Origin of the sequence: Pseudomonas sp. LRF_L74, from assembly GCF_965644255.1 — a bacterium.
GTDB lineage: Bacteria > Pseudomonadota > Gammaproteobacteria > Pseudomonadales > Pseudomonadaceae > Aquipseudomonas.
Genome location: NZ_CBFFRH010000018.1, coordinates 1 through 46,359, shown reverse-complemented (window position 1 = coordinate 46,359; position 46,359 = coordinate 1). Strand labels below are relative to the sequence as shown.

Sequence of the window (46,359 nt, the reverse complement as noted above, 5' to 3'; positions counted from 1 at the left end):
TGTGATTCCAGCGATAGCCTTTCACGTTGAGCAAATACAGGAAGCACAGGCCAAAACCCCAGTTGCGCTGGTTGTGTGTAAGCCGGATCAGGTGGTCGGCGATCTCGGCATTTTCCGAGGACAAACGTGGCTGGTATCGATAGCAGGTGACGCTAACTCCGAAGGCCTGAAATGCCAGTTTGATACTGGCTAGGCCAGAGTGAACGGCACGCTGCGCCATCTCTCGCCGTCGAGATGGCTTCACCACTTTTTTGCCATCGCTTCCTGGATGATCTCGACCTTCAGGCGCTCCTCGGCGTACATCTTCTTGAGGCGACGGTTTTCATCCTACAGTTCGCGCAGCCGGGCCATCAATGAAGCATCCATGCTGCCGAACGCGCCACTTGTAAAAGGTGGCCGAGCTGATGCCATACTCGCGGCAAAGCTCAGGGACTGGACTGCCAGCTTCGGCCTGTTTGAGGATAGCGATGATCTGGCTGTCCGAAAAACGTGATGTCTTCACGCAAAATTTCCTTGATCCGATTAGGAGAAAATTCTACTTCTGACGAGTACTGATTTCAGGGGGGATTACCGAACTGGCAATAAAAAACCTTGAGTTTGCTCTCCGTGGTGCGAGCAACCTTCTAAAAAGATTTTGGGGCGTCATGAAAGTACGTGTCGCGGAGCCAAGGCAGGGAGCTATAGCTAGATAGCTTTGCAGTGGTGCCGACTGTTGAGTGGCGGTAGCATCAAACAGTTTTTGCAAAAGCAATGATCAATAAAAAGCCCGGATATCCGGGCTTTTTATTCTTACGAGTGCAGCTTACTGCAGCCAGGACTCGACAGTGTCGTTGCCGTGTTCTTCTTTCCAGGCCTTGAGTACTTTGTGGTTGCCGCCTTTGGTTTCGACTACTTCACCGGTGTTCGGGTTTTTGTAGCGTTTGACGGCGCGCTCGCGGCGAGTGGCCTTAGCAGGAGTGGCTGCGCGGCCACCTTTGTAGGGTTGCGGATCAAGCAGGGCGATCACGTCACGCAGGCTCTTGTCGTATTTCTTCATCAGCTCTTTGAGCTTGGTTTCGAACTCGATTTCTTTCTGCAGGGCGTTGTCGTTTTTCAGCGCTTCCAACTCAGCCAGTTGGGCAGCGAGTTGTTGTTCCAGGGCGCGGTATTCGGCAAGCTTAGACATAAAGTCTCCTTAGAGGCACAACGCCAGATGGCCGGAAAATTGGCTGAGTATTAAGGCGTTTGAGGCGGGTATGAGCAGATCGTTATCTGCTTGATTTATAGAGTACGAGTATTTCGCTTAGTTCTCCAACAATTTTATGAATGGATTGTCCGGTGGGGTTGTTACAAACAATAGCGAAGGATCTTTGAGCAGGTAGCCTTTGAGTTGTGATTGTTTGCGAGGGCCTTGTACGGTGCAGCTCCAGACGTTCAATCCATCGGGGCATTTTTGGTGCAGCTTGAGGTAGCCGAATTGCTGTTGCAGGTATTTCCAGCGTTCGTTGTTGCCGCCGATGCCTTGGAGTCTGTCGGGAAACTCCAGTATGTAGCGCTGGAAGATTCCGGGGGTGACCAGCAGTACTTTGCCGTTGACGGTATGAATCTTTGCAGCGGTGTCGTTGATCAGCAGTTTGTGGCTGCGAATACCTTCCTTGAGCCAGGCAAGAAATTGTTCGGCTGGTTTTTCATTGTCTTGCGAGGTGTTGTCTTCGAGGTTGGTTTCCTCTGTCGAAGGGATTGACGACGACGTGTCAGGAGTAGCGTGGGGATGAGGCTGTTCTATCTTCGGTTGTGTTTGTTGTGAAGTTGGGACATTGCTTTCTGATTCTGGTGATTCCAGTTTTTCAATGACCGTGCCGGTAAATGGGGTAGGGCGTTCATCGTTGTGCCAGATCAGTGATGGAGACAGGCGGATGAAGGTGAAACGTTGCTGCCAGTCTCCATCGGTGACTTCTGCGGACCAGATGGCTTTGTCATCGTGAGTCGGGACGATTAGACGGTGTGCCTGCAATTCATCGAAGACGCGAACGTTAGAGGTGGGTACGCCTTCGATGCCTTGGGACAACAGGTAGGCGCGTAGCTTGTCGATCACTACTTTACTGACCAGCCACAAGCTGTCTTCGGTGAGCCAACCGGCAGCACCTGGCTGGTTGAGTTTGAGTTCGTGTTCGAGCAGGTAGCGCAGTCCTTGGAGTAGGTGTTGTTGCAGTGAGGTTTGCGGGGCGTCGAGAACCTTGGCGGGGTTGCCGCCAAGGTTCTGGGCGGTGGATAGGCGGTCGGCCTGCAGCACCAGTTCACCCAGGATGCCGCTGTCGGCGTGGTGGCCGGCGAGTTGATAGAGCAGGGCGCGCCACAGTTCGGGGTATTGGCTGAGCCAGTCAAGGTGTTGTGTTGTGAGGATCTGTTGGTGAATGAGGCCTGCGGCAGCGCCGTGCAGGTGGTAGTCGCGGCCCTTCACGTAGCGAAAGCGATAGGGCTGTTGGAGGGGGCCATGCCAGGGATGCCATGTGGTTTGATCAGCTGTTTCGATATGCAGGTCGACGGCGATCTTGCCGATGTCGTGGAGCAGGGCTGCGTAGGCGATACCGGCTGACCAGGCATCGGCTTGAGCGGCCTGGTCTTCGGGGGCGCTACCGACCGGGAGTAGGTGAGACTGGCGAAGCTTGAGGCTGTAGGCGACCAGTTCCAAGCCGTGATCGAGGAGGCCGCCGAGGTAGGCATGGTGGTGGTTCTCACTGGCGGGGAGCTGCTGGACCCAGCGTGCGTACTGTTGGATGGGACCCAGGTACAGGCGTTGGTACTGGCTGTCCGAGAGGGCGGTGAGTTGCCAGAGCCGTTGGATGAGGTGTTTTCGGTGTGGAGTGGCTAGCAGCGTCTGCACATCGAGCACCGGAAGAAAGCCTTCGGGACAGGAAGGTCTATCAACAGTTTGGGGTTTGGGACGATGGCGGCGCAGGTGTTTGAGCATGCTCTGCAGAAGGCAGCCTTTTCCCTTTTCGGGTAGGGCTTTTACCCTTGAACTCCTTTCCCTTATTCTCTCCTTTTCCTTTTGCCGTGCCCCTTTGCCGCGGACCAGTGATAACGCGATATGACAGGTGTCGTATTGGCGGTTGTGCCGCTTGGGAGTGAAATGACGGCGCAGTAGAATCCGGCCTTTCATTTTGAGTGTGGCAACTGATGACTTTGACCGATGCTGTGATCGCGCTGTTTCTCGCGATGCGCATTCATGGCACTGATGCGGCAATCCGGGCGACGGCTAAGCGCTGTGCCAAGAAGCTACCTCGTAGTCAGCGTGACTCGATGTTCAAGATCGTCGATAGCAAGAGCCCACGGGCAGTGGTGAATTATCTGGCGATTTCGTTGAATGAAGACGAGTCCGCAGTGGAGCAATGCTAACTGACTGCGTCAGTGGTATAGGGAGGTAACAATGGCGGATCGACGAGTCAGGAGGATGTTACTTTGGGCATCCTGAAAAGGCCGGAATGCTTTGCAAGCTTGCCGCGGCGCACTGAGTTTGAGCGGCGGCTTTGCCTATGGAGAGCGCCTTCATTTTCTACTCATTCTTCATGGTCGATTTTTCAATCTCCCGGTGCAACGGCGTTCATTGTAAGGCGTCTGGAACATGATCCTGGGTTGTGGTCTGTCGGTAAACGTAGATGCTCCCCACATCTACGGCGCAGAAGCAGTGCTCAGCGTTGAGCAGGCTACTCAAATCATTGCTGCATTCGAGTCCTTGGTTCTGCCAGTGTTCAGGAGACCGCAAGGTGGCGGTATAGATGGCACCGCTTATGGGGCAATCCTTGGCAACTACTGGTAAGGTACACGCGTCAACTGATGGGGAGAGGCTCCGGTAGATTGGGCTCCGCTCGTTTCCTTGTTCCCAAGAAACTATAGAGCTGCTGGATAGCGTTCTCCCCACGAGTACGTTGCTCACCGGCGAATTCTGAAGGTTATTCAAATCGAAGGGTGTTCGAAATCGTTCATGGTAAGAGTCGCTACGCAGTGCATGGGGGGCAAGATGGCGAGCGTCATCGAGCGACTGAGCCCGGTGCTGTGAGGCTGGGCAGGCTACTTCAAGCTCAGCCAGAGTAAACGTCGCCTGGAAGAGCTGGATGGCCGGGTAAGATACGAACTTCGTTGTGTAATCTCGCGGCAATGGAAGCGGCCCTCTACGAGGGCGCGCAACTTGATGCGCCTGGGGTTGAGTGCAAATCGGCTTTCAATGGGCGAGGCCCGTGTGGAACTCGGGAGCGCCACATATGAATCAGGCGCTGCCGAAGAGGCTGTGGGACAGATTTGGACTGGTCTCGATACTGGATACGATTAATCGGCTTAATCGCATGGCCTGAACCGCCGTATACGGAACCATATGTACGGTGGTTTGAGAGGACGGCGGATGCGAATCCGCCTCCTACTCGATGCCAGGTGTTTTTACCAGAAAGTCCCGCGCAGGGTCAGCATGTGGTTGCGCGGTTCGCCGTACCAGTTGCCCGAAGCCGAAGACCCCACGGTCGAGTAGTATTTTTTGTCGAACATATTGTTCAAGTTATATGTGAGCGTCCAGTGGTCGTCGATCCGATATTCCGCCAAGGCGTTCCATATCGCGTAGCCAGCCTGGGTGTAGTCGAAAGGTACGCTCGCGCCGCCGTTGAGAGGGGTTGCGGTGCCGCTGACGTAGTTGGAACTCTGGATGTTCACACCGCCGCCCACCTTGAAGTCATGCAGCTCACCCGTTAATTGGTAGGTGGACCAGAACTTGAACAGGTGTTTGGGGGTGATGCTGCTCAACACCGCGCTGTTATAGCGATTGCGGTTGTTGTTGTAGGTATAGCCGCTGAGTACCATCCAGCCTGGAAGGATTTCCCCAGTCAGTTCCAGGTCGAGGCCCTTGCTGACCACCTCGCCATTATCGACGTAGCAGCAGTTGCCGCCATACAGGATGTTGGTCAGCGGGTAGTTGGGGTCTTGTACCGCCTGATGCTCGCGCTTGGTGTAGTAAAGGGCGATGGTGGCGTTCACCGCACCATCGAACAACTCGCCTTTGAGGCCGGTTTCGTAGGTTTTGCCGGTCATCGGCTCAAGCGAGCTGCCGGGCAGCGGGCCGGCCAACTGATTTTGCTGCGGCTTGTAGATTTCCGAGTAACTGGCGTAGGCCGACCATTCGCTGGTCAGGTCGTAGACCACGCCACCATAAGGCACTATCTTGGTAGCTTCACGGGTGTTGATTTCCGATTGCAGACCCCAGACGTCGTTGGCCAGCAGCCGGTAGGTCGAATGGTATTTGTAGCGATGGGCCCGTGCGCCGACGATCACGTGCAACTGATCGAGGGGGTGTAGGCGCAAGGTCGAATAGAGACCGTACTGCTCCTGGGTATTGGGGTCGTAGTCGCGGAAGAAGTCCTTACGGGTGGGCGGCTCGTTCCACTGCGTCGAATCCGGGTCGAACACATCGATCGGGCCTCCGGTGTTGAGCGACTGGTTGGTACCGCGCCAGCGGCTGGTGATCTTCTGGCGGTCTGCACCGAACAGCAGTTCATGCTCCTGCCCCATGAAGCGGAACTTGCCCGCCACGTTTGCATCCAGCAGGTACTGCTCGCTGAGCCAACGGTTCGTGTTACCCGACCAGGCTGGCCCCGTACCGGTGGAGGAGTCCACCGAGCCGAAGTTGAACGCACTTTTCACGAACCCCGAGTCGTAGGTCTGGGTATAGGAAACGTTGGCTTTCCAGTCGTCGTTGAACTCGTGGTCGAGCTTGGCGAAGACTTCCTGCGAGTGACCATCGGAATAGGCCCAGCTCTCGGTCAGGCTGGTGTGGCGCGGCAGGCCCAGGTCGGCGCCGGTGCTGTAGCGCGGCAGCCCCGTGCCGGAGCCGGTTTCATGGTATTCCTCGGATCGGCCACCGAAGGTCAGACGCGTGCTGGGTAGAATGTCCGCTTCGATCACGGCGTAGAGGGTCGGTTGTTCTGTGCCGCGGTCATCCATGAAGTACTGGCGATTGGTGTAGGCGGCGATCAGACGACCACGCAACTTGCCATCGAAACCCATTGGCCCGGTCACGTCGAACTGGCTTCGGTAGTTATCCCAGCTCCCGGCGGACAGGTCGATCTTCATCTGATAGACGTCCAACGGACGCTTGCGCACCAGGTTGATCATGCCTCCTGGGTCGCCGGTGCCGCCGAACAAGCTGGAAGAACCGCGCAGCACCTCGACATGGTCGAACTCCACCATGTTGTAATTTTTGTTCGAGTAGAAACTGCCCGCGGTGGTGCCCAGGGCCATGGGCGCAGCCCCATCGATCTGGATGTTCTCGATCTTGAAGCCGCGAGAATAGAAGTCGGACAGCCGGTAATTGTTGTTCTGCACGGTGATGCCCGGCGTCACTTTCAGCGCGTCGGCCAGGTCGGTCATCCGCCGATCCTGGATCACCTGGTCGGTAACCACCGAAACCGCCTGCGGCGTTTGCCGGATGCTGGTCGGGGTCTTCGAGCCTACACTGGTTAGATCGGTGGTATAGGACCCTGAGTTCTCGGTGGACTCTCCCATGCCCTGGCCGGTGACCGTCGTAGTACTTAGTTGCAGCGCGCCACTCTGGGACGCGGCAGGGCGCAGTTCGAAGTGGTTGCCGTCCAGGCGCACTGCCTCCAGGCCGCTGGCTTCGAGCAGACGCTGCAACGCCTGTTCGACGCCGTAGCTACCGCGTAGCGCCGGAGCGGATTTGCCGGCTGTGAGGCTGCCATCGCTGGCGAGATAGATACCTGCTTGCGCCGCGAACTGGTTGAGCTGGTTGGCCAGGGGGCCCGCCGGGATGTCGTAGGTGAGATTCCTGATCTGTTCGGCAGTCACGCCGATCGGGCTGTGTGCCAGGCTGCCGAGGGCGAGCGGCAGGGCCAATATTAGGGGGCGAATCGGTAGGTGGAGCAAGCGGGCTGACATGCGTTTTTCCTTCAAAGTCCGGGTGGCAGAAAGTTCTTGTCACCAGCTAATTCGGATGAGAAAGAAAAATCGGAACGGCAAACGAGAAAATTTCCTGACTGATTCGGAAAAATCACTGCTGACCCACAGCGCAGACAGCTTTTAAAGACTATCGGGCTTTAGCGGGCTTCCAGGTTTACCCACCACGGCAGCGTGCGTTGCACGCGTATCGGCAGAGCGCTTTCCAGCATCGCCAGTGTCCGGTCGGTGTCGTGAAGGGGATAGGTGCCCATCACCCGCAGCCCGGCGACGGCCGGGTCGACGCCGAGGTGGCCGTGGCGATGGTTGGCGAGTTCGGAGACGAATTCGCCCAGCGACATGTCGTTGGCCAGCAGCAAGCCGCGCGTCCAGGCCTGGCGTGTCTGCGCTGCCGGCGCCAGCGCATCGATCCGCTGTACGTCGAAACCGAGTTGCTCGCCGGCGCGGACCACTTTACGGGCATCGCCGGCGGCACTGCGCACTTCCACCGCGCCCTCGAAGACCGACAGACGGGTGCGACTGTCCTGCTGGGTGACGCTGAACCGGGTGCCTAGTGCGCACATGTGGCCCTGGCGGCTTTCGACCAAGAACGGCCGTGGATCGTGACCGGTCTCGATGAGGATTTCCCCTCTGCGCAGCTGCAACAGGCGCTGTTCCGGGCTAAAGTCGACGTCCAGCGCGCTGTTGCTGTTGAGCCAGACACGCGTTCCGTCGACCAGAGTGACTTCGCGTACATCGCCGACGCCGCTGCGGTAGTCGGCGCGCCAAGCCAGCAGCGTCTGGGGTAGCCCACCACTGCGCCAGCCAGCCCAGCCTAACAGCGTTGCGACCGACAGCGTGCCGAAGCAGAGCAACACTTGGCGACGCGTGTGGCGCGACTCGCGGACACTGAGCAGTGTGTGCAGGGCACCGTCAGCGTCATTCTGCAGCGGCTGGAAACGCTGGCTGATTCGTTCGACGTAATACCAGGCCTGGCGATTCGTTTCGTCCTGCGCATGCCAGCGACGCCAGGCTTCCTGCGCGTCTGCATCTTTCGGTGCCGCGCTCAGGCGTGCATACCAGTGCGCAGCCTGTTGCAGCGTGGCGTGGTCCGGCTGCTGCGCCATCAGCGCAGCGCCTCGTCGAGTTCGATTTCCAGCACTAGGCACTGGTACATCGCGCGAGCCATGTATTTGGTGACGCTACGCTCTGACAAGCCTAGGCGTTTGCCGATCTCGCGGTAGCCGAGCCCCTGGACCTGAGCCAGTAGGAAGGCTTCAGCGACCTTGTCTGGCAGGCTGGCAAGCATCGCATGCACCTGCTGCAGAGCCTCGAGTACCATCGCACGGGATTCCTCGGACGGCACGAGCGCTTCCGGACGGCTGGCAAGCACCTCAAGCCAGGCCCGCTCCACTTCCTGGCGCCGCCAGAAGTCTACGCAGACGTTACGCGACATGGCGCTTAGGTAGGCTCGCGCATGACTGTCGCTGTCGAATTGGCGCGGCTTGGCGAGCAGGTGTAGGAACACGTCGTGCGCCAGGTCGGCGGCATCGGTGGCGTTGCCGAGTTTGCGATTCAACCAAGCACGGATCCAGCCGTGGTGTGCCAGGTAATAGGCCTGCACCTGGCGTTGATAAAGCTCGTCGAGGGTAGATATCACGGATGGCACCGTCAGGGTTTGCGAGCCTGATGCGTATGAGAAGGTTTTTCATCTTATGTCGACGAACGTATCGTTGGCAAACCCCGACGAACGCTCTCCGGTGTAAGCATGTGCCTGCTTTGGCACTCAGAGCCTGTTCACGATCTTTTGAGCCACATTACCAAGAATGCCAAGTGGATGAACTGCAAGCTGGTATTGAGCATACGCTCGCAGTTCTTCCATAACCTTCGATTTTTCTCCAGCCACACAATGAATCGCACCGGTTTTCGTGAAGGTCTCAACTCTTGAGAAGATGAGGCCATGAGAAAGACTACGACCTACTCCCCTGAAGTTCGTGAACGTGCCGTGCGCATGGTTCTGGAGCACCTGAGCGACTACCCCTCCTGAGGCCATTGAACCGAAGATTGGCTGTGCAGCGCAAACCCTGCATGGCTGGATTCGTCGCCAGCAGACCGACGCAGGCCAGTGCCCCGGGCCTACCACCGAAGAGCGTAAGCGTATCAAGGCGTTGGAACGGGAGAACCGCGAATTGCGCAAAGCCAATGAGATTCTGCATCTGGCCAGTGCATATTTTGCCCAGGCGGAGCCCGACGGGCAGGCCTTCCTGCGCCGCAGCAAGTCCTGAGGGTATTTGTTGACCAGCATCGCGACCGTCTCGGGGTCGAGTCGATCTGTCGTGTGTTGCAGATCGCCCGTCCGGTTACCGCAGGCACGCGGCGTAGCAACGTAACCCGGAACTGCGCTGCTGCCGTGCTCGACGCGATGAGGCATTGAGCTTGGAGATCCAGCGCGTGTGGGACGCCAACATGCAGTGCTATGACGCAGTGAAGGTCTGGATGCAGCTCCGGCGAGAAGGTATCGAAACTGCCAGATGCCCGGTGGAGCGGTTGATGCGTCGAGCTGGATTGCAGGGCATAAGGCGTGGCCAGGTTGTGCGAACAACAGTGGCAGGTGACAAGTCTCTGTGCCCGCTGGATCGTGTGCAGCGCCAGTTCCATGCTGACCGCCCGAACCAACTGTAGGTGTCGGACGTCACCTATGTTTCAACCTGGCAAGGCTAGCTGTACGTGGCCTTCGTGATTGACGTGTTTGCGCGGCGGATCGTCGGCTGGCGAGTCAGTACCAGTATGAAGACCGACTTCGTGCTGGATGCTCTGGAGCAAGCCCTGTATGCCCGCCAGCCACATCACACGGGTGGTCTGATCCATCACAGCGACAGTAAGAATGTACTGGCCAGTGTTTCCATGTGGTCTGACTAACACAGCGATAGACCGATGATGGATGATCTGGTCGTGGAGTGTCCCGAATGGCTTGACCCACACTCAGATCGACCCTTGTGTCTTTCCCCGGAACTGTCGACCGCTTGGGAACACTGCACGTCAAGGTGACCGCCTTACCGATACATGTGACCCAAGAAGGGCCTGACGTCACGTCACTTTACTGTCTTGTCCAGGTGTCCGGTTGGAGCGGTTCAGTTCGAGCCCGGTGAACCGGAGATACCAGCCATGCACAACGTCAAAGTCAGCAGTGTTTCGAGACCGGTCGTAGGCGGCGTAGATACCCATAAAGATCTTCACGTCGCCGCAGTCGTAGATGAACAGGATCGTATTTTGGCCAGTGAGAGCTTTGCGACTACGCGTCAGGGCTACAAGCAAATGCTGACGTGGATGCGCTCGTTTGGTGAGCTGGCGCGAGTGGGCATCGAGTGCACCGGTACGTACGGGGCAGGCCTATTACGCTACTTGGAACAGGCTGAAGTCACCGTTCTTGAAGTTACTGCGCCTGATAAAAGTGATAGGCGCAAGCGGGGCAAAGATGACACCCTTGATGCTGGAAATGCCGCACATGCTGCCTTCGCAGGTATTCGTACAGTTACCCCCAAAAAACGAGACGGCATGGTCGAATCGTTACGCGTGCTCAAAGTGTGTCGTAAGACTGCCATGCAGGCCAGGCGCATTACCTTGCAACTGATCCAGAACACCATCGTTAGCGCGCCGGATGATCTGCGTGAGTCACTACGCACGTTGACTCGCATGCAATTGATTAGAACGCTGGCAGCATGGCGTCCAGATCTATCAAGCTATCGTCAAGTTACATCCGCCTACCGGATAGCCCTGAAGTCACTGGGGCGGCGTTATCTCGAACTGCATGACGAGATAGCGGACTTGGATGTGATGATTGCAGCCTTGGTTAATGATCTTGCCCCAGAGTTGGTTTCCCGAAATGCCATTGGCCACGAGACCGCTGCTCAGCTTCTACTGACGGCTGGTGAAAACAGCGATCGTTTCCGCTCAGAGTCCAGCTTCGCGGCCTTATGCGGGGTTAGCCCAGTCCAAGCCTCTTCAGGGAAGGTCACCCGACATCGTCTGAATCGAGGTGGTGATCGTGCCGCGAACAGTGCGCTGCATATCATCGCTATTGGCAGGCTTCGGACAGACGCCCGAACCCAGGCTTATGTCAGTCGACGCCTCGCAGAGGGACATTCGAAGCTGGAAGCTATCCGCTGCCTAAAGCGCTACATCGCACGGGAGGTATACGGCATCATCCAGAGGCGAAATAGCATCATCAACCAAAGCGCAGTATCCACTTGACACTTAGAAGAGCGTCCGTGGCAGTCAGTACGTCTCAATCCGCTATACCGAACGCCTGGCAGAGGCCGGCATCGAACCCTCGGTTGGGAGCAAAGGCGATAGTTATGACACTCAGTTCCAATGCCCTTGGCCGAGACCATCAACGGTCTGTACAAGGCCGAGTTGATTTACCGACAGTCATGGAAGAACCGTGAGACTGTTGAGATGGCGACCTTGAAATGGGGGCACTGGTACAACCAGCAGCGGTTGCTGAGCTCAATCGGCTATATCCCGCCTGCGGAGGCTGAGGCAAACCTCTACCAGCAACAAGCAGGTCAGGCCATGGCGGCCTGACTTAAACGAAATGGCCTCCACAAAAAACGGTGCGATTCAGATCTGTTCGGGGTGGCAGGTAACTGCCATTCCTACCGCGCCCCTTCTTCCGTTGCCCTAAGCGCTGTACAGCGCTCGGATAAAAAGACCTTGCGGGGAACGAGTCGTGGTGCTGATATTCAGTGCTATTTTCCAGGGTTCGCTGGCCGGGCGGATCAAAGAAAAGACTGTCCTCCCATGTAAGGTTGGAGTGCCTTGGGTATCTTGACCTGTCCGGAAGCTGTTTGATGGTTTTCCAGCAGGGCTGCGAATATGCGCGGTGTGGCGAGCGCCGTGTTGTTCAGGGTATGCACGAGCTTGATATCCTTGCTGTCGTCGGCCCGGTATCGGGTCTGGGTCCGACGGGCTTGCCAGTCGTGCAGTGTGGAGCAACTGTGGGTTTCCCGGTAGGTATCCAGTGACGGAACCCAGGTTTCGATATCATTCATCTTGACTTTGCCAAGTCCCATGTCGCCCGTGCAGCAGTTGATGACCTGGTAGGGCAGTTCGAGGGCGTGAAGTATTTTCTCGGCGATACCGAGCAGGCGGTTATGCCAGTAGGTGGATTCCTGTTCGTCATTTCGGCAGATAACGAACTGCTCGACCTTGGTGAAATGATGAACCCTTAACAATCCACGAACATCGCGCCCACTGCTGCCCGCTTCGCGTCGAAAGCATTGCGATACACCGGCATAGAGGATGGGCAAGTCGGCTTCCCTGAGGATTTGGTTGGCGTGCAACGAGTTGAGAATGACCTCTGAAGTCCCTACCAGATACAAGTCGTCGTTGGGCAGTGCATAGGCATCTTCCTTGCCAGCCGGAAAATGCCCTGTACCGACAAACGCGCTCTCCCTGGCGAAGGGCGGCACTGTGATCGGGGTAAATCCTTCGGCGCAGAGCACATCGAGGGCAAAGTTGATAAGGGCCAGTTCATATTTGACCAGATTGCCCTTGAGCGTGAAGGTTCGACTGCCGGAGATATGAGCGACGTCCCCCAGCTCTGCCCAGCCGTTCAGACGTAGCAGTTCCGTGTGATCGGCAGGTGTGAAGTCGAAGGCGGGTGGATGTCCCTCCCGCCGTTCCACGACGTTTTCGCTATCGTCGGTGCCTATGGGCGATGAGGTGGCAGGGATATTCGGAGTCAGTAACAGCAGAGTCTGCAACTGTCCCGACAGCTCCTTGAAGCGGAACTCCTCGCTAGCAAGTGCCACCGACAATTCATGGGACTGGCGACTCAAGGCCTCCCGCTCGTCCTGGCTCGCTTCGGCATAACTGGCGGCCAGTTGGTTACGTTGACGGCGGAGAGTTTCTACATGGGTGCGTAGCGTCTTGACTTGGCCGTCGAGCCCTAGGATTTCCTCAACATCAATGGAAACTCCTTTTTTCACGGCGGCGTCTTCTACCAGTTCGGCGTGCTCCCGTATGAATTTTATATCCAGCAAACTTTATCCTCCGTGAAATAAATCAGATTTCTCATGCGCTGTCGAAAAAACAGCTAAGCAGAGCAGGACGCAATAAATTGAAAGGTGGCGCAAATAGTTCAATATATACTGCAGGAATGAAGGCAATAAGTTTTGCCTTGCCAGCGAGTCTAAGCCAAATGTGCCTGGTTATCGATCACTATGATGTAGAAGTTGTGGATCGAAAAGTTATTAGCTTACAACCTACTGATATGAATGCTATCTATTCAAAATGGTGATAAGCATGTAACCGTTTGGCTTTCAAACAAAGGCATTGACGCGCCGAGTCCAGCTTGGCGATGAGGGCGCATCGCCAAGCAGGCGCGCCTGATACTTGTTCCATACTATCTCCCAGACATGCAGAGCTGTCTTCCAGACAGTGGCGGCGTCCTCTGCAGTCCATGTTAGCTCCGTGCGAAATCTTGACTTTATGTCGGCCACGGTATCTGCAATCCACTTGCCGTCAGCACCAAATCGCTCTTCCAGACACCCTGCGGCACCCTCTTTCCAATGTATATAGAGATTGGTTCTGATATCGCTGTTGATCTCTTCCGGCCGCAGGGCGAGTGTAAGACTGTCTTTCATTGCCTCCTCTGCATAGCGCAGAGACTCTTCCACCAATAGTTCGGGATAGGTGGCCCAGTCTAAGCACCACGGCAAATGATCTAAGATGTTCTTATAGCGGCTCAATGCCTCGTGTATAGCCTGAAACCAATCAGCATCAGGTCTGGCTTCGCGCGCTAGCTCTTCGAGAAATGTTTCGTCACCAGAGAGAATGCGCACATGGTTAAGCCACAGTTGACCAATCGTTGGCGGCAGTGACCAAGGAGCCGAGTCACCGGTTTTGCGCTCCATGACTTTGCTGGTGAGAGTGATTGCATTGGAAAAATCCAACTCACGATATGACACAGTATAAGGATGGCAGTCGACACAGAAATTGATGTGTTCTTGCCTCAGCGCGCGGCGAATCGATTGAAACTGCTCGGCGAGTACAAGCCGAAAGGCTGGACCGGCACCTTCTTCGACAAGAAAGTAGATGTTGATATTGGGGTTGACAGGGTCTTGTTTACCGAAGACATAGCTGCCTGTGGCAAAGGCCACCAGGCAGGCAGAAGTTGTGGCAGCTTTCCGCAGAGGAGTGATGATTAACTCTTCGATTGCAGTATTGAGTGCTTGCGCATGTACGACATGGGGGATTTTGCTTTCCATCGAAAAGGCCTTCGTTTTCTGGTTGATATAAGGAGTCAGTGCCGCGTTGCAAGGGTTTGCCAGATGAACTTTGCTCTTGCTCGCCATAACCTCAATCGAGCGTCCATGCGGTTGGCACCAAGATGTTCATTGATCGAGTCTGTTACACGTACACCGGTCGGACACACCGGTTCGCATTTTCTGCACTGAAGGCAGCTTTCCAGAAAGGGCCGGGCAGTGTGCGGGTCAATATTCCTGGTTGCTTCCAGCAACATCAGTTGAACACGTCCGCGTGGGCTTTCACTTTCGGCTCCCGAGATCTTGAATGTCGGGCAGGCGGTCAAGCACAACCCACAGCGACTACATGCCGCCAAGTGGTCCGAGTAAGGCACGTCAGATAGCATGTGCTATTTCCTCTATATGGGAAGTTATAGCGGGAAGATCATCTTCGATTGGCGTCATTGCGCCGCCGATGCCAAGCAGGCCCGATCGGTATAAGGCAATGAAATCCGCATCTCCTGCAATACCGCCGACATCACGCAGGGGTGCGATCCTCCAGTGTATGGGGGGCTCGGTCAGGGACTTCGGCAAGACGATGGTCTGCTCCCAGGGAGAGAGTGAAAATCTTGCGACGTGATAGCGTTCCCCAAAGCTCTTCACAATCGCGTCTACTGTCGTTGCAAGCCCTTCTACGAGCCAACGTACACGACACACTTTATTTGTGCGAAGAATATGCAGGGCCGATACGCACGCAGAAGATTGCGACAGTTCAGATATCTTTGATTGGGCGTCCTTCATGTCGTTTGCGAGCAACTCGCAGAGTACCGAGCGCTCATCTCTTGGTGTCAGCTTCAGCACTACCGTCTGCAGCGTACCCAGTCGCTCTCTGGAACCAAAGAGCAGCTTTCTGATATCAAGCCCCGATACGTCTTTGGCATAGACGGAACCGAACTCGTAGCATGTCCCTTTTGGACTCTTTAATACCCCTCCCAGTAATAGGTCGCGCGCAGGGCCGAAGCGATCTTCACGCAAACCGGGTGCGCCACTTGAAACGATTTTGCCTATCGCTTCATTTTCAGAAGTACCGAGCGGCTCGTAGGCGAACTGGTAGGGGGTGTTGGCAAGATCTGCCCTAACTTCGACCAGTGTGGTCACAGCAGGAAATACAGCATAACCGTCAATCAACTGAAGGCCGGGTGTGCGAAGTTTGCTTCTTGGTGTGTATCTACCTGCCTCGACCTGGTTCGGTAGCAATTTATCCGCCCCCAACGACTGGTCTGATTGAAAGGCCGCTATGATTCCTCGTTGCAATTGCTGTGCGCCGAGGTCGAAAAAACGCGAGATGAGGTGTTTTTTCTCCAGGCCGATACCGTGCTCCCCAGACAATACGCCCTCCAGCGCTTCGACATGTGCAAGTACGTTATCTCGGAAGGCCTCCAAGCGTTGCTCTATGCCATGGCTGCGCGGGTCGAAAAATGCGGTCGGATGGATGTTTCCATCTCCGGCGTGGAAGGTATTCGCCACGACAAAGTTGAATCGTTCGGCCTCTATCTTCACAGCAGCAAAAATTTCAGGCAGCCTGGAACGGCATACGACGGCATCGAAAAGAAAATACGCGGGTAGCCGCAGTTTCTGGGTGATGCCTATCCAGCGCTCCTGTGTTACTGAAAAACGCTGTTTCATCAGGTCGTTTTTGTTCTGCATTGAAACTGCACAAGGGTGATGGCTGAGCACATCTTTCAAGCGCTGGCTGCGTTTCTCGACGGATGCCTGATCACCTTCAATCTCAATGTAGAGAATCGCATCGTTCTTGAATGGGAACTCGGCCGCTTGTGGATGAATGACATTCGCAGTCATATCAAGCGCGATGGGTTGCAATCCTTCGGAAAATATATTTGCTAACACAGAAAACGCTTGCTCGGATCGATCAAACCGGGCGTAGATCGTTCGTATCGCTTCAGCCTTTGGTATCAACCGCAGCTTTACCGAGGTCACGATAACTGTGGTTCCTTCGGAGCCCACAACGACGCCACGAAGATCTAGTCCGTTGGACAGGGCCGCGGAGTTGCCCAGGTAGAAGATTTCACCGGTAGCACTGATGCACTCCAGTTCGAGCACGTAATTGGACGTGACTCCATGACCAAGGCAATGTGGGCCTCCGGCGTTGGTTGCAACATTTCCACCTATCGTGGAAATGGCATGGCTGGACGGATCGACCGGGTAGCGCAGGTTATGGCGCGCGATAGTGCGCTGGATATCCGCAGTGATCACCCCCGCTTCAGCAACCACCCAGCGCTCTTCGACATTGACTTCACGGATACGACTCAACCGGGTCGTGAGAATAAGCACTTCGCCATTGATGGGTACGCTGCCTCCGGCATAACCGGTGCCGCGCCCTCGGACGACGAAGCGTAATCCTGATTTGGCCAATACGCGGACTACTTTTGCGGTTTCGTGGGTCGTTGCAGGGGCGACCACCAGTTTTGGAATTGCGCGTTTGAAGTATGCATCGAACCCATAGGTCGCACGACGCCCAAGGTCGGTATAGACATTTTCGCTGCCCACCGCTCGGCGTAGTTCGGCAACCCAGGTTTGCAGATCACTGTCGGACAGGTGCGTATATTCGTTCATGCGGGCTCGCTCCCGTAGCTTGATTAAAAATGGAGCGGCAGAGACGTTAGGAATCGTTCACAGCGAAGAACATCGGCAACGGGAGTGAACTCATCGGGGGAGTGTGCGTGCGCCAGATTACCGGCACCTAGTACGATTGACGGAACACCGCAGGCGGTGAAGTAGCGCGCATCGGATCCGCCGAAAAACACCTGCGGCAACAGCGGTTCCGAAAATGCCTGCTGCCAGGTCTCTTCGATGGTTCCCAGGAGTCCTGGGTCCGCCAGACTGTTCGGATTACACCCGCCGCCACTTGCGGCATTCAACGTGATTGAAACCGAGAGCTCGGTTTCGGTCTCTTTTGCTACCTGTTGCCAAAGTGCGATATAGGCCGCTCTTTCCTCGCCAGGTGGGACCCTGATATCAGCGACAAACCGGCAGGTGCCTGCAACAGTCCCTGCGTGTCCGCCACCTTCAAATATCCGGACCCCGACGGCAGGATGGAAAGGGGCCTCCTGCGCTCGTGCTTGTGCACTTACCCGCGTCTTCATCCGTGCAATCAAGTTCAATGCAGCAGCTATCGCATCGTGACCCAGCCAGGGCATCCCTCCATGCGCCTGTTGGCCAAGGACGCTCACCTCCATCCAGACACTACCGAATTGCTGGACCGACACGCGGCCGTTAGTGGGTTCGGCGACCACCGCAAGGTCAGCCTTGAGCAGGCCCTGCTGGGCGAGAAATTCGGCGCCCTGGCCGCTGCCGTTTTCCTCATCGGCGACGCCTTGCCATTCAATACTCGGCAGTGTGGTGTCCCACGTTTTGGCGAGGGTGATCAGGGCCGCCAGTTGGGCGGCAGCACCACCTTTTGTATCGCAGGCGCCCAGGCCGTAGATCCGGTCACCGACACGGGTGGCTTTAAACGGAGGGTAGGACCAGTACCCGCTTGTTGCCCCCTCGTGATGAGCCGGCTTGGTATCCAAGTGGGCCTGGTAAATCAGCTTGCGCCCTTGGCGTCCTTGCAAGCGCGCAATGATGTTAGGACGGTCGCGATGCTGGCCGATTATTTGAACGTCGATACCTTGGGCGCTCAGGAGATGTTTGCAATAGTCAACGATTTGAATCTCGTTGGCGCCGGGATTCTCACTATTGATGGCTATTAGGTTTTCCAGGATTTCGATAGCTGATAGGTTATCCATGACCACTCCGTTTTATAAAAAATCTTATCGTTAAGCACCGGACGGTCGCCGGGCACGCATTGGCGAATGTCCGTGGGAAACGCTGTAGATGAAGGAAGTGATCAGCCGTGGCCTAGAGTTGAATGCATCACCTCATTTGCAAAACTTTCCAGACTGGCACTATCGAAACAGCGAGGGGACCCGATAATGTCGATGCTGTCGCCTTCTTTGGTGGATTTGATTGCCAGTTGCACATCGCCGAACAATGTGAACCTGTCGATTGGAAGATGTCGAAAGACGCTCGGAAACTCGCGATTTTCAGAAACAATGTTGACGGTGAATGCCAAGCGTCCGCCTTGACGCTGCAGTGCGCCATCATCGATGTGAGGCACCTGGCGGTAGCGGGCAGCATTCCTTATTTGATGAACCAGCCTGAGCTTTTCGCCGTGCGTAGCGCACAGCCATTGGTCATGCACATTGAATAACAATGTGTTTGAAAAGAAACCGGGTTGCTCCTTCAATGCTAATGGCCGTCCGTTGATCGGCGAAAATATTTGATAGATGGGTAAGGGGGCGATTCGTTGAATGGCCTGGCAGAGTGCAAAGCAATATCCAGCAACAGGGCTTTCCTCCATTATCGAATTGGCCAGCAGGTCCTTGCGCTGAACGATGCGCGTCGTGACCAGTACGCCTGGTCTGTCAGCAAAACGTTGGGGCAACTGTTGTGGCTGAACCGGATGCTCGTTGAGTACATCGCGAAAATAACGGTCATGCTCATGTGCCAGCGAATACTGGGAAAACTGTTGTCGCTGATATTTGGCGTATTCCCCAAGCCATCTCCAGCTGCGGTTGGAGGGTGCGCTTGGGACGCCGTTCAATATAGCGCCTAGAGTCCGGAAGAAAGGGGGCCAAGAATAGTAGTCCCATCCGATGTGCTGGACGGAGATGCACAGCGCATAGTGCTCCCCCAGAGACGCGATTGCTGCCCGCCACAGTGGCGTGGAGTCGAGGGCGAAGGGTGATCTGGCGAACTGGAGAAAGACGGGGAGGATGCTTTCCTCCGTAAAGGTGCCTTCGATATGCTCAACCTTGACGAAGTGCGGTTCATGGATGCGCTGGATGAACGTGCCCGCCATGGCGTGAAACGAGGCCCACACCGAGGGTATCGTGCCGAAGCACTGGTTGACGGCGTTGCTGATTTTTACCGGGTCCTGGCTGTCGAGAATGACCACGCATCTGAACATATTTTGATCTGTGCGTAGCGGTGCAGCATGGTATTTTTTGAATCTGTTCTCTTGCGAGAATGTGAGAGGGTAGTGGGTCATATTCTTCTCGCAATTATCCCAAGCCCATGAGCTTTATGATCTTTCGAGCGGTTTCGTCTTTTGTTAACGCTATGCCTGTGTCATTCGTGGCCAGCAGTTGGCAGCTTGCGAATAATGAGCGTGTGTTAATGAACGTATGCGCTCGTTGTAAATGACTTAACTCAGACACTATCAGTACGAGATGTGGAATTGGGAGAGGGGTGAAGTCGCGGGAGTTAGAGATCAAAGAACGCACGAAATGGAACTGCCAGTCGGGGGTCTCTCGTGCCAAGCCCAATATTGGGGTGCCGGTTCGTTCTGCCTGCGCGATCAAGTAATTGGCTTTGTCCAATGTGGAATGCAAAGACCAGAATGAATGATCTTCAAGCAGGGAGTACTCGGCGCCCAGATGGCAGATGCTTTGCGAGAAAAAGTTCCAGTAGGTCAGGTCGGGATGGTGCTCCGAGGGATCGATCTTGAACAGTGGCGCGTTCTTCAAGTCATATGTTGGATTGATCGCTATCACCTGCAACGAGCCGCTTGCCGCTGGTTGAATATGACCTCCTGCGGCGAGCGCCATATCTGCGCCTGATCTGAAACCCACGAGCACGACGTTTTTGCCTTCATGCTCGGTGTGCAAATGTTCTGCCACGTAGGTAGCGATGTCGGCCAATCCCATGGGTACGCCCTCATAGAGTGCATCCACCCTCGGTGAGACAACGCCAATGGTCAGGCTGCGTCGCAGATGCAGTATCAATTCTCCGTAACATCCAAGCGTGCCTGTGGCGAGCGGAAGAAAGAGTACGACGGTAGGCTCGGAGCCTTTGCGCAGGTATTTGAACGTCAGGTGCTGTAGGGCCATCTGTGAGCTCAACCGTCAAGGTGAAGTAAGGTAAGCAGCCTGCTCAGTAAGTCACTTACTGTCTTGATGCCATCCAGATCCTTGGCTCTGAATTGCACCTCGAATAGTGTTTCCAGTTGAACGGTGATTTCTACCAAGTCCAAGCTGTCGATACCCAGATCGTCCTTCAGGTGGCTGTCATGGCGAATGTCCTGTATGGCTGTCGGCGTGCTTCGGCTTAACTCGGAAAGCAGGGCTGACATGACATCTTCATTCTTCAAGAGTGCATCCTCTGTTCGGTGTTCCTGCCCACTGATGTGGGCTAGTGCTATAAATGGGCTGCGTACTTTCATAGGAGCCAAGTTCCTGCTCAATCTCCTCGCGCTCGCCCCTGAGTCGCGAGGAAACAAGCATGCCGCGAACTCGAATAAGCAATAGTTCGCCTGTCATGTGCAGGAAAGTTTTCAAGGATTTGGTAACCGTCCAAGGAGCCCGGGTATCCGTCCAAGTGATTTTCTTTTGAACCAGCTCAATACCAAGCTGGTGTGCTAAGAAAATTAATTCAGCATCGAATGCGTAGCCGTTTACGGAACTCAAGCCAAACAAACGAAGTGCGAAACTTCGCTCGATGAGTTTGAAAGGGCATTGGCTGTCGGCAATATTGCTTTGGATGATGAGCTGAAAAATTTTGCGAAACCACGTGCTGGTCATACGCCTTGCAGGATTTGATGTAACAGTATCTGATGCTGGTGAGCGTGTGCGTTGTCCTATTATCATGGGCGGGGGAGTGGTAGTTAGCTCACCGTGCAACGAATCTACAAGATCTGTCAGTCCGATGGGTAGGTCGATATCGGAATAAAATATATATCGTCCTTTTGCTTTGCTAACGCCTCTGCGAATACTATAGCCTTTTCCCTGGCATCGACGGTTGTGGATTATACGAAGTTGCGGATATCTATCCTCGAAACCAGTTAGGTCGGACGAATTGCCACCATCATTGACGATTATGATCTCTATCGAAATGGTTTCACTTATATTGCTGATGCGTCGAAGGGTATTTTTTATTATATTCCTGGGTTCGTGAAGTCGTGGAAGAATAATACTGAGTTGGTAATGCCCGCTGTCATTCAACGAGCCTGCCTGTCCTGTGGGCGTAACGTAAGAGTTCATCCGTTTCCTCCGAGAAGTTTATGGCCTAGCGCAGTCAGTTGGGGAAGTACATTCGATAGTCGCGGCGCTGGCATCAGTGCGCCGCTAAATGATCGTGGTGCACTATTTTGAGCGAACGAGTGTAGCCTTTCAGTTCTGAATTTATGATCAAGCCTCGCCCAGGGTTGCATGGTGATATATTGAGCAAGACGCGGCATCGAAGAGCAATTTGCCGTGTTTCCATGGGGCAGCAGGCTGTTGAATATCAGCAGGTCGCCCGCCTGCATATCGACAGTTCTTATGTCAAATCCTGTGATATCGGGAAAGCGGCTGTCATAGCCAGGAGGATAGTGCTCCAGCCAACTTTCGATACGTTTATGGAAGCCAGGTACGCATTGAAATCCGCCTCCATCAAGTGGCGTATCAGATAATGCGAGGACTCCCTGATAGGCGAGTGGCAATGGACGTATCGATACGTCTATGTCCCAATGAATGAAACCGTCATAGACCCACTCTGCCGTGACCGGGACATTGAAGTTGACGCGATCAATGCTGACGGCCAAGTCTGCGTCGGACCAGATATCCCGAAATGCTTGGAATACCGCTGGGTGTGTCCGGCAATCCCAGAGAGACTGATGGTGATACCATGGAATCATTCCACGCTGGTCTACGCCGCAGAGCTCGCGCAGAGACGCGTCGTACCAGGTTCTTGGTTGTGCGGGATCCATACCTAAATAGTCCCAAGTTGCCTGGATTGCACGTTCGATATAAGAAGCGGGTACCAGACTCTTTAAAACGATATATCCCCTGTCTTGCAGGTGAGAACGTTCGTGTGTTGAAAGGCGGCCGAATCTTCGAGTGTTATCCATTTTATCTTCGCTATACCGAGTCAGATGTATCGATGGTGCTACAAGTCAATCCAAGTTCTGGATTCGCTTGATCTAATCAAGGCGTCCGCAGTTTCTATTCCCCAGCAGGCGTGTTCTAAAGACATTCGCTCAGACGCTCGGTCAGACTTGATACAGTCCACAAAATGCGCCAGCTCACGAACCAAGGCACCGCTGCGCTGGCCATTGATGGTGGGCCAGAAGAACAGATCGGGCCAAATGGATTCGCGGCTGTTTTCAATGCTAACGGTAGGCTGAGAGTGGACCACCAAGGTTTGCTCCTCTAAGAAAAACTGACTTTCGAAGGTGAATCCGGCGGGTGTGCTCTTGTGCAGTAGCCAATTGTTCTGCAAGGTCGCTTGAGTACCGTCATTCCATTCCAGCAGACCGATGGCGCAAATGATCCTGTGTTGTTCTCGGCTGCGAGCAACTGAACCGAATACTCGGTCAGGGCGTCGCCCTTTTGCCCAGATCGCTAGGTCGATATCGTGTATGCAGGCACCGAAAAATGGATGAACCCTGCCGTAGACTTCAAGTGCTGATTGCTGGAAGTTTCTCTGAAAGCTCATATAGCGAAGCGTGTTTTTATCGAACTGCTGATCGTCGAGCAAGTGCACGTAGCGGTCATCCCAGCGCAAGATATTTCCAATGAATAAGTGCAGGCCATTGGCTTGTGATTGCTGGGTTAACTCCACCGCCTCGGCCGGGTTTGTAGTAAAAGGTTTTTCGACGACTACGTGGCATCCGGCTATCAGCGCGACACGTACTATGGCCGCATGACTGGCTTCAGGGGTGGTAACTACCACTATGTCACAATACACTTCCTGAAGAGCGACGGCAATGTCAGAAAACCTCGGGATATTGTATATTAACGTTTCGCGTGAGTGCTTCGAGTTACGATGAAAGTTATCTTGATAATGTTGTGCGGCGGGGCGGAATGCGTCTGGTGAAGAGTCGCAAAGAGCAACAATTTCAATGTCTTCGATCGCCATCCAGGCATCGACATGCAATCGGCCAAACCAGCCAAACCCAACAATACACACCTTAAGGGTCGAGGCATCCTGCAGTTGTCTAATCATCCTTTCACCTTTTACCTCTCGACAAGGAACCATCAACGAGATGGTGGGTTGTGGCGCAGATAGCGGAGAGTTAAGTAAGCTTCTTGTCAGTCATCAGCTGATTGCCAAAACTTTGATAGGTGGGTCAATGTAGTGTGTGGCTGAACGATCGAAAAATAACATTTTGTTATTAGATTATAGTTTGCTTTTGCAAGATTGCAGCTGTTATTACTGTTGCATTATTTCTTGGTGGAGGCGTTCAGTGGGTGTTGCAGTATGCTGTTTTTTATGGCTCTATCTTGTTTTTTAATAACGGTGTATTACTGATGTCATCCATGGATGGAAAGGCTAAATCATGGGCGGCGGCATTGCGCAGGCTTAGACCACGCATGCGTCCCATCTTTACCCAAGAGCGTGTAACGGAATCTGCGGCGCTATTTATCGAAAGTTTGTTGAGTGCCAATACACGAAAAACAGGCTGGGCTCGCGCAAAGTTATCGGGCGATCCCGGTCCTTGGCGTCAGCAGGCGATTCTTGGTCGGGCTCATTGGCATGCGGATGTGCTTCTTGATCTAGTTCGTGAATATGTGCTTGAACATTTTTCTGATCCGGCTGCTGTTCTGGTATTGAAGGAGACCCACTTTCCAAAACAGGGACATTCTTCTTGCGGTGTTGCTGGGCAGTTCGTTTATTTATACAAGAAGTCCATAAACTGTCAGGTAGGCTTGTTCATGGCCTACGCTTCTCGCAATGGTCTTGCTTTTCTGGATCGTACGCTTTATTTGCCCCATGATTGGATAGACAGTCCCGATCGGCGCGCTGCTGCCCACATACCTGAAAGTATTGGCTTTGCCAGCAAGTCCAAGTTGGCTGTGGATATGCTCAGTCGTGCTTTGGATGGGGAAGTTGCTTTCTCTTGGATCACCTCTTCTCACGAATATGCAAGTGAAGAGCTGGAACTCCTGTTGATCGAAAAAGGGAAACGCTTTGTGCTGCCGATGGATTCCTCCCGTGCCGTGTTGAAAGAAGTTGCGCAGAGGTGCGCGGGTTCAACTCTGTCCGTATACCCTGCCGAAAATGGCGTCGACTGGTCTTGGGTTTCGCTAGTTGAAGATCAGGATCTCGCTCATTCCGATGAGGTGCAGTGGGGAAGCGGGGTGCTCGTCCGGCGGGCCGGTGATAACGATGAATCTACTTTTTTTTCTACGTGGGCGCCCCTGGAGACCCCGATTGAAACCTTCATCTCGATCCTGGCCCAGCAGCAGCGTGTTGACGCTGCATTCGAGGCGGCCAAGACCACGATCGGCCTGGATCACAATGAGTCGCGCTCCTGGCATGGTTGGTATCGGCATGTAACGCTCGCCATGCTTGCATATGCCGTGATGGCTGTAGAGTGTGACCCTGTATAGATCGCAATCAGAAGGACAATAGTGGCTAGTTGGATGGGACCCAGGTAGAGGTGTTTGTACTGGCTGTCCGAGAGAGCTGTGAGTTGCCAGATCCGTTGGAGGAGGTACTTCCGGTGTGGTGTGGCTAACACCGGAAAAAGCCTTCGGGGCAGGAAGGCCTATCAACAGGTTGGGGTTTGGAATGATGGCGGCGTAGGTGTTTGAGCATGATCTGCTGAAGGGCAGCCTTTTCCTTTTACCGTGCCCCTTTGCTGCGGACCAGTGATAACGCGATATGACAGGTGTCGTATTGGCGGTTTTGCCTCATGACTCTGCAAGCGTGGACATTTCTATTTAGATTTACGACGACTCTGTAGATTAACCATTGGGGCCAAGCTTGAACGGGTAGCCAGTACTCTTATGCTGGCTACCGGCCTCTGTTTTAAGCTATGCCAATTCGCCATTGTGCCGGTGGTGGCGTGCCATTGACGGCGAAGTCGCCCACGATCCGGTCTTTGTAGATGCGTGGGTTGTGGGAGGAGAGGGTGCGTGCGTTACGCCAGAATCTGTCCAGCCCCAGGGGACGCAAGGTTGCCGAGGCGCCCAAGGCGTCGAACAAGGTGGTTGTTGCGTTGAGTATCAGGTCCATCACGATGCTCTGTGATTGCGCCACTTCCAATTCGGCGACGGAGATGGCGCGTTCCGTCAATTCCTGCGGGCCAGCCAGGCTGTCGAAGGCACGCTGTACCGCCTCGGCATTTTTCAGCACGATGACGCCGCTGGTGTAGGCGGCTGCGCGCAGGCGACCGACCACCTGGAGTATCTGCGGGTCCTGAGCGGCGCGCGGGGCGTTGCCGTTGCTGTAGGTACGGGTGCGGCTGGCGACGGCGCTGGCCACTTCGCCGCTCAGGGCGCGGCCGATACCGGCCAGGGTGGCCAAGTGCACCAATTGGTAGAAGGCTGGCGCGTAGAGGAAGCGGCCGTTGCGGCTGACATCGACGGACTCTACGTGCACGTTGTGGAAATGCGCGGTGCCGCTGGCGGTCAGGGTCTGGCCGAAGCCGTTCCAGTCGTCCACTACGTCCACGCCCTGGGCGTCGCGCGCCACTGTGGCACTGATGGTCTCACCCTCGTTATCGGTGGCACCGACATCGATCCATTCCGAATACAGCGAGCCGGTGGTGTAGAACTTGCTGCCGTCGAGAACCCACTGTTCACCTTCCTGGTACAGGCGGGTGCCGAACGTGCCTTGGCTTGCTTCGCCGGTTTCGCTCCAGGCCGGGCCGACCAGTTGACCTTGGCCTAGGCGCGGTAGCCAGCGTTCGCGCCGCGCCGCGTCGTCGCTGCCGAGAATGCCTTCGACGAAGCCCAGATGACCGCGAATCGCCTGGACCAGGTTGGAGTCGGCTTCGCCCAGCTCGATCAGCAGATTGAACAGCTGGGGCAGGCTGGCTTCGCTGCCGCCATAGGCTTTGGGCACGCGCAAGGCCGTGAAGCCGCTGTCTTTTAGCCATTGCAACTGTTCCACTGGCAATTGGCGCTTCAGTTCGCGCTGGATCGCACCTTCGCGAATACGGACGAACAGCGGGCGAAATCGCTCGGCCAGGGTTTCGTAGTCAGCGTCGGGGCCGGCGCCCCAGGCTGCGTCGATCTGGGTCATGGAACAAACTCCTTGGTGGTTCAGGTAAGGGGGGGAATGGGCATGGCGGCACCGCCATGCTGGTGCAGCTCATTGGCCCGTGACGACGCCACCAGGCGTCGGGAATAGTCGTGACGGGGATGGAACAGCACCTGGTCGGCGTCGCCCTGTTCGACGATGGCGCCGTCTTTCATCACGATGACTTCCTGGCTCATGTGGTGCACCACATCCAGGTCGTGGGAGATGAACAGGTAGCTGACGTTCAGTTCGCGCTGGATCTCCAGCAACAGGTCGAGAATCTGCGCCTGGATGGAAACATCCAGCGCTGAAACGGCCTCGTCGCAGATCACCAGTGACGGTGAGTGGGCCAAGGCCCTGGCGATGGCGACGCGCTGACGCTGGCCACCGGACAGTCGGGCCGGGCTGCGGCTGGCGATGCTGCGCGCCAGTCCGACCGCGTCGAGCAGCATGTTCAGCGTATCGTTGAGACCTGCCGGCTTGCGGCTCGCCCCGAGTGACAAAGCGTCCTCGATGATCTGGCCCACGGACCAGCGCGGATCGAACGAGCTCAGCGGGTCTTGGAAGATCACTCCCAGGTGCGGCCGCAACGGGCGTCGATGGACTTCCTTCAGGCCATTGCCCACCCAGGGTTTGCCGTCCAGTTCGACCTGGCCGGAATCCGCCTCGAGCAAGCCGAGAATGATGTTGGCGACCGAGCTTTTACCCGAACCCGATTCGCCGACGATGCCCAGGGTGGCACCCACGGCCACTTGGAACGACACGTCGTTCACCGCCAACCGGCTGGGATGGTGTCGATGATGAAAAGACTTGGACAGGTTGCTGACATTCAGGCGTGGCCCAGTGCTCAGTGCGGGCCGCCGGGAGACGGTCGCCAAGGCATGGCTCGTCGTCAAGGGCGACGGGCTCAAGCGCTGGCCCTTGCGCTGCGGGTCCGGTATGGCGGCCAGCAATTGGCGGGTATAGGCGGACTGCGGCTGTTCCAGCACCTGCGAAGCGACCCCGTTTTCGACGATCTGGCCCTGGTGCATGACGGCGATCTGGTCCGCGACCTTCGCCACCGCAGCCAGATCGTGGCTGATCAGCAGGATGGCCGTGCCACGCTGCTTGAGGGTCAGCAGCAGGTCGAGAATCTGCTGCTGGACACTGGCGTCCAGCGCAGTGGTGGGTTCGTCGGCGATGAGCAGGGTCGGGTTGAGGACGATTGCCGAGGCAATCAGCGCGCGCTGGCGCAAGCCGCCAGAGAGTTGGGGCGAGCGCAGGTCGATGCGCTGCTCGGGATCGGCGATGCCGACTCGGGCCAGGGTGTCCAGCACCTGTTGGCGCCGCTGACCGGCCGTCAGCCCGCGCCGATGCAGGCGTAGCGGATCACCGACTTCATCGCCGATGGTGCGCAACGGGTCTAGCGAAACCAGCGCGTCCTGCAGGACGAGGCCGACGCGCTCGCCACGTAGTGCTCGCCAGTGGCGTGCGGATAGGCTCAGCAGGTCGTCGTTTTCCAGGCTCAGGCGGTCGGCGCTGACCCGGGCGTTGTCGTCCAGCAGGCCGACCAGGCTCTTGGCGATCACCGATTTGCCTGAGCCGGACTCGCCGACCAGGGCCAGGCACTGGCCGGGTTGTATGGCGAAGTCGACACCGTGGACGACCTCGCGTCCGTTGAAGGCTATCCGCAGGTTATGGGCTGCGACCAGCGATGAGGGGGTTGCAGCGGTCATGGCTGACGACTCCGTGCTTCGAGAGAGCGGCCCAGGGCTGTGGCGGCAATGGCTGTGGCGGCGATCAGGAGGCCGGGAAACAGGGTCAGCCACCAGGCGGAGTAGATGAAATTCTTGCCGCTGGACAGCATCAGCCCCCACTCCGAGGCGGGCGGTGCGGCGCCCATGCCCAGGTAACCGAGAGCGGCGCCCCAGATGATCGACTGGCCGATACCGACGGTGAACAGAGCGAGCAGCGGCCACATCACGTTGGGAACCAGGTGGCGGCGAAAAATGAAGTTTGGCGACCGACCTAACGCGACGGCGGCCTTGATGTAATCAGCATTTTTCTGCACCAGGACCTGGGTGCGGATGATTCGGGCGAAACCGGGAAAGATCGACAGGCCGACCGCACAAGCGGTGGTATAGGTGCCGCTGCCGGCCACGGTGATGAACAGCAGTGCGAGGACGATGGATGGAAAGGCGAACATGATCTCGACGAAGCGGGTCACACCCCAGTCGAGCGAGCGACCGCCAAGGCCGCCCAGGAAGCCGAACAGCATGCCCAGTGTCAGTCCGATGGTGGTTGCCAGCAGGCCGATTGCCAGGGTGTCTCGCGCGCCGTAAAGAATGCGGCTTAGCACATCCCGGCCGTTCTCATCGGTACCGAACAGGTGACGCCAGCTCGGTGCCTGGAGAATGGCCGACGTGTCCATCTGTGTCGGCAAGAAAGGCGCCAGCAAACCGGGAAACAGGGCTACCAGGCCCAGCAGAGCGAGCACGGCGCCGCAGAAGATCGACAGCCATGGTGTCGCGCGCAGGGGCTGTTCCGATTCGACGGGATAGGTCAGGGAGAAGGTCATGAACGATAGGCTCCTGTTCAGCGCTCGGTTGCGATGCGTGGATCAACCCAATGCAGCAATGCTTCGGCGATCAGATTGGCTATCACGTAAAGCAGGGCGGCGACGGTGACTACGGCAGCTACCAGTTGAATGTCCCTGCCGTCCACGCCGAGGATCAGCACGCGGCCTAGGCCCGGGCGACTGAACACGCTTTCCACCACCACGGCGCCGCTGATCAGGGCACCGAAGAACGCGGCCGAGGCGCTGATAGCCGGTGCGATAGCATGGCGCAGGCTATGCCTCAGCAGTACGCCCAACTCGCTCTCGCCGCGTGCCCTGGCGCTCAGTGCGAAAGGCGACTGCAGGGCGTCGGCCAGTGCACCACGCAGGATCTGCGCGAGGTAGCCGGCACAAGGCAAGGCGAGGGTCAGCACCGGCATGACCAGACCTGTAAGACTGTTCTTGTCGCTGACGGCAGGCAGCAGGCGCAGTTGTACTGCGAACAGCATGATCAGCAGCGAGCCGAGCCAGAAATGCGGCAGCGAGGCACAGAAGGTCTCGATGACCGAGCCGGCTCGTGCCGCTGTTCTGCCTCCACGCGCGGATGCGAGGACGAACACGAGTGCCAGCACCCAGGCCGTCAATAACGCCAGGGTTGCCAGCAACAGGGTGGGCGGGACATAGCGTTGCAGGATGCTGGCGATATCGTCACGCATGATGTACGAGAAGCCGAAATCACCCTGGGCAAAGCCCGTGAGCATACCGATGTACTGTTCGGCGAGCGGTCGGTTCAGGCCGTATTGCTCACGGATTTGCTGCAGCACCGCCTCTGGCACATCAATGCCGCTACCGCCGCCAGCGATCAGCCGGGCAGGGTCGCCGGGCAGCACGCGCAAGGCGGTGAAGGTGATGCTCACTACACCCAGCATCACCAGCACGGCGCTGGACAGGTGAGTGGCGAGCGTGCGCAGCAGTGATCCCCTTCGAGGCTTGACAATGGACGTGGCTGGCGGGGCGACATCACTGGTTTCATTGCCCATGGACTATCGCTCCGGGGTCAGCCAGACGTCGTACAGCGCCACGTAGTTGGACGCCGGCCACAAGCGCAGCCCGTGTACTTGAGGCTTGTAGGCGAGACGCGTCTGCTGGTCGGCGATGGGTAGCAGTACACCGAGCTCGCCGATGCGTGCCTGGACTTGCTCGTACAGCACCTTGCGTTGTTGTGGGTCGGCGGTGCGGGTGGCCTGCTCCAGTAGCGTGTCCAGGGTGGCGTCGAGCACCGGGGTCGGGGACTTGTGCGAACCATCGGCATTGGCCACGCCGCTCTCGGAGTGGAACATGGCGCGCTGGATATCCGGCGAGTTCTTGCTGTAGCTCATGCGCACCACGCCGTAGTTCCAGGCATAGGCACTGGTCAGGGTGGTGGCACCGTCGAGCTGCTGGATATCGAGCTTGAAGCCGATCTTTTTCAGTGACTCCTGGGCCTGTTGCACGGTGGACACGAGGGCCGGAATCTCGCTGGCGGCCAGCTTGAATACCGTCCCGAGGCGCTTGCCGTCACGGAGGCGATAACCCTCGGGATCGCGTTCGCTCCAGCCTGCTTCGTCGAGCAGAGCGTTGGCCTTGACCAAGTCGAAGCGGTAGTAGTCGGGCGAGTCGAGGTGATAGGTGGTGGTCGAGCTGATGGGTGAGTGCAACGGCTGGTACTGGCCGAAGAATGCGGTCTTCAGGGCTGTATCAATGTCGATGGCCTGGATGAATGCCTTGCGCACGCGCACGTCGTCGAATGGCGCCTGGGTGCTGTTGAGGAAAAACACATCGGCGATGCCTTTGCGCGCAGCGGTGATCAGCGTGATCGTCGGATCGCCCTGGAAGGTCGCGGTGTTTTCCACGTTGGCGCCTTCGATGGCATCCACCGCGCCGGACTGCAGGGCGGCGAGGCGCGCGGCGTTGTCGGTGATGAAACGGTACTCGATCTTGTCCAGATACGCGGGCCCCTGATGCGCGACGATGGGTGGACCCTGGGTGAAATGTTCGTTGCGCACGAAGGTCACGCCGGACTGCTGATCGAATGCCGCCACCTTGAACGGGCCGGTGCCAGACGGGGTGCTGCAGTTCTGCTTCTGGCCCTGCGCCAGGGCCTTGGGTGATTGCATGGGCACGATTGGATCGGCCAGCGCTTCAAGTGTGCCGCTGTCGGGTTCGAGTAGGGTGATGGCGACGGTATGCGCCTCGACCACGCTGGCGGAAGCGACGCGCAGTAGCGAGGTGCGCGTCCACGAGGTGCTGTGCAGGATGTAGTCGATGTTGGCTTTGACCGCCGCGGCATCGAAGGGCGTGCCATCGGAAAAGACCTTGTCCTCGCGCAGTTTGAAGACATAGGTTAGGCCATCGTCGGAAACCTGCCAGGAGCTGGCCAGCCACGGGTGGATCTGCCCGGCCTCATCTTGGAATACCAGGTTTTCGAAGTACTGCTGGGCAATCGCGCCGGCAGCGCGGTCGGCGTATTGCACTGTATCCAGGCACTTGACCACCTCGGAGATGGCAAAGCGCAAGGTGCCGCCTTCGACCGGCTCGCTGGAGGTGGTTTTGGGTGCTTCGGAAGGCGAGCAGCCGGCCAGGCAGGCCGAGACGATCAGTAACGCAAAGGCTTTATTGGGCATGGACATTCCATCGATTGCACGAGGCAGGATTCGGGGTTACTTGGCAGCACGCAGGCTCAGGTCGACGCCGCTGAACCATTGACGAAAGGCGACCTGGCCGTTGAGTTCATAGTCGCCAATTGCCTTGAGGCGGAAGCCGATCGGGTTGTGGCTGGACAGGGTGCGCGCGTTGCGCCAGAAGCGATCCCAGTTGCGCTCGGCATCCAGCGCCGAGGCGCCGCCGATATCGAACAGCCGAGTGGCTGCTTCGAGCACGGTGCTGACCACGGTGTGCTGGGCGCGGAACACGTCCTGTTCCAGGTCGTCTATCCGCGGTATATCGGGCTCGGGCTGGGCGATCAGCCCCAGCAGCGTATCCAGGCGCCAGGCGATGTCCCGGACGATCACCGCGCTGGTATAGGCGGCGCTGCTGAGCTCACCGATCACGCTCTGGATGATCGCATCGTCCTTGGGCAGCGCCCGCGAACCCTGGCTGAAGTAGCGCTTGCGCTCACGAACGTAGGCTACGGCGGCCTCATGGGCCGAATGAGCAATGCCTGCCAGGCCGATCAGATGGAAGTGCTGAGCCAGGGAGGTTCCGTAAGGGGCCAGTCCTTCGAAGGACGGAACGCTGTCGGCCTCGTTGATCGCGACCTTTTCGAAGCGGGTGGTGCCGCTTGCAGTCAAGCGCTGTCCGAAACCGCTCCAGTCATCCTCGGTGATCAGACCCGGGGTAGCCTTGGCCACTGCCAGCAGAACGAGCTGGTCGTTCTCGCCTTCGGCCAGCGTGGCCACCCAATCCGCATACAGCGAGCCGGTGGAGTAATACTTTTCGCCCGTCAGCCACAAACCCTCGTCATCACGCTGTACCTTGGTGGCGAAGTGCTCGCTGTTGGTGCTGTTGCGCTCGGTATGTGCGCCGCCGACGATCGCGCCATTGACTATGCGTTTGAGCCAGAGATCACGTGTGGGTGAGGGTTTGGCGAACAGCAGTGATTCGACGAAGATGAAATGTGCGCGCAGGATTTGCGGATAGTTGGAGTCGGCCGCGGCCAGGGCCAGCAGGTGTTCGCTCAGCTCAGCCACGGTAAGCCCGCCGCCGCCCAGGGCGGAGGGCACACGTAGGGCGCCGAAGCCGAGTTCGGCGAGTTCTCTGACCTCTTCGTGAGGCAACTCACGATGCCTGTCGCTGCTGGCCGCCTTGGCTTTGATACGGGCGAACAGCTCGGCGAAGCGGGAGGTGTTGTCGAGCGCATGTGACATGGGGTGGCTCCTTGCTGATTTAGGCCGTGCCGATTAGCGGATGGACAGGGTGCGACCGTGGTGTTCGGGGGCGAGTCGGGGGCCTTGGCCGAATAGCTTTTCGCGCAGGGTGCCGGGGCGATACTGGCGTTGGGCCAGGCCGCGTTTCTGCAGGATCGGTACGACGTGGTCGACCCATTCGTCCCACCAGCCGAGGGTGGTGATCGGGATGACGTTAAAGCCATCGACCCCGGCGTTCGCCCAGCGCTGCACCAGGTCGGCGATCTGTTCGGGGGTGCCAGCGAACCTGCCAGGCAGCAGGGCATGATCGAGCAGATAGTCGCCCCAGGTGATGGCTTTGCCATTGCCGTAATCGGCATCGACCGCAGCGCGGAAAGACGAGCGCACATGGTTACCCAGACCGGCACGGTCCTTGAGCTCGTTCAAGGGCGTATCCGGGTCGACCTGCGCCAGATCGATACCGGTTCCACCGCTATGAAAGGCCTGTAGGGCCGCGATATCGATGTTGTCGAGCAGATGACGTTGCTTGCGCTTGGCTTCTTCCTCGGTTGAGCCGATGACGGTGGAAAGCAGGACGATTTTCTTTAGCGCCGAGGTGTCGCGGCCGATCGCGCGCAGTTCCTTATTGAGAATGTCGATATCACGACGCGCAGTCTCCGGCGTCTGCGACGGGATGAAGGTCACTTCTGCATTGCGTACGGCGAAGTTGCGACCGGCGGCGGAGTTGCCTGCCTGAAACAGCAATGGCGTACGTTGTGGCGATGGTTCGACGATGTGCGGGCCTTCGACGCGATAACGCTTACCGACATGATTGATCTTGTGGATCTTGTCGGCATCGAAGAAACGATTGGTCGCCGGGTCATGCAGCACGGCACCATCTTCCCAGGAGTGCTCCCAGAGCTTATAGGCCACATCGATGTATTCCTGTGCCCACTCGTAGCGGTCATCGTGAGCCGTGATGCTGTCGTAGCCGTAGTTGCGAAAACCGTTACTCAGGTACGAGGTGACGATGTTCCAGCCGATGCGTCCATTGGTGAAATGATCCAGCGACGAGAGCTGCCGGGCAAAGCTGAATGGATGGCTCTGGATGATGTTGCTGGTAACTGCTATCCCCAAGTGTTCGGTGGCGTGGCCCAGGGCTGACACTATCGATACCGGGTCTGGCTCTGGAAACTGGGAGCCTACGCGAATGGTGGTTTGGCCGTCGCCGAATTCCAGATCATAGACACCCACGACATCGGCGATGAAGAGTGTGTCGAACAGGCCACGCTCCAGGGTCTTGACCACGTTGATATAGGGTTCCAGCTTGCTGTAGCCGTACTGCACCTGGCCTTCGGCAGTACGCCAGTAGCCGTGGCTGTGGTGGTTGGGGGTCAGGTGCAGAAAACCGTTGTAGATGAGTTCGCGGGACATGGTTTACCTCGTGGTATCCGAGGTGGCCGACGTGATCGCCTGCCACCCTTGCGGCTGGTGTCGATCAGAAGTGGTAGGTGATACCGCCGTAGGCAGAGAAGCCATCGCCCGGATAGAAGACGTTGGAGTCCACACCCTGCAGGTCATAGGAGTTGCTCACCGCGGTGACGTATTTCTCGTCGGTCAGGTTGCGCAGGTCCAGGTACACACTCCAGCGTTTGCTGGGGGCTTCGTAACCCATCTTGGCGCCGAGGATGGTGTAGGAGGGCGCCTTCAGCGTGTTGGCATAGTCGGCGTAGTAGCTGGAACTGGAGCGCAGGTTGAGACTGGCGTAGAAGCCTTGGTGCTGCTGGTAGTGCAGCTCGGCCTGGTACAGCGTTTCCGGCAATCCGGGCAGCTTGTTGTCGCCGAACTCCGAGTCGTGGCGGTAGTAGTAGCGACTCAGCGTCAGGGCTTGGCGCAGACTCAGTACATCACCGGAGTCACCTTCCCATAAACGTGCGTTCAGACCGGCTTCGATGCCTTGATGGATGGTCGGCGAGGCATTGGCCCAGCCGATGATCGCGCTCTGGGTCTGTGTCGCCTGCTCGATGACGGTGGAGAGGATTTCATCCTTGATCCAGGAGCGGTACACCGAAAGGCTGCCGTCGAAAATACCGTGTTGAGCGCGTAGCCCCAGCTCAAGAGTGGTACCGGTCTGAGCCTTGCGTGGCATCACGTAACGAGTACCGACACTGCCGCCCTGGTAGTTCCATACTGCCGGTCCATCGACCGAGCGAGTGACATTGCCGAACAGTTGTACTTGCGGATTCAATTGATAGCGGAAGCCGAGCCGTGGCGCAGCGAACCACTTGTCATAGTCGACGCTTTCACGGTCATGGCTGGGGTCGGTCTGCGTGCGGTAAGGCAGGCTGACTTCTCGGTTGATGTTGATCAGCGACAGGCCGGTGATCAGCCAGGTGTCATCGACAACCTCCAACTCGTTACCGATCGCCAGAACCGTATCGGCGGAGTTGTTGTAGCGCGCCTTTTCCGTGTAGCTCCGATTACCGCTGAAGCCGCTGTAGTACTTCGCATCACCTTTCACTAGACGTATGTCACTGAAGGCGACCGTGGTCTCGCTGGGTCTGCCGAACAGAGTATCGCCCTTGCGCAGGTAGCGTAGCGAAGTGCCAATATCGGTGTAGTGCCAGAGGCTCGGGGTGGCTGTGTTGTAACTGACCTCCAGTGGATAGCTGTTGTACTGCAGGCCAAACTCCAGCGAGGCCACATCATCGAGCTTGTAGGTGGTCTTGTTGCCGATCACTGTGGTGCCGCGTGCACTGCGTCGCGACACGGCGCCACCCAGGCTCGGGTCGTCCTTGAGCTGGGCGAGGCTCAGTGTGCCGCCGTTATAGAGCGCACCTTGTCCGTAGCGAAAGAAGAAGCGGGTGTCGAGTTTCTCGTTGAAGTAGTAGCCGAAGTTACCGACGTAATACTCGTGGTGGTTGCGGGTGTTGTCCTGGAATCCGTCACGCTTGTCGGCGACTGCCGTGAAGAAGTAATCGGCATTGCCGCTGACACCACCGGTGCTCAGTTCACTGCGACGATAACCGTAGCTGCCTCCTTCGAGTTTCAGCGTGGTGCCAGGTGCGGTGTAGCCGGTCTTGCTCACCCAGTTGATCGCACCTCCCAGGGACGTTGCCGTGTAGGCGAAGGCATTGCCGCCATACAGCACCTCGGTGTAGTCGACGCCAACCAGGTTGAGCTGGTCTTCGTGAGTACCGGCTACACCGGTGACAGGCAGGCCGTCATAGAGGTATTTGATACCCAGGCTGTTGCCGCCATAGAACACACCGAGGCCTGAGCCTCGAATCGAGATCTTGTTACCCGTCGTGCCGCTGGTGGACTGCGCAAATATGCCGGGTTGCAGGGCAAGCAGGTCCTCGGCGTTGGCATCACGACCCTGCTCGATCTTGGCGTTGTCGATCAGGGCAGTGGCTCCGGCCACTTTCTTCAACGTCGTTTGGGCTTCGCTCTGCTCGCTCTGCTGCTCGCCCTGAACGACTACCGTCGCCAGCTTGGCATCTTCAGCCCACGCGTTGGCGCACAGGCCGTACAGGCATATCGATAGGGCGCTGAGCTTGAAGAATGAGGTGTCACCGCGGCGATGCCTGTCGGTTTTTCTGATCGGCACGCGGCCGGGGGTTGAATAGATACGGCTTGAGAATAAATAGTCGTTCACGCAAGGCTCCTGTTCCATGAAGTTGAACTCAATGGCGGGCACTTCCGATGGCGAAAGCGATTCGCAGCGAATTCTCGAAGTAATGATCTAATTCTTTTTTGGAATTAAAATATCGTTATTTACTTCTTTGTGTTTGCTGGCGTGAAGATTTATAAAGCCCGTTATCCGTTAAAACAATTGCGAATAACCGAATCGTGGTTTGTTAAAAATGCATCTGGATGTCCGCGCGTTAGCCCACTTCGTTGCGCTTATCGACCATGGAAGTTTTGCCGCCGCCGCTGCAGTGGTGAACTTGTCCCAGTCGGCGTTCAGTCGAAGTATTCAGAACCTTGAACAGCAGGCAGGGCACCTGCTTGTCGACCGCACCAGCAAGACGCTTCCACCTACCGCCCAGGGGCGGATGGTGCTCGACTACGCAAGGCCGCTGCTGCGCAAAGTGGAAGACTTGAAGCAGGAACTCGAGCAGTTTGGCGTGCCGCAGGCAGGCACATTGAGCTTCGCGTGCGGGCCCACGCTGTCGACCGGTCTGGTGGCCGGTGCACTCGCCGCTTTCGTCGAAAGATTGCCGGCGGCGAAGGTCCGTTACACGGTGGACACCTGGGCGCAACTGGAGCGACGGCTGAACAGCCGCGACATCGAGTTTTGTGTGGTCGAGACGTCTCGATTCGAGGATGACCCTCGCTACAAAGTGATCCAGTTGCTGCCGCAGCGCTGGCACTTCTACTGCAGGAAAGGGCACCCGTTGTCCGTGCAACTGAGTATTGCCAGCCAGGAATTGTTCGATTACCCACTGGCAACCTGTCCGCAGTTGTATGACATTCGCAAGGTCATGGCGCGGCATATCAGGCAACGGGATTTTGTGCCGACTGTGGAGTGCGAGAACGCTCAGGCAGTCTTTGCCTTCGTCAAATTGAGCAATGCGATTGGTGTTCTGACCCAGGATGCTCGCCCGATCATGGCCGAGCAGGGTGCGCACGTACTCACCGTCAGGGACCTCGCGGCCGGGGCCGACGAGCGTCAAGCGCAATACGGTATTGTCATTATCCGTGAACTGCCATTATCACCGCTGGCCAAGATCTTCATCGAGATCATTCAAGGGTTGGATGTGCAGTCTGCAAATAACGTGTTGGCGTTCGCGGGGGTTGGTATTTAGATGGTATTTGGCGCAGTGGAGCGCCTTGAGATTTGACGCGCACGCTTCAGCAGTGCCAATCGACGATGTTTGTCAGAGCGTATGGTCTCTGCGGTCCATTACTGCAAGTCACGTAACAAACGTGATGCCACGTGTGTCATGTATTTAAGTTGTTAGGGACTGCGATAGCGATGGAGTAAAGTTTGCCCCTTCCATTTTGAGTGTGACGACTGATGACTTTGACCGATGCCGTGATCGCGTTGTTTCTCGCGATGCGCATTCATGGCACTGATGCGGCAATCCGGGCGACAGCCAAGCGTTGTGCAAAGAGGCTATCCCGCCGAGAGCGCGATGTGATGTTCAAGATCGTCAGCAGCAAGAGCCCACGTGCGGTGGTGAGTTACCTGGCAATTTCGCTGAACGAGGGAGAGAGGGGAGTGGGGCTGGATTAGGTGAGGCGTTTCAGTGTTCGGGGTGAAAGAACACGGGGTTAGCCGCGTTTTGCCAGTTCCTCCAAACGGTCCACTGCATCGATACACCAGTCAGGGACTTCGTCGAGTTTGTACTCCACCACTTCTCCTGCAGTGATCTCAGCTTGTAGCTCGGCTTTTTCTCCAGAGTTGTCGAAGATGTAGGCTCTGCTGGATACCTGAATGGCTTCAGGCAGCAGCTTGAGGCAGCGTTCATAGCGCTCGCGAATCTTCTCGGGCGCTACATCATGGCCACCTTCACTGACTCTGATCGCGACCCGGTTGACGTTAATCGCGGGGTCTTCGGTTGCTACGAAGTAGAGATAGGTTCTATAGCCCAGGGCTTTGGCTCTGCGGATGAATTCGATCTTGGAGCGATCAGACATCACGGTTTCAAAGGTGAAACTCGCCCCGCGTTCAAGCAATGAGCTGCGTATGAAGTCGGCGATCATCGAGGCGTGATACGAGTTCGTCTCAATGGCTGTCAGGTCCAGCTTTTCGTCGATGAATCGAATGTGAGCGACTTGCTCTCGCAGTTGCGGCACTTTCTGCAGCAGGCCGTGCTGGGTGAGAAATGACTGGAGGGTTGTCTGAGAGGTGGCTATTGAGAAGGGGGCCAAGTCGATGAACCCGGTTTGCTTGGCCTCTCGCTCCAGGTCGTCGGCGTTTACGTAGGTGTAAATGAGATGGCCTGGGACAATTCCCTTGATGGTGCTTTTGCCTGAGCCATTTGGACCTGCAAAGACACGAAGCCTAGGTACCGACATGATCAGCAGCGCCAATGTGGAAGGCCAGGCCGGCTTTAACTTTACGGCGAGGCTTGGCTTGGCCAACAACTCGAATGCTGCCATCTGCGCTTTTGGCAATGATCTGCTCACCGTCAACACGAACCACGGACTGACCTGAGGCAAGCGCTCTGACGTACGCGCTATACGTCGCACCCGATGCGAGTTCGGGGATCATGCTTTCAAGATTCCGAGTTTCTTCCTCGGAAAGGATTTTGGGCTCAGAGACAGCCATGACTCCTCCTTGTTTGACAGCAAATGCCGTCAAGCGGGTTTTGCTCATTCTAGTCTGCATCAGCTCGTTACTGAAGGGGCGAGTGGCGCCAGTGGGCATTGTACCTGAGTACGGTAGTTGTGCATGGCTTGGGGAGGGGGCCCGTGCTCTGGTTTAAGTGGGCATTCCGGGTTCGGCCACATCAGTCCGATCTGGCCTACCGTAGAGGCAACAAAAAACCCGCCGAAGCGGGTTTCTTCAAGACCATCCCAACACCCTGTCAGAAGCCTCCTAGGCCATGGTCGATCATCCTTGATTCTGAGTGCGTCCTGCGCTCAGTTGATGGAGTTAGATTACGCTCGGGAGCTTGAGTCCAACAGAGGACATCACGGACGCTACGTGTAAGCCTTTGGCTATAGGATTCTGCCGCTTCGTTTAGTAATGTTCCCAGCAGAGCCTACTCCCTTTCCGTAGTGACATGGATGTCTATGCTCTATCGCCCTCCTCGTGAGGGCAACTATTCAGAGGCCCCGCAATATGCGGGGCCTCGTCTTTTGAGCCAAGCTGAATCGCTGCTTTTGTAGGTATCAGGCGACGTTGCTAGTCATTGCCTTTTGCGAAGAGCTCAATGCGAGCAGGTACTCGGAGGCAGTACGGGCCTGCCCACTTGCCCTGAAAATCGCTCGTTTGTCCTCCCTGAGTAGGTCCAGCCAAGACTGCAGGTAGCCTTCATGGCGAAGCTCGCCTTGCACGCCGGTGTGAGCACAAAGAAACGCTGCGCCCATCTCTGCGACCAACTCCTCGAATGCATACTGAGGTGTTCCGAAGCGTGTTGGAGTAACTACACCCTCACGGCCAAGTCGAGATTGATGACCACTCCAATGGGTTAGCTCATGAAGAGCGGTAGCGTAGTAGCCGCCTTCATCGTGAAACTGCTCCTTGGTAGGGAGTTGGATGAAGTCTCGGATCGGACTGTAGAAAGCATCGTCACCATTCTTGTGTCGGATCTGGGCACCTGATTGCAGCATCAACGCTTCAGCTTTGGCATTGGCGTCGAAGCTGCTTTCAGGTTGAGTGTCAGGTTCTGGCAGCAGGTGCTCCAGGCCTTCGGTCTGCTCGATGTTGAATAGGAAGTGATTGCGCAGCAGTGCGAAGCGCACCTGCTTCACCTCATCGTTTTCGTCCAGGATTGGTATGCCATTTTCATCAAGGGCATCGCGCTCCATCGGTTTGTACAGTACAGCCAATGTGCTCTGTTCGCCTTTGCGGACATGACCTCCTGCTTTCCTAGCTTGGTTGAAGGTCAGCCAGCGATCCTGGGTATAGCCTTGCATCCTGGCTTCAGCCCAGAGCAACAGCAAATTGATACCGGAATACGGGCGCTGACTGACTGCGTTGACGGGGAAGGGCTGGTAGCCCGATGTAGAGTGAGCCGACCAAGGCTTGATCCAAGGAATTGCACCTTCGTTAAGGACGCTGATGATCTTGTCGGTGACGGTCTGGTAGAGGTCTGACATGGCGAAAGTCTCCAAAGGAGAAAACGCCATCCCGGCCGGGAGACGTTTTCCCGGTGGGGTGAAAGAAGTGATGTGATTTAGCGGATGTAATAGCCCATAGCAGGTTCGGCAGAGAGCGTAATCAACAGCATGGTGGGCTCGCCCTCTCGAGTCTCGTGACAGATACGCAGCGAGGTAACTCGGTTCAGTTGTGGGTGCCCATGCGGGGCCCGCTGGATATGAATGAAATGGATGCGTTGGTGATCGGGATTACGTTGATGAACATCGTTGATCACCTGCAGCACATGCTTGAGGCGCTCGCATAACCAATCGCTCGTTTCCAGTTCTGGTTCAAGCATCACTACTTGTTCCCAAGCCCTGGGGCTAAAGGCGACTGAGTAACGTTGTGTGGCTTCTGTTTCGGGCATGGTAGTGCTCCAGTTAGAAAACGGGCACAACCAGCCCGTGCGGGTGGTTGCCCGCATGGGTGTGGAAGAGCGGTAATGCTCTGAGTGGAGAAAGCGTCCATCCTCGGAAGAGGATCGTGCGATCCGCCGAACGCTTGTCGCACTTGGGATAGACCACCACGAGTGGCGTAGCCTCAAAGGTCCTGACTACCTGGGCAGGGTACTGTCAACGACAGCGGTCCTCATGGGTAGTTAACCGGCTCTGTAGCAAGGATCAAGTGCCTTGGGATGACATTCCACCACGAGCTTTCCACATCGCTCCAAGTCGCGCTCTTGAGCCTCTGCAAGCTCGAGTTGACTGACGAATGGTCCCCATTTACCGCGTCTCATCTGGTCTCATTGAAAGTGAATGAGTTACCGCGGGAGTTCCGGTCATGGCTACTGAAAAAACAACTCATGATTCCAGCGCCAGCCGATTTGGATATCGGTTCGGATCTGCTTTGCGTAACGGATATCGCCGTATTTCGGCTTTCGAATCTCGTTGTGCTCAACGAGCAGGGGAGCGCGATTGGCCGATTGGGCCTCGTGGTATTCGTGTGCTCTTTGTCACAGCGAAAATTGCGTTGGTGGGGCTCACATTGTTTATCGGCTTGTGGCTGGCGGTTTCTGTTTTGACTTTGGTTGTCTTGGCATTTGCAATTGCCCACGATGGATCAGACGCTGCTGGACACTCACCAATACCGCACGACGAGGGGCCTGATTATTTAGGAGCTAGTACCTACCTTGGAAATTACGATGATAACGGCCATTGGATCGGCCATTTCAAATCGAGTGATGATCCCAAGTAGTTTATTTAAAGACTTTTGTTAGATACCCCGTTCCTTTGCTGGCGGCACCATGAGCAGATTTGCTGGCGCTTCCTAGCATTCCTTCTATACCGTTGCCTACTGCGTACCCGGCCCAGCTCATGACTACTACGAATAGTCCAGGTAGAACGAGAAACATCGCCCCCATCACATACTCAACCACCTGAGCTGTAACGGTCCCGTCCATGTAACCAGCGTATGGCAATGTCAGCAGGAACTTGCTTCCAACAGAAACTTGATGGTACAGCGCGTCGAGCATGCTTGAGTCCATCCAGCGGGCTAGTTCCCACCAGAATGTCAGCATGTGCAAAGTGAAGAGGCCAAAGGTGACTATCATGATTGCCTTGAGCTGATAGGTGCTGATCACCATGATCAGAGGGAGGCTGATGATCACGCCCATGATCAGAAAGGCTTGGACCATTGGCAACGCTGCGCGCATTGCATTCATAGCCGGAAAGTTGCTGTACGACCCAAGGCCAAGCCCTACGTTGGTTGCCATGTTGTTCAGCACTTGGCTCACCGATCCGCCTCTAGCGCTACTTCCGTAGTCTTGATAAATCTGGCCCGGCGACATACTCCTTGACTGCTGCTGGGGACTAACGAGCTCTCTGATCGTAGCGTCAGCAATCTCATCGGGTGTGCTGTCCTTCAACCAGCCGTTGAGCTGGGTGAGAAGGCTAGGATCGATCTCGTTTTTCAGGCGGTCACGTAGGCCAATACCACTGTCGCTCCACCACTCCTTGCAGGTCGGATAACCAGCTCCATTCTCGAGTTTGGCCAGCGATATATCGCGCTCTTCGTCATAGGGCCAATCTACTCGTGGGGTACGTGACCGATGTGTATCGTAGTAACCGGGGGTCTCCAGAAAATACTGCGAACCGATCCAGGTCGTGTCATGGCTCTGTTCTTTGTCGAGTCCGGGGCGGTTGGTGAATAGCTTTGAGCGTGAATACCCAAAGCAGTCTCGCGTGAAGTCAGCCACTTCCTGACGCAATAACTGGCTGCTGATTCGAGAGTTGTCGATCTCCATGCGCATCTGACGAATGTCAGGCGCGCAGGGGATCGCGGCTGTGGATGCTGCAGTGATGCCTTTGCTCAGCGCATGCACGAGGAACCACCAGGCGGGCACGCTCGCAGATTGCTCGCCGATGGTATTGAAGGTGGCGTTCCATGCTGTCTCTGATGGTGCAGCAGTAGTCACACCACAACGCTTGGTGACGCTTTCGTCGAGCTTCATGTCAGTGAGGCTCATCGGAAATAACGGCTGACAGGCAAAGAGCATTACGACGTAGGCAACCCACATACGATTCTCTACACGAGGAATCGAGAGCAGGCCCTTATTGCCTTCATCGGCACCTTGCTGACGTGCTGACAACCATTCCTGAAGAATGATTGCAGCCAGTGGTGCTGCGAACAGTCCGGTGTCCGTGAGGGCATACCAGATCCCGTTGTTGATGATCCAGCCGAGCAGGGTGAGGTAGTACTCGAGATAGCTACTGGTGCTCATGATCATTGGAGGATCCTCAAGCGTTGAGGTGTTCGGTGACCGCAATCAGCAGTGACGTGGCCGCTCCGAATTGCAGAAGACACTTACGCTTGTTTGCGTCCTGGGTTCTACGCAGCACGTCGAACCAGAGCACAGCTACGGCTGAGTAGAGCGCCATGCGCCACAGCTGAAGGCCTGCCTGAAGGCTACCCAGTGGTTGCCGCCACTGCGTATCTATGAGAGAGCCCTGGCCTGCAACCAGCAGAGCGATCATTGATGCGAGGACAGGCACAAGCATCCAGCAGGCGAGAAGGATTACTGCCTTGGCGAGTCGAATTTTCATCGCCTAGTCGCTCGCTCCGTTGGCTTTATCTAACCGGTCTGGCTCCGGGTCTTTCTGGTCTATGGTGCGTGATACCTCTGCGCCTGCGGCGTTCCGGTCGAGCACCAGACTGGCCGTATTAGTGGCAAGCATCTGTCGCAGTTGCAGGTCTGTCTGCAGCAGTCGTATCTCGCGCTCAAGCGCATCCAGATTGCTGGCGAGCGCGCTTTGCGCTGGCTTGGCAGATGCAACGTTTGGCTCCCGGCCACCGGCAAGCAGGGTTCGCTGTAGCAGCAACGCTTTGTTGATCACGCTTGAGAGGGCTGTCTCACTAGCAAGGCGTTTGGCCAACACATCCTGCTCAGGATCCTCCCGTAGTGCCTCGATGACGCCACGGGAGATGGGCAGCATTGGGCTCGAGACTTTGGCCAGGTTCTCGGGTGTAGCGGAGGTTGAGCCTGACAGTAGATCTTGTAGCGTTTCCAGATGCGCCTGATAGGTTTCTTGGATCTTGGGTGTCAGGCCGCCGCCGGCAGTGGTGCGTAGGGTTTCGCAGTTGTCGCAGGTGGTAATCTGGGTTTCGCCGATTACTTGGGTGGCCCACTGCGCTGCTTGCTCCGGCGACTCCCAGGCAGCACACAAAGCGCCTTCCTGACAGTCTTGGGAGGAAAGGTCGGAATCGTCATCAGCATCACGGTTATGCAGCAGGTTGTAGCCGGTCTTCACTACGTCCGTGGTGGCTAGGATCGGTGGTTGGCCGCTGCCGCCGGCTTTTCCCCCCGCAATCCAAGTGATGCCTTTGTTGCCGTTGTTGGTCTCGGTGTCTTTCACCGCAGTGACGGCATCATTGCCTTGTTCCAGGTTGGACTGCATCTCTTGGTTTTTGGCCAGGGCGCCCCAGCCAGCCTGATCGATCTTCTCGGCCATCTTGTCGGCCATGCCACGGCAGGTGAGCATGGAGCGATCAAAGTCGATACGACCTTGCAGCACGCCGTTGCTGAGCAGTTCGTACAGGCCTGGGTTGGCGCGCTGGATGATCAACGCAGGAAGGGACATGACCGCTTGTGTGGCGTTCTGCACCACACTGCCCATGATTTGCTGGAATCCTTCGGTCGCACCGTTGAGCTGGTTCTGCAGGGTGGACTGCAGATCCATGTTTCCGCACATCATGTTGGCCTTCCATGAGATGCCGGCGCCGAGTCCATTTGGCTGGTAACGAGATGTAGCAGCCCCCGTCGCTGATCCGCCCCCGATTGTGTACATCACTCGGTCATCAATGACTTGGCCTTGGCTGCCAAGGTGATAGCCATCGTCACTCGCAGCATTTGCGGCAACGCTCAAGAACATGATTATGCAGACTGGAGAGGGACGAGCTGATTTGCTGAAGGTCATTGTTGACCTCCCACGAAATCGATGCTGAACAGAAAGACCTCGCCCTTGCGCTCGCAGCAACTGTAGGGACGCCAGAGTGACCAGGCGTAGCCTCCGTCTTCACTTTGGGTGGTATCGCTGGGAAAGATTGCGCAGGTGTTTTCCAGGGTGGGGTAGAGCAACTGCCACTTGTGGGTGGTGGCGTCATTTTCCTCGATGGGACCTGGCGGCCAGTAGCCGTCTTCCTCATCAGGTGTCAGTGGCCAGTAGACGTGTGGTTGCCAATCACGAGTGATGAAGTCGCCCGCCCGCTGAGCCATGACGGCGGCAGCCTTGAAGTCATCAGGTTGAACGAGGAAGCCTTGGCGTGGGTAGACGTTTCCCCACATGTTGGCAGAGAACTGCCAGCCGATTTCACGCAGTCCGGGCGTGATGGCTTCGGGGTAGGCCGACTCGGGAATGCCCGCTCGCCAGGCCAAGCTGTCGAGCGTGCTGAGGTAGTAGGACATGTAGGCGGTTGCGCCGCTCTTGCAGGCGTAACCGGACTGCGAAAGTGCTTGAGTCACAGCCCATCCGCCAGGATGACCGATGCCGTCCACGTTCTTGAACCTACCGAGACTGTCGCGGCGCTCGTTTGGTGTGATGACATTGCCGCCGCCCTGAGCATCTCCTGTTGGAGAGGAGTAAGAGGCAACGTCTTCCCAAGGATTAGCACCGGTGTCGGCGTAGCTTGAAACCACCAGTTCCGGGATGAAGTGACGAACCTTGGTGGAGGTCTCGACAGAGCAGCCGTAGTTGGTGCAGAGCAGCCAGAAGCAGAGGCCTACGACTTGGTAGTCGATGCAGTCGGGAGACATGACGGATGACACAAGCGAGCTACTGTTAAATGCGAAGACTGGGCTTGGCGTTAGCGAAACCGCGGACAGCAACTGGCCCAATTTATGACGCATGCATTTTGACGTGCTTTTCATAAGAGCGACCCAAGCCTACTTGTGGTTGCAGCTTGAGATGTGATGTCTTAATTGGCACTGATTAATGCGATATGTATTGGATCGTTATTTCTGCGGCTTCGCTAAAAATAGCTTATGTCTTCGGTTGTAATTTCATTGATTGCTCAGGGTGTAAGTAAGGAGATTAAATATGATTAATCGTTTTTTTAAGGTTGGTGTGAATTGGTTCAAACTAGCGGGCAGGGAAATTGTTCTAAGTATCTGTCTTGGGAGTATCCCTCTGTTTCTGAACTCTGGCTCTCCGAAGCAGCTTAAAGAGGTAATGACTATTTTGCTGGCGAACTCATTTTTTCTTTGGCACTTTGCTGTCTTGCTGTTGCTCTGGATGGTTGTGAGCGCTGCCAAGCGTGGAGCGCTTCTGCAAAATGGCTCGACGCCTAAGTGGCTGGACTTCGCTCACAGCCTATCATGTGATTTAGGGATGGTCTGAAATAGCCCGGCATTTCCCGCCAAGTTCAGCCTTCGCCGATTTTGAAAGCAGGCAGTCGATC

40 protein-coding genes, 5 pseudogenes and 1 other annotated feature are annotated in these 46,359 nt (G+C 56.5%); of the genes and pseudogenes, 10 read left to right on the top strand and 35 right to left on the bottom strand.

The genetic code is table 11. The annotated features are described in order from the left end of the window. The 4 genes and pseudogenes from ACSZPK_RS26295 to mobH form a co-directional block, all read right to left on the bottom strand. A pseudogene (locus tag ACSZPK_RS26295) lies at window positions 1-220 on the bottom strand (IS3 family transposase); the annotation flags it as partial. 102 nt (window positions 221-322) lie between these two features. Beyond that, complete coding sequence (locus tag ACSZPK_RS26290) at window positions 323-502, bottom strand: transposase (protein WP_437884570.1); 180 nt, start codon at window positions 500-502, stop codon at window positions 323-325. A gap of 300 nt (window positions 503-802) precedes the next feature. Then, entirely contained in the window at window positions 803-1,165 is a 363-nt protein-coding gene (locus ACSZPK_RS26285) for a histone-like nucleoid-structuring protein, MvaT/MvaU family (protein WP_437884569.1), read from the bottom strand. A 117-nt stretch (window positions 1,166-1,282) separates the two neighbouring features. Continuing rightward, window positions 1,283-2,950, bottom strand: coding sequence for a MobH family relaxase (gene mobH, locus ACSZPK_RS26280; RefSeq protein ID WP_437884568.1), 1,668 nt, complete (start codon window positions 2,948-2,950; stop codon window positions 1,283-1,285). Window positions 2,951-3,159: 209 nt separating this feature from the next. On the opposite strand from mobH, the gene ACSZPK_RS26275 reads away from it, so the two are divergent. Next, window positions 3,160-3,378: a DUF7740 domain-containing protein gene (locus tag ACSZPK_RS26275; protein ID WP_437884567.1), complete on the top strand. Its 219-nt coding sequence runs from the start codon at window positions 3,160-3,162 to the stop codon at window positions 3,376-3,378. Window positions 3,379-3,991: 613 nt separating this feature from the next. Beyond that, a pseudogene (locus ACSZPK_RS26270) lies at window positions 3,992-4,331 on the top strand (group II intron maturase-specific domain-containing protein); the annotation flags it as partial. A gap of 82 nt (window positions 4,332-4,413) precedes the next feature. On the opposite strand, the gene ACSZPK_RS26265 reads toward ACSZPK_RS26270, so the two are convergent. The 4 genes and pseudogenes from ACSZPK_RS26265 to ACSZPK_RS26250 form a co-directional block, all read right to left on the bottom strand. Then, entirely contained in the window at window positions 4,414-6,915 is a 2,502-nt protein-coding gene (locus tag ACSZPK_RS26265) for a TonB-dependent siderophore receptor (protein WP_437884566.1), read from the bottom strand. A gap of 158 nt (window positions 6,916-7,073) precedes the next feature. Next, the gene (locus ACSZPK_RS26260; RefSeq protein WP_437884565.1) at window positions 7,074-8,039 is read right to left on the bottom strand and encodes a FecR domain-containing protein; all 966 of its coding nucleotides are present in this window, start codon (window positions 8,037-8,039) and stop codon (window positions 7,074-7,076) included. Then, complete coding sequence (locus ACSZPK_RS26255; protein ID WP_437884573.1) at window positions 8,039-8,569, bottom strand: sigma-70 family RNA polymerase sigma factor; 531 nt, start codon at window positions 8,567-8,569, stop codon at window positions 8,039-8,041. Before ACSZPK_RS26255 ends, ACSZPK_RS26260 begins: the two co-directional genes overlap by 1 nt. Before the next feature lie 140 nt (window positions 8,570-8,709). Then, window positions 8,710-8,829, bottom strand: a pseudogene (locus tag ACSZPK_RS26250) (IS5/IS1182 family transposase); the annotation flags it as partial. A 43-nt stretch (window positions 8,830-8,872) separates the two neighbouring features. Between ACSZPK_RS26250 and ACSZPK_RS26245 the strand changes: the two are divergent. The 3 genes and pseudogenes from ACSZPK_RS26245 to ACSZPK_RS26235 all read left to right on the top strand — a co-directional run. Next, a pseudogene (locus ACSZPK_RS26245) lies at window positions 8,873-9,813 on the top strand (IS3 family transposase); the annotation flags it as partial. Then, window positions 9,137-9,267 (top strand) — a sequence feature (AL1L pseudoknot). (Overlaps the previous pseudogene by 131 nt.) 264 nt (window positions 9,814-10,077) lie before the next feature. Further along, a complete protein-coding gene (locus ACSZPK_RS26240) occupies window positions 10,078-11,163 on the top strand; it encodes an IS110 family transposase (RefSeq protein WP_437884564.1) in 1,086 nt (361 codons plus the stop codon). 10 nt (window positions 11,164-11,173) lie between these two features. Beyond that, window positions 11,174-11,496 (top strand): annotated as a pseudogene (locus tag ACSZPK_RS26235) (integrase core domain-containing protein); the annotation flags it as partial. Between the two features lie 194 nt (window positions 11,497-11,690). Here the strand turns inward: ACSZPK_RS26235 and serS are convergent. The 11 genes from serS to ACSZPK_RS26180 form a co-directional block, all read right to left on the bottom strand. Next, window positions 11,691-12,956, bottom strand: coding sequence for a serine--tRNA ligase (gene serS, locus ACSZPK_RS26230; protein WP_437884563.1), 1,266 nt, complete (start codon window positions 12,954-12,956; stop codon window positions 11,691-11,693). Between the two features lie 279 nt (window positions 12,957-13,235). After that, the gene (locus ACSZPK_RS26225) at window positions 13,236-14,270 is read right to left on the bottom strand and encodes a hypothetical protein (RefSeq protein WP_437884562.1); all 1,035 of its coding nucleotides are present in this window, start codon (window positions 14,268-14,270) and stop codon (window positions 13,236-13,238) included. Continuing rightward, a complete protein-coding gene (locus ACSZPK_RS26220; RefSeq protein ID WP_437884561.1) occupies window positions 14,219-14,566 on the bottom strand; it encodes a 4Fe-4S dicluster domain-containing protein in 348 nt (115 codons plus the stop codon). Before ACSZPK_RS26220 ends, ACSZPK_RS26225 begins: the two co-directional genes overlap by 52 nt. Then, the gene (locus ACSZPK_RS26215; RefSeq protein WP_437884560.1) at window positions 14,556-16,793 is read right to left on the bottom strand and encodes an FAD-binding protein; all 2,238 of its coding nucleotides are present in this window, start codon (window positions 16,791-16,793) and stop codon (window positions 14,556-14,558) included. Before ACSZPK_RS26215 ends, ACSZPK_RS26220 begins: the two co-directional genes overlap by 11 nt. 23 nt (window positions 16,794-16,816) lie before the next feature. After that, window positions 16,817-17,968 carry a M20 family metallopeptidase gene (locus ACSZPK_RS26210; protein ID WP_437884559.1) on the bottom strand — a complete coding sequence of 384 codons (1,152 nt, stop codon included), beginning with the start codon at window positions 17,966-17,968 and terminating at the stop codon, window positions 16,817-16,819. 101 nt (window positions 17,969-18,069) lie between these two features. Then, complete coding sequence (locus tag ACSZPK_RS26205) at window positions 18,070-19,272, bottom strand: condensation domain-containing protein (RefSeq protein ID WP_437884558.1); 1,203 nt, start codon at window positions 19,270-19,272, stop codon at window positions 18,070-18,072. A 13-nt stretch (window positions 19,273-19,285) separates the two neighbouring features. Beyond that, complete coding sequence (locus ACSZPK_RS26200; RefSeq protein WP_437884557.1) at window positions 19,286-20,113, bottom strand: hypothetical protein; 828 nt, start codon at window positions 20,111-20,113, stop codon at window positions 19,286-19,288. An 8-nt stretch (window positions 20,114-20,121) separates the two neighbouring features. After that, window positions 20,122-20,373, bottom strand: coding sequence for an acyl carrier protein (locus ACSZPK_RS26195; protein WP_437884556.1), 252 nt, complete (start codon window positions 20,371-20,373; stop codon window positions 20,122-20,124). Further along, window positions 20,363-21,262 (bottom strand): glycosyltransferase, encoded by a 900-nt coding sequence (locus tag ACSZPK_RS26190; protein WP_437884555.1) that lies wholly within the window; start codon window positions 21,260-21,262, stop codon window positions 20,363-20,365. The genes ACSZPK_RS26195 and ACSZPK_RS26190 overlap by 11 nt, the downstream gene beginning before the upstream one ends. After that, complete coding sequence (locus ACSZPK_RS26185; RefSeq protein ID WP_437884554.1) at window positions 21,259-22,110, bottom strand: phytanoyl-CoA dioxygenase family protein; 852 nt, start codon at window positions 22,108-22,110, stop codon at window positions 21,259-21,261. The genes ACSZPK_RS26190 and ACSZPK_RS26185 overlap by 4 nt, the downstream gene beginning before the upstream one ends. A gap of 38 nt (window positions 22,111-22,148) precedes the next feature. Further along, window positions 22,149-23,207 carry a Gfo/Idh/MocA family protein gene (locus ACSZPK_RS26180; protein WP_437884553.1) on the bottom strand — a complete coding sequence of 353 codons (1,059 nt, stop codon included), beginning with the start codon at window positions 23,205-23,207 and terminating at the stop codon, window positions 22,149-22,151. 245 nt (window positions 23,208-23,452) lie between these two features. Here ACSZPK_RS26180 and ACSZPK_RS26175 point away from each other — a divergent pair, with 245 nt between their 5' ends. After that, on the top strand, window positions 23,453-24,595 hold the full coding sequence (locus ACSZPK_RS26175) for an IS701 family transposase (protein WP_437884552.1): 1,143 nt from the start codon (window positions 23,453-23,455) through the stop codon (window positions 24,593-24,595). 421 nt (window positions 24,596-25,016) lie between these two features. On the opposite strand, the gene ACSZPK_RS26170 is transcribed toward ACSZPK_RS26175, so the two are convergent. The 8 genes from ACSZPK_RS26170 to ACSZPK_RS26135 all read right to left on the bottom strand — a co-directional run bounded on the left by ACSZPK_RS26170 (window position 25,017) and on the right by ACSZPK_RS26135 (window position 36,309). Beyond that, window positions 25,017-26,234 (bottom strand): acyl-CoA dehydrogenase family protein, encoded by a 1,218-nt coding sequence (locus ACSZPK_RS26170; protein ID WP_437884551.1) that lies wholly within the window; start codon window positions 26,232-26,234, stop codon window positions 25,017-25,019. Window positions 26,235-26,254: 20 nt separating this feature from the next. After that, window positions 26,255-27,946, bottom strand: a complete 1,692-nt coding sequence (locus ACSZPK_RS26165; RefSeq protein WP_437884550.1) for a dipeptide ABC transporter ATP-binding protein — start codon at window positions 27,944-27,946, stop codon at window positions 26,255-26,257. Then, window positions 27,943-28,788: an ABC transporter permease gene (locus ACSZPK_RS26160; protein ID WP_437884549.1), complete on the bottom strand. Its 846-nt coding sequence runs from the start codon at window positions 28,786-28,788 to the stop codon at window positions 27,943-27,945. Before ACSZPK_RS26160 ends, ACSZPK_RS26165 begins: the two co-directional genes overlap by 4 nt. 17 nt (window positions 28,789-28,805) lie before the next feature. Next, window positions 28,806-29,807, bottom strand: coding sequence for an ABC transporter permease (locus ACSZPK_RS26155; protein WP_437884548.1), 1,002 nt, complete (start codon window positions 29,805-29,807; stop codon window positions 28,806-28,808). Between the two features lie 3 nt (window positions 29,808-29,810). Continuing rightward, entirely contained in the window at window positions 29,811-31,430 is a 1,620-nt protein-coding gene (locus ACSZPK_RS26150; protein ID WP_437884547.1) for an ABC transporter substrate-binding protein, read from the bottom strand. A 36-nt stretch (window positions 31,431-31,466) separates the two neighbouring features. Further along, on the bottom strand, window positions 31,467-32,672 hold the full coding sequence (locus ACSZPK_RS26145; protein WP_437884546.1) for an acyl-CoA dehydrogenase family protein: 1,206 nt from the start codon (window positions 32,670-32,672) through the stop codon (window positions 31,467-31,469). 33 nt (window positions 32,673-32,705) lie between these two features. Then, window positions 32,706-34,085 (bottom strand): NtaA/DmoA family FMN-dependent monooxygenase, encoded by a 1,380-nt coding sequence (locus ACSZPK_RS26140; protein WP_437884545.1) that lies wholly within the window; start codon window positions 34,083-34,085, stop codon window positions 32,706-32,708. Window positions 34,086-34,149: 64 nt separating this feature from the next. Further along, on the bottom strand, window positions 34,150-36,309 hold the full coding sequence (locus tag ACSZPK_RS26135) for a TonB-dependent receptor family protein (RefSeq protein ID WP_437884544.1): 2,160 nt from the start codon (window positions 36,307-36,309) through the stop codon (window positions 34,150-34,152). Between the two features lie 208 nt (window positions 36,310-36,517). Here ACSZPK_RS26135 and ACSZPK_RS26130 point away from each other — a divergent pair, with 208 nt between their 5' ends. Then, window positions 36,518-37,462, top strand: coding sequence for a LysR family transcriptional regulator (locus ACSZPK_RS26130; protein WP_437884543.1), 945 nt, complete (start codon window positions 36,518-36,520; stop codon window positions 37,460-37,462). Window positions 37,463-37,674: 212 nt separating this feature from the next. Beyond that, window positions 37,675-37,893 (top strand): DUF7740 domain-containing protein, encoded by a 219-nt coding sequence (locus ACSZPK_RS26125; protein ID WP_437884542.1) that lies wholly within the window; start codon window positions 37,675-37,677, stop codon window positions 37,891-37,893. A gap of 38 nt (window positions 37,894-37,931) precedes the next feature. Here the strand turns inward: ACSZPK_RS26125 and ACSZPK_RS26120 are convergent, their stop codons facing one another. The 4 genes from ACSZPK_RS26120 to ACSZPK_RS26105 all read right to left on the bottom strand — a co-directional run bounded on the left by ACSZPK_RS26120 (window position 37,932) and on the right by ACSZPK_RS26105 (window position 40,834). Further along, window positions 37,932-38,678, bottom strand: coding sequence for a zeta toxin family protein (locus ACSZPK_RS26120; RefSeq protein WP_437884572.1), 747 nt, complete (start codon window positions 38,676-38,678; stop codon window positions 37,932-37,934). After that, entirely contained in the window at window positions 38,665-38,979 is a 315-nt protein-coding gene (locus ACSZPK_RS26115; protein ID WP_437884541.1) for a hypothetical protein, read from the bottom strand. Before ACSZPK_RS26115 ends, ACSZPK_RS26120 begins: the two co-directional genes overlap by 14 nt. A 518-nt stretch (window positions 38,980-39,497) precedes the next feature. Then, window positions 39,498-40,427: an ArdC family protein gene (locus ACSZPK_RS26110; RefSeq protein WP_437884540.1), complete on the bottom strand. Its 930-nt coding sequence runs from the start codon at window positions 40,425-40,427 to the stop codon at window positions 39,498-39,500. 77 nt (window positions 40,428-40,504) lie between these two features. Beyond that, window positions 40,505-40,834: a hypothetical protein gene (locus tag ACSZPK_RS26105; RefSeq protein ID WP_437884539.1), complete on the bottom strand. Its 330-nt coding sequence runs from the start codon at window positions 40,832-40,834 to the stop codon at window positions 40,505-40,507. A 413-nt stretch (window positions 40,835-41,247) separates the two neighbouring features. Here ACSZPK_RS26105 and ACSZPK_RS26100 point away from each other — a divergent pair, with 413 nt between their 5' ends. Then, complete coding sequence (locus ACSZPK_RS26100) at window positions 41,248-41,661, top strand: DUF3742 family protein (protein ID WP_437884538.1); 414 nt, start codon at window positions 41,248-41,250, stop codon at window positions 41,659-41,661. A gap of 1 nt (window position 41,662) precedes the next feature. On the opposite strand, the gene ACSZPK_RS26095 is transcribed toward ACSZPK_RS26100, so the two are convergent. The 4 genes from ACSZPK_RS26095 to ACSZPK_RS26080 are packed head-to-tail and all read right to left on the bottom strand — an operon-like array spanning window position 41,663 to window position 45,808. Then, window positions 41,663-43,192, bottom strand: a complete 1,530-nt coding sequence (locus tag ACSZPK_RS26095) for a conjugal transfer protein TraG N-terminal domain-containing protein (RefSeq protein WP_437884537.1) — start codon at window positions 43,190-43,192, stop codon at window positions 41,663-41,665. Between the two features lie 10 nt (window positions 43,193-43,202). Continuing rightward, window positions 43,203-43,508: a hypothetical protein gene (locus ACSZPK_RS26090; protein WP_437884536.1), complete on the bottom strand. Its 306-nt coding sequence runs from the start codon at window positions 43,506-43,508 to the stop codon at window positions 43,203-43,205. Window positions 43,509-43,511: 3 nt separating this feature from the next. Further along, complete coding sequence (locus ACSZPK_RS26085) at window positions 43,512-44,834, bottom strand: integrating conjugative element protein (RefSeq protein ID WP_437884571.1); 1,323 nt, start codon at window positions 44,832-44,834, stop codon at window positions 43,512-43,514. A gap of 41 nt (window positions 44,835-44,875) precedes the next feature. Next, a complete protein-coding gene (locus ACSZPK_RS26080; RefSeq protein ID WP_437884535.1) occupies window positions 44,876-45,808 on the bottom strand; it encodes a TIGR03756 family integrating conjugative element protein in 933 nt (310 codons plus the stop codon). 190 nt (window positions 45,809-45,998) lie between these two features. Here ACSZPK_RS26080 and ACSZPK_RS26075 point away from each other — a divergent pair, with 190 nt between their 5' ends. Then, on the top strand, window positions 45,999-46,298 hold the full coding sequence (locus tag ACSZPK_RS26075) for a hypothetical protein (RefSeq protein ID WP_437884534.1): 300 nt from the start codon (window positions 45,999-46,001) through the stop codon (window positions 46,296-46,298). Window positions 46,299-46,359 lie beyond the last annotated feature (61 nt).

What these genes read in the sequence shown, in the direction of transcription:
- ACSZPK_RS26275 (WP_437884567.1), top strand. Translation starts at nt 3,160, where the DNA reads ATGACTTTGACCGATGCTGTGATCGCGCTGTTTCTCGCGATGCGCATT.
- ACSZPK_RS26215 (WP_437884560.1), bottom strand. Translation starts at nt 16,793, where the DNA reads ATGAACGAATATACGCACCTGTCCGACAGTGATCTGCAAACCTGGGTT.
- ACSZPK_RS26115 (WP_437884541.1), bottom strand. Translation starts at nt 38,979, where the DNA reads ATGAGCAAAACCCGCTTGACGGCATTTGCTGTCAAACAAGGAGGAGTC.
- ACSZPK_RS26100 (WP_437884538.1), top strand. Translation starts at nt 41,248, where the DNA reads ATGGCTACTGAAAAAACAACTCATGATTCCAGCGCCAGCCGATTTGGA.
- ACSZPK_RS26160 (WP_437884549.1), bottom strand. Translation starts at nt 28,788, where the DNA reads ATGACCTTCTCCCTGACCTATCCCGTCGAATCGGAACAGCCCCTGCGC.
- ACSZPK_RS26220 (WP_437884561.1), bottom strand. Translation starts at nt 14,566, where the DNA reads ATGCTATCTGACGTGCCTTACTCGGACCACTTGGCGGCATGTAGTCGC.
- ACSZPK_RS26145 (WP_437884546.1), bottom strand. Translation starts at nt 32,672, where the DNA reads ATGTCACATGCGCTCGACAACACCTCCCGCTTCGCCGAGCTGTTCGCC.
- ACSZPK_RS26155 (WP_437884548.1), bottom strand. Translation starts at nt 29,807, where the DNA reads ATGGGCAATGAAACCAGTGATGTCGCCCCGCCAGCCACGTCCATTGTC.
- ACSZPK_RS26180 (WP_437884553.1), bottom strand. Translation starts at nt 23,207, where the DNA reads ATGATTAGACAACTGCAGGATGCCTCGACCCTTAAGGTGTGTATTGTT.
- ACSZPK_RS26105 (WP_437884539.1), bottom strand. Translation starts at nt 40,834, where the DNA reads ATGCCCGAAACAGAAGCCACACAACGTTACTCAGTCGCCTTTAGCCCC.
- ACSZPK_RS26185 (WP_437884554.1), bottom strand. Translation starts at nt 22,110, where the DNA reads ATGGATAACACTCGAAGATTCGGCCGCCTTTCAACACACGAACGTTCT.
- ACSZPK_RS26225 (WP_437884562.1), bottom strand. Translation starts at nt 14,270, where the DNA reads ATGGCGAGCAAGAGCAAAGTTCATCTGGCAAACCCTTGCAACGCGGCA.
- ACSZPK_RS26240 (WP_437884564.1), top strand. Translation starts at nt 10,078, where the DNA reads ATGCACAACGTCAAAGTCAGCAGTGTTTCGAGACCGGTCGTAGGCGGC.
- ACSZPK_RS26085 (WP_437884571.1), bottom strand. Translation starts at nt 44,834, where the DNA reads ATGTTCTTGAGCGTTGCCGCAAATGCTGCGAGTGACGATGGCTATCAC.
- ACSZPK_RS26120 (WP_437884572.1), bottom strand. Translation starts at nt 38,678, where the DNA reads ATGTCGGTACCTAGGCTTCGTGTCTTTGCAGGTCCAAATGGCTCAGGC.
- ACSZPK_RS26210 (WP_437884559.1), bottom strand. Translation starts at nt 17,968, where the DNA reads ATGGATAACCTATCAGCTATCGAAATCCTGGAAAACCTAATAGCCATC.
- ACSZPK_RS26285 (WP_437884569.1), bottom strand. Translation starts at nt 1,165, where the DNA reads ATGTCTAAGCTTGCCGAATACCGCGCCCTGGAACAACAACTCGCTGCC.
- ACSZPK_RS26075 (WP_437884534.1), top strand. Translation starts at nt 45,999, where the DNA reads ATGATTAATCGTTTTTTTAAGGTTGGTGTGAATTGGTTCAAACTAGCG.
- ACSZPK_RS26140 (WP_437884545.1), bottom strand. Translation starts at nt 34,085, where the DNA reads ATGTCCCGCGAACTCATCTACAACGGTTTTCTGCACCTGACCCCCAAC.
- ACSZPK_RS26260 (WP_437884565.1), bottom strand. Translation starts at nt 8,039, where the DNA reads ATGGCGCAGCAGCCGGACCACGCCACGCTGCAACAGGCTGCGCACTGG.
- ACSZPK_RS26130 (WP_437884543.1), top strand. Translation starts at nt 36,518, where the DNA reads ATGCATCTGGATGTCCGCGCGTTAGCCCACTTCGTTGCGCTTATCGAC.
- ACSZPK_RS26205 (WP_437884558.1), bottom strand. Translation starts at nt 19,272, where the DNA reads ATGACCCACTACCCTCTCACATTCTCGCAAGAGAACAGATTCAAAAAA.
- ACSZPK_RS26170 (WP_437884551.1), bottom strand. Translation starts at nt 26,234, where the DNA reads ATGACCCAGATCGACGCAGCCTGGGGCGCCGGCCCCGACGCTGACTAC.
- ACSZPK_RS26095 (WP_437884537.1), bottom strand. Translation starts at nt 43,192, where the DNA reads ATGATCATGAGCACCAGTAGCTATCTCGAGTACTACCTCACCCTGCTC.
- ACSZPK_RS26080 (WP_437884535.1), bottom strand. Translation starts at nt 45,808, where the DNA reads ATGCGTCATAAATTGGGCCAGTTGCTGTCCGCGGTTTCGCTAACGCCA.
- ACSZPK_RS26150 (WP_437884547.1), bottom strand. Translation starts at nt 31,430, where the DNA reads ATGCCCAATAAAGCCTTTGCGTTACTGATCGTCTCGGCCTGCCTGGCC.
- mobH (WP_437884568.1), bottom strand. Translation starts at nt 2,950, where the DNA reads ATGCTCAAACACCTGCGCCGCCATCGTCCCAAACCCCAAACTGTTGAT.
- ACSZPK_RS26190 (WP_437884555.1), bottom strand. Translation starts at nt 21,262, where the DNA reads ATGAACTCTTACGTTACGCCCACAGGACAGGCAGGCTCGTTGAATGAC.
- ACSZPK_RS26165 (WP_437884550.1), bottom strand. Translation starts at nt 27,946, where the DNA reads ATGACCGCTGCAACCCCCTCATCGCTGGTCGCAGCCCATAACCTGCGG.
- ACSZPK_RS26265 (WP_437884566.1), bottom strand. Translation starts at nt 6,915, where the DNA reads ATGTCAGCCCGCTTGCTCCACCTACCGATTCGCCCCCTAATATTGGCC.
- ACSZPK_RS26200 (WP_437884557.1), bottom strand. Translation starts at nt 20,113, where the DNA reads ATGGCCCTACAGCACCTGACGTTCAAATACCTGCGCAAAGGCTCCGAG.
- ACSZPK_RS26110 (WP_437884540.1), bottom strand. Translation starts at nt 40,427, where the DNA reads ATGTCAGACCTCTACCAGACCGTCACCGACAAGATCATCAGCGTCCTT.
- ACSZPK_RS26090 (WP_437884536.1), bottom strand. Translation starts at nt 43,508, where the DNA reads ATGAAAATTCGACTCGCCAAGGCAGTAATCCTTCTCGCCTGCTGGATG.
- ACSZPK_RS26125 (WP_437884542.1), top strand. Translation starts at nt 37,675, where the DNA reads ATGACTTTGACCGATGCCGTGATCGCGTTGTTTCTCGCGATGCGCATT.